This window comes from Acinetobacter sp. AB03 (assembly GCF_058107045.1).
Window position 1 is genome coordinate 2,721,592 of record NZ_JBUEBA010000002.1, and the last position, 50,890, is coordinate 2,772,481.

Genomic DNA, 50,890 nt, shown 5'->3' on the forward strand with positions numbered 1-50,890 from the left:
CTTTCATTGGCATTGCTTGGGGCAATCACCACTCCTGTTTTCGCAGAAACAACAACTGAAGATTCATCGCCACATCAGCTTTCCACCATTGTGGTTTCAGCTGCGGGTTTTGAACAAGATATTAAAAATGCACCAGCTTCAATTAGTGTCATTACGGCTGATGATTTGAAAAAAAAAGGGATTACAAGCATCGCAGATGCTCTTACTGAAGTCCCAGGCGTTGATGTGAGAAATGGTCAAGGAAAAACAGGCGGCTTAAATATACAAATACGGGGCCTAAACCAAGCCTATACACTCATTCTAATCGATGGACAACGTCAAAATACATCTGGCTCAATTGGTCCAAATGGCTTTGGTGAGTTTTCCACCAGCTTTATGCCACCTTTAGCAGCGATTGAACGTATTGAAGTCATTCGTGGCCCAATGTCAACCTTGTATGGCTCAGATGCCATGGGCGGCATTATCAATATCATTACCAAAAAGGTCGGTTCAGAATGGAGCGGTAATGTCTCACTTGAGCAAACTCTTCAAGAAAACTCAGAGATTGGTAATAGCTGGAAAACAAGTGCGGTGGTCAATGGACCGTTAATTCAAGATACTTTAGGTCTTCAACTCCGTGGTGATTTTTTTCATAGAGATAATTCTGAGCGCTTAGTTACGCCTAAAAAAACAATTGATTTAGGTAGCCAAGGTCGCGATCCTCGTACTGTAGAAGCAAATAATTACTCGATAGGCTCAAAACTGACCTATAAAATCAATGACCGTTTTGCAACTTGGGTCGACTTTGATCATTCTGAACAACGCTTTGACAATAGTGATGCACGTTTAGGCGAGCATTACGATTATAGTCGTACAACAGGCTTACCTACTGGTATTGGTTCTTATAAGGATGAAATTAAGTTTTTAAGAGATCGTATTTCTGCTGGGGTTGATGCTGACTTAAATTTTGGTCAATGGAAAACTTTTGCAAGCCAAGTTAAATCTCAACAAGAAGGCCGACGCCTACCTAAAGGTAACGTTCCTGAATATAACTATTATTCAGATGGTACAACTGACCGCAAATTAGAAAATACAGATTTAACAGTTGATTCCCGCATTATTACATCTATCAAAAACCACAGAATTACAGCGGGCGTTGAATATAAAGATGGCGAAACCATTGATACATCTGCAGGCAATGGTCAAACCTTTACTCAAGATTCATGGTCCGTATTTACAGAAGATGAGTGGCACTTAACAGATGCTTTAGCTTTCACTTTTGGTGGTCGCTATGAAGACCATAGCGCCTTTGGTGGACATTTTACGCCAAGAGCCTATTTGGCCTGGAATACAAATGACAATTGGACACTTAAGGGCGGTGTAAGTACAGGATATAAAGTCCCTACTGCCAACGACTTACACGATGGAATTAATGGATTTACTGCTCAAGGGAAGTCAGTATCATTAGGAAATCCTGACTTAAAACCAGAGAAAACAACTAATTATGAAATTGGTTTTGTCTACGATGATTTGACCAATTTTTCATTAACGACAACAGCCTTTTTTACAGAATTTAAAGATCTGATTATTTCTGGCGCAAAAACATATGAAAATTGCTTATGGGAAAGCCGCCCTACTGGAAGCACACCAGCAAGTGATTGTATGACCGTCGGCAACTTCTCTTATCAAGAAAACTTTTCATTTCAGGGAAATGCTGATGAAGCTGAAAGCTATGGTGTAGAACTAAGTGCTAAATATGATATTTCACCAAACTTTAATGTTAAAGCAAACTATACGTGGCTGGAGTCTGAAATCACGAAAGGAGAAAACAAAGGACAGACTATAGAAAACACACCACGCCATGCTGTTAATTTAACCAGCACATGGTATGTAAATGATCAATTTACTACATGGTTAGAGGCAGAATATAAGTCAAAACGAACACGTTTTACTGACCCTACTGCCAATACGGATACTATTCGTGAGGCTGAAATCACTGGTAATGAATTAAAAGCATATGAGCTATTCAATCTAGGTGCATCATATAAGGTGAATAACCAAATTACGCTATCAGGCAGAATTAATAATTTATTTGATAAAGACTTTGGTGATTACCAGACTTTCACTAACACCAAAGGTGAAACTGTAAATGCGTTTTTATATACTAAAACAACAAGTGGTTTAGCAGGAACATACATTCCAGATCGTAACTATTGGTTATCAATTTCATATGACTTCTAAAAATAGTCATATCTAAAGGAAAACCCTGCTCCGGCAGGGTTTTCTTCGTACATAGCTAATATAGATCCAACATAATTTATACATATTCACTTGGGAAATACCTTCAAACTTAGCTTAAAAATAATGGATTCTAAATTCCAATAACATTATAAAAATATAATCTAATTTTCCAATTTAAATAAAAATCAAAAACTTATGTCAAATTCATTACATTATTACATTTGTTTTTTCTACACAAATATATCTAAGCATCGACAATTCCAATGTAATAGTTATGCTACAAAAAATAAGAATCATTATTATTCGCATACTAATTTACAACGCTAGAACTAGATTCGTTATGGCCTTCATCAAAACACGTAAAAAGCTGGTTTCTTCAGCAATCGCTTCAACACTCTCTGTGGTTGCAGTCAATGCTGTTGCGCAAGATCAAATCGCGCAATTAGAAACAATTCACACGGAAGCGGCAGCAGAACAAAGTTTGAAAGTAGACAAATCTGCAAACAGCAAGTTCGTTGCTCCCCTACTCGACACACCAAAGTCAGTATCTGTTATTTCTAAGCAGTTGATTGAAGACACTCAAGTTACAACTTTAAGCGATGCTTTACGCACAGTGCCTGGGATCACACTTGGTGCAGGTGAAGGTGGTAACCCAAATGGTGACAGTCCATTTATTCGTGGTTATAACTCTGAAAGTTCAATGTACGTAGACGGCGTACGCAACTCATCTTCGCAAAACCGCGAAATGTTTGCGATTGAGCAAGTTGAAATTACTAAAGGTTCTGCATCAGCTATGGGCGGTGCAGGTACAACTGGTGGTAGCATCAACATGATTTCTAAAGTTGCAAAAAAAGGTGACTTTTTAGAAGGTTCTGTGGGTGCAGGAACGGATGATTACCAACGTATTACTTTAGACGGTAACAAAGATTTTGATAATGGTATTGCTGCTCGTGTTGCCGTAATGGGTCACCACAACGACAAAGCAGGTCAAGAAGATGGTACTGAATATGCACGTGCTGGTATTGCACCAAGTATTACTTTTGGTCTAGACAGCGACACGCGTGCAACTTTAAGCTACTACTACCTCAAAACTGATGATACCCCTGATTCAGGTGTGCCATACAACAATCCTACGGGCTATTCACAATACTCAGGAAAACCAATTGATGTAAAACAGGGTGTTTACTATGGTTGGAAAGACCGTGATTTCCAAAAACAAGAGAACCAAATCGGTACAATCAAATTAGAGCATGATCTTACCGATAATTTAACCCTTAGTAATACCGCTGTTTATAACAAATCAAAAAATGACTATCTTTGGACGAATCCAGATGATTCTAAAGGTAACATTTATAAAAATGGCAATGTATGGGCGCGTGTTAACTCCCGTGTAGCTGATACTGATACATTTACAGACCAGTTGGCTTTAACAGGTAAATTTAATACAGGTCGCTTGAAGCACAGCTTTAACCTAGGTGCTGAGTACTCAGACCAAGAGACTGATCGTACGCAATATATTATCAATGGCGATAATACTACGGGAAGTGCCTACTCGGATTGTAGCAAGTCTGAAAATGTGAGCTCTGGTTGGTGCACCTCGGTTCAGAATCCTAATCGCGGACAATGGACAGGCAGCATCAGTACCGAAGGTGCTGACCAATACAACACTCAAACAAAATCTACTTCTATTTACTTACTAGACAACATTGAATTTAACCCTCAGTGGATTTTAGATTTGGGCTTACGCTGGGATAAGTTTGATACTGAACAGACCATGACTTATGGAGCTCGTAACAGTGCTGTGATTGCTAATCCTGCTACAGCAAAAGCCGGCGATAAAGTAAAAACTGAAAGTGATACCGACTTTTTCACATATCAAGCAGGTATTACTTTTAAACCTGTTGAAAATGGGTCTATTTATGCAAGTTATGCCACTTCTGCAAACCCTGTTGGTATAGATGCCGGTGACGGTTCAGAAGGCATTGGAGCGGCTTATAGCAACCTAGATCCTGAAGAAAGTCGTACTTTTGAAATCGGTACAAAATGGGACTTGCTACAAGATCGCCTAAATTTAACAGCTGCTATTTTCCGTACTGAAAAACAAAATGCTCGTATTCAACTGTCTCCTACAACCTATAGCAATATCGGTGAAAGTAAAGTGGATGGTCTTGAACTTGGTTTAAACGGTAAGATTACTGATAAATGGGATATTAGTGCTGGTTATACTTATTTAGACAGTAAAGCGACCAAAAATGGTGTAAGTTGCCGTGGTACAACATGTACAGACCAATCTATATTTAATGGCAACCAAATGCCTAACGTTCCTAAAAACAGTGCTACGCTATGGACAACTTACCAAATTGTGCCACAGTTAACTTTAGGTGCTGGCGCAATTGCCATGGACAAAGTTTATGGTGACTTAGCAAACACAAAATATGTACCAGGTTACGTTCGCTACGATGCTATGGCACGTTACAACGTAAACAAGAATGTTGACCTTCAGTTAAATGTCAACAACTTGGCTGATACACGTTATTTCACTAAAGCTTACGCATCTCACTATGCAACTGAAGCTGAAGGTCGTAGCGCAGTACTGTCTCTAAACTTCAAATACTAAGTTTATAACTAAAATCTCTTTCATCCTGAGATTTGATAAAAATAGCCTCTCATTGAGGCTATTTTTATATATGCTTAAAAACTAAATAGATCTTTCATTTTCAGCAGGTCATGTTGTGATCCATCATATTCCCAATGTATTAAGCAAAGAACAGGTACAATACTTTCGTAATGAAATGGCAAAAGTGGAGTGGATTGATGGTAAAAAAACCACAGGATCACTCTCAAAAAATGTAAAACAAAATCAACAGCTCCCCGAAGATCACCCTCTCACACAACACTTAGGCAATATCATCTTAGAAGCACTTGGACAACATCCACTCTTTATGTCCGCTGCCCTACCTTTAGATATTTTGCCGCCTTATTTTAACCGCTATGAACAGGGCGAAACTTTTGGCTTCCATGTGGACAATGCCATTCGCTGGGTAGCTGGAAGCAAAGATCGGATTCGTACTGATGTATCCTGCACTGTTTTTCTAAGCGAACCTGACGAATATGAAGGTGGCGATTTGGTGGTAGAAGACACCTATGGCTATCATGAAGTGAAATTACCTGCGGGTGATATGATTTTATATCCATCCACCAGCGTGCATGAGGTAACACCAGTGACCTCAGGCTGCCGTGTCGCTTCGTTCTTTTGGGTTCAAAGTATGATTCGAGATGATGCTGACCGCCACATCTTATTTAATCTTGATCAAACCATTCAGAACCTACGTGTGCAACTCGGTGATCAACATCAGGAAGTGGTTAAGCTCACCAGTCTGTATCATAACCTGATGCGTAAATGGGCTGAACTTTAAAACAATAATCCCAGCCCAACGTCAACTACTGTAGCAACTGGACCGTTCCATGACATCAAAAACTGTATTGCCACCACTCACCCAAATTCCTGCCTCATTGCAAACGATTGCAGACTATGAAATTGAGGCAGAAAAGCATCTGCCTGAGATGGTCTGGCACTATTTGCAAGGTGGTGCTATGGATGAGATCAGTGTTCGGAATAACCTCGCTCAGTTCCAAAACCTGCACTTGATACCACGCATGTTAAGAGATCTCACTCAAGGCAATACAAGCTGTGAAATCTTAGGACAAAGCTTTCCACATCCTATTTTTGTGGCACCGATTGGTCATCAACAGCAGTTTCATCCTGAAGCAGAAGCTGCAACCGCGTTGGCAGCTGAAGTACTCGGCAGTAATATGATTTTGAGTACTTTTACCAATACCGACATGCGCACATTCAAACCAGAGAATCCTTACAAATGGTTCCAACTGTATTGGCAAGGTGACCGTGATAAATCTTTGGCTTTGCTGAAGCTCGCTGAGGCACAAAACTTCACCGCAATTGTGATCACTGTGGACTCTCCACATACAGGCATCCGTGATCGTGAACGTCGTGCTTTCTTTCACCTCCCTGAAAACATGCAGCATCCGCACACTCCTGCCCATATTCCACTGCCTGAACTACAAGAAGGTGATCATCCCGTGTTTAATGGACTGATGAAAATTGCTCCAACATGGGATGACATCGCATGGATAGTTCAACAGACTGATTTACCCATCCTGTTAAAAGGCATCGTCAGCCCACTCGATGCCCAACTGGCCATTCAACATGGCATACAAGGCTTAATTGTGTCTAATCACGGCGGTCGAGTTTTAGATACCTGTATTCCTCCACTCAAAGCCTTGCAACTCATCAAAAAAGCCGTTCCGCATGACTTCCCTCTTTTATATGATGGGGGTGTGCGTCGCGGCTCAGATGTGTTTAAGGCCATTGCTTTAGGTGCTTCCGCGGTTTTAGTTGGAAGACCATGTATTTATGGTCTTGCCACTGCGGGTGCCTTAGGCGTTGCCCATGTGCTTAAAATCTTAAAAGAAGAATTTGAGATCACCATGGCGTTGATGGGCACTGCAACCCTTGCAGATATACAGCCCGATATGGTCATAGAGTTCTCATAACCTCTTCAAAAAAGCGAATGAAATGAATCAAATTCGTAAAATGAAGAAAAAGATCAAACACATCTCAAAAATACACGGAAATATTTCCCCTATATATCAAATTAGAGGGAAATATTTTTTCAGATACGACTAAAATCCATAAAAAAAGAAAAATCTTTTCGACCGAAGTGGATTAAACTCTTAAATATAACGTTACAAGGTTACTCACGGTAAATCTAAGTCGTATCAAATATTTACGTTTACAAACACCCTGAAGACTCCCTTGTAAATAGAGACCATAGACACAATCTATATTCAGTAGTAGGTTGCTTTTTATTACCCACTCAAATGCAACCCGTACTATGTAAGGAGTTACCTCATGATGTTGGCTGATCCAAGTAAAAAATATCGTCGCATGTATCAACGTGTTGACTTGCCAGACCGTCAATGGCCAAACAACGAAATTACAAAAGCGCCTATTTGGATGAGTACTGACCTGCGTGATGGTAACCAAGCAATTTTTGAACCGATGGACATGGAACAAAAATTTAAAATGTTCCAAATGTTGGTGAAAATTGGATTCAAGAATATTGAAATCGGTTTCCCTTCAGCATCTCAAATTGACTTTGACTTTACCCGTAAATTAATCGAAGAAAATCACATTCCAGATGATGTGTATATCGAAGTTTTAGTTCAAGCACGTGATCATTTGATCCAGCGTACTTTTGAGTCTTTAGCGGGCGCAAAACGTGCCATCGTACATATTTATAATTCAAATGCTCCAACTTTCCGCCAAAAAGTCTTAAATGTCGATGTTGCAGGTGCGAAGCAATTAGCAGTCAATGCAGCCAGCAAAGTTAAAGAATATGCAGCGCAATATCCGGAAACGGAATGGGTGTTCCAGTACAGCCCAGAGTGTTTCTCTGCAACCGAATTAGAAGTTGCAAAAGACGTGTGTGATGCAGTTACCGAAATTTGGGAAGCATCACCAAGCAATAAAGTGATTTTAAACCTACCTGCTACGGTTGAAGTTTCGACACCGAATGTTTATGCAGACCAAGTCGAATGGATGCACCGCAACATTGCTCGTCGTGATGGCGTGATTATTTCTGTGCACTGTCACAACGACCGTGGCTGTGGGATTGCTGCATCAGAATTGGCGATTATGGCCGGTGCAGACCGTATCGAAGGTTGTGTGTTTGGTAATGGCGAACGTACAGGTAACGTCGACGTCGCTGCAATTGCTTTGAATATGTACTCTCAAGGTGTTGCGCCAAACTTAGATTTTTCAAATATCAATGAAATCATTGCAACGGTAGAAGAATGTACAGGTTTGCCTGTTCACCCTCGTCACCCATATGCAGGTGATTTGGTCTTCACCGCATTTTCTGGTTCACATCAAGATGCCATTAAGAAAGGTTTCGAGTTCCAAAAGAACGAAGAAATTTGGGATATGCCATACTTGCCAATCGACCCGAAAGACTTGGGCCGCGACTATGATGCTGTAATTCGCGTCAACTCACAGTCAGGTAAAGGCGGTATTGCTTACTTGTTAGAAGCAAATTACAACGTGGTATTGCCACGTCGTATCCAAATTGAATTCTCTCAAACCGTACAAAAACGTACCGATGAAGAAGGCACTGAAATTACCGCACAAGAAATTTGGAAATTATTCAAAGAAACTTATGTGGACACCAAAGATACGCATTACTCGACTAAGAACTACCGTTTGTATGACAACAACGGCAAACAAGTGGTTGAGCTTGAAATTGAAGTAAATGGTGAAACGCAGCAATTACGTGGCGAAGGCAATGGTCCAATCTCTGCAATGTTGGATGCTTTACAGTTACCAATCGACGTGTTGAGCTACGAAGAGCGCGGTATTAGCTCTGGGGCAAATGCAAAAGCCTTGGCTTTGGTTGAATTACAAGTCAAAGGTACAGGTAAATCAGCCTTCGGTGCGGGTATTCACGACAACATTGTGACCTCATCGATTGAAGCTATTATTGCGTGTACCAACCGCTTAATTGATCAAGGTGTGTTAAGCACAGATCAAGTGATTGCTGCTGCGGTATAAGTATTAGCAATAATAATTAGCACTAAAATGACTTTAGAAGGATACCCTCAAGTGGTATCCTTTTGTTTATTAACCCCAAAGATTTAAGGCGTATTATTCCTGTGTCTTTTCCTGCTGACTCCGTGGGTATCGTTAGTCCACAAAAGTTTACTTTTGAAGAGCCCTTAGAGCTCGAATGCGGTCGTATTCTCCCTCGTTATGAACTGATGGTTGAAACCTATGGTGAACTCAATGCAGATAAATCCAATGCGATTTTAATTTGCCATGCGCTATCGGGTCATCATCATGCTGCGGGTTACCATCATGCTGACGATAAAAAACCAGGTTGGTGGGATGCCTGTATTGGCCCAGGTAAAGCGATTGATACTTCAAAGTTTTTCGTGGTTGCACTGAACAATATTGGGGGCTGTAACGGTTCAACAGGGCCAACTTCGCCAAACCCTGAAAATGATAACCGTCCTTATGGTCCTGACTTTCCTTTAGTCACCGTCCGTGACTGGGTTAAAACCCAAGCTATTTTATCCGATCATCTGGGTATTCAAGTCTGGAGTGCGGTGATTGGTGGTTCGCTGGGTGGTATGCAAGCCTTGCAATGGTCGGTTGATTATCCTGATCGTTTGCAAAAATGCGTGATTATTGCCAGTGCGCCGAAACTGTCTGCTCAGAATATTGCCTTTAACGAAGTCGCACGACAGTCAATTTTGTCTGATCCAGACTTCCATGATGGTCGCTATCTTGAAAATGATAGCTATCCAAAACGTGGCCTAATTTTGGCACGTATGGTCGGTCATATTACCTATCTATCTGAAGAAGCCATGAAACAAAAGTTTGGCCGCGACTTAAAGTCAGGCAAATTTATGTATGGTTTCGATGTCGAATTCCAAGTCGAAAGCTATTTGCGCTATCAAGGTGAGCAATTTAGCCGTAACTTTGACGCCAACACTTATCTGATTATGACCAAAGCTTTGGATTATTTTGATCCTTCGCGTGAGTATGAACAGTCTTTAGTTAAAGCCATGTCACAGACCAAATGTCAGTTCCTTGTGGTGTCCTTTACCACCGACTGGCGTTTTACCCCGCAACGTTCACAAGAAATTGTGGATGCGTTGATCACCAACCACAAACCAGTGAGCTATTTAGATATCGACGCTGAACAAGGCCATGACTCGTTCCTGTTCCCGATTCCTTTGTATGTAAAAGCATTACGTGCATTTTTGGGTGGTTCTGAACACCTTCAAGCAACCCAGGAGGCTGTGTAATGCGTATTGATCATCAACTGGCAGAAAAATGGATCAAACCTGATTCTAGCGTACTCGATTTAGGTTGTGGTGACGGTGAATTACTGGCTCATATGAGCAAAAAGCACAATATTCGCGCATATGGACTGGAAATTGATCAAGAAAAGATTGCAATTGCAGTCGGTCGCGGGTTAAATATTATCCAACAAGACTTAAACTTGGGTTTAAGCCGCTTTGCAGACCAGTCTTTTGACTATGTCGTTATGGCACAAGCCTTGCAAGCGGTAGATGCACCAGATGTTTTATTACGTGATATGGTGCGCGTAGGGAAACAGGCGATCATTACTTTTCCTAACTTTGCCCATTGGAAGACCCGTTCTTTCTTGGCACTGAAAGGAATGATGCCCGTTTCTGAAGTTTTGCCGTACATGTGGTATAACACACCCAATATCCACTTATGTACTTTCCGTGATTTTGAAGCACTTTGTGCGGAAAATAACATCAGAATTATTAATCGACTCGCTGTAAATGGGGATCAACAAGATAGTTTACTCAGTAAACGTCTCCCGAATTTGTTTGGTGAAGTCGCAATTTATCGAGTGAGCGCTCTATGAAAAAACTATTCTTAAGCACGACACTACTGGTTGGACTTTTGAGCATTCAAGCTCATGCAGATTATGTTTCCCCAACCACGTCTGTTGCGAGTCAAGCTGCACAGTATTCTGTTATGGATATCAATAGCTTAATTAAAGCGGCAAAAGCAGGTCAGCCTGCTGCGCAGTTCTATCTTGCAACCAAGTATCAACAAGGTAAAGATATCTCTGCAGATGAACGACAGGCCTTTGCTTGGTACAAAGCCGCTGCAGATCAAGGTCTTTCGGCTGCTCAGCTAAATGTTGGTCGTATGCTTGCAGATGGCCTAGGCACCAAAAAAGATGAATCTTTAGCACGTCAATACTTTGAAAAAGCAGCCAGCCGTGGTGATAACCGCGCAAGCTTTAACTTGGCGATGATGGAAGAGCAAAAGAAAAACTACATGGGTGCTTATCAATGGTATGAGCTTTCAACCCGTGATGGCATGCTCGACAATAAAGTGATTACGCTTTCTGAAGGCAAGAAAACAGCCTTAGCGGCAAACTTAACACAAGATCAAATTCGTCAAGCACGTGACCGTGCAGACAAGTGGATTCAAGCTCAATAAGCTTTTATTTCCATACTCAGCACCTTCGGGTGCTTTTTTATTGCCTATCCATGAGTCGGACTTGTTAAAATAACCGCATAATTTTTAAAGCACGGATCTTTCACATGGCATCAACTGATTGGTTATCTCAAGGTACCTTAGTCCTCGCAAGCAATAACAAAGGCAAAATTGCGGAATTTGAAAAATTATTTGCAGAGCTGAACTTACCTGTTGAAGTGATTGCTCAAGGTAAATTGAATATTGAAGATGCCATTGAAGATGGTTTGAGCTTTGTCGAAAATGCGATTATTAAAGCACGCCATGCTTCTAAAATTTCAGGAAAACCAGCCATTGCAGATGACTCTGGGATTTGTGTCCCAGTTTTAGATGGTGCTCCAGGGATTTACTCTGCGCGTTATGCAGGTGAACACGGCGATGATGCGGCCAATAACCAAAAGCTCTTAGCTGAACTCAAGCCACTGCGTAAAGACGCTCAAGCGATTGAAGGCATGTTTGTATGCGTTTTAGTGTTAGTGCAACATGCTGATGATCCTCTTCCACAAATTTTCCAAGGCATTTGGAAAGGTGAAGTACTGGAGGCTGCACGTGGTGAAAATGGTTTTGGTTATGACCCGCTGTTCTGGTTACCCGAGTTAGGGCTTTCAAGTGCAGAAATGAGCAAAGAAGAAAAAAATAAAATCAGCCATCGTGGTCAGGCTATGCAACTGTTTAAAGCCAGTTTAGAACAATAAAAACTAAGCTGTGTAATGTTGCCCCTTCTCCCCTTGGGGAGGAAGGTGGCGAAAAATTTTCTATATTTTCCTCTATCGCCCTTGCGCAGCAGTACTATGCATTTCTAGCTAAAGTGAGTGCTTAGATCACAGCAAATACATGCAGCAATAAACCATAAATACTCACCACGGCACAGCTGATGATCGTACCTGAAGCAATGTATTTTGCCGACGTGCCTGTACCCTGATAATGCGTTTCCAAAGCCACAATATTGGCTGCTGGCGGTAAACAGAACAATAAGAACATGACCCCAATATATTGTTCAATATTAGGAATAGCGAAGTAACGATAACTCAGCCCACACAGCACCACGCCGCATGCCAATTTTAATAAAGCTGTCTGACTACTTTGCCACAGGTCCGCTTTCTCAACTTTGGTGTGCCTCAACCACATACCCAATACACACATGCCAGAGAAGCTCATACAAAATTTGGCTGCACTATAAATCACATCAATCAGATCATGCTGTGACCAATGTTGCACGCCAACGAAACGAAAAATAAGGGCTAAAATCAAAGCAATCATGGGTGGAGCACAGAGCACTTTTTTAAAAATAAACGAAAAAGCTAACGGTGTTTGGCTCACAGCTGTCACTGCCCAGAGATTGCCAAAAATAGAGCCACCGATATATAAAGCCACCATTGCTGGACTAATTTCTGTGCTAAACAACGCAATTGCAAAAGGAAAGCCTAACCATGCCATATTGACATAACTAAAACACAGGGCGCTTAATTTATTCTTTGAAAAATATAGGAAAAAGTAAAATAAGAGCACTGCCACGACAAAACTGAATAACATCAGACTAAAGCTACCAGCCTGATAAAACACCATGTTGTAGACAATAACAATCGGAATAAAGCAACGTGCTAAAAGACTTGAAAAGCCTGTTTTCAACCGTGTTGCCAATGGGGTGGATGCAAGGAATAAACCACTAAGAAAGGCCAACAGAGGGAGCAGCAACGTCACTTCAATATCCTTGAAATTTCACCGAATCATCATAACACTGCTTTTTCTCAAAATCTGTGCGAAGCGATCGTTTTGTCTTGAAATTGAAACATCATCGTCACCGCAATGTCACACAAGCCTGTTGATATAGGGAAAACGAAAAATGATGAGGATCTACCCATGGCGGGACTATCAATTTGGCATGTACTAATTTTTGCAATTGTGGTTATTCTTCTTTTTGGTACAGCCAAACTTAAGAACTTAGGTAAAGATGTCGGTGGTGCGGTGAAAGACTTTAAAAAGTCGATCCGTGATGAGGAAGCTGAAGCAGCTCAACTCAATGAGCCACGAACGATTGATGCTCATGTCAAAAGCACCGAAAGTTCTATTAAAAGCTAAGCGAGCACTGCCATGCTAAATGTAGGTATGACGGAACTCTTATGCTTTGCTATCGTTGCATTATTAGTTCTAGGTCCTGAGAAACTACCTGAAGCAGCACGCTTTGCAGCCAAATGGTATGGCAAAGCCAAACGTTTTATGAATAACGTTCAAACTGAGGTAGATCGTGAGCTAAAGCTTTCTGAGTTTCGTCAGGAAATTCAAAAAGAAATTGAGCGTATGACCGAAATAGAACAACGCTTACAAAAACAACTCGATCATCTCAGTAAATCAGCTCCAACAACAAAGACTGAAAATACGGCTGCATATGAATATCAGTGGCTCACACCCTCTCCATTAACACCATTTTCAATCAACCATCTTAAACAACATGGTACACCTTTGTTTACTGCAGCAAATATACCTATTCAGCCCCAATTGAAGATAGCCGTATGAATCAAGTGTCAACAAGGCCAGACTCAAACACAGGCCAAGATGAAGAATTAGAACAAATGCCTGTCATGCAGCACTTAATTACACTGCGCAAGTATTTATTTAAAATCGTCGGCATTACCCTGTTGCTGTTCTTTTGTTTATTGCCTTTTCGAAATACGACTTATCAACTGTTATCTGAGCCACTACGCCAACAACTGCCAGTCAACTCAACCATGATTGCGACAGATGTCACAGCAACATTTATGGCACCGTTTAAATTAAATCTATTTGTTGCTCTAGTGTTAGCAATGCCAGTCATCATTTACTTAATATGGTCTTTTGTGCGACCTGCACTATATGAGAAAGAGCGCTTCTTGGCGGTTCCACTGCTTGTGGGTAGTATCGCACTGTTTTATATCGGGATCGCGTTTGCCTACTTCATTACGCTTCCAGCAATTTTACATTTTTTTATCAGTGTCTCGCCTGAAAGCGTCGCTCCAATGACGGATATCAATAGTTATCTCAGTTTTTGTTTGAAACTCTTTTTGGTTTTTGGACTCACTTTTGAAATCCCAATTATTACTTTAGTGCTAATTTTAATTGGTGTCGTTAGCACACAGAGTCTCGCTGAAAAGCGTCGTTTCATTGTCGTGGGATGCTTTTTCATTGCGATGTTTGTCACTCCACCTGATGCACTTTCGATGATTATGCTTGCGGTACCCATGTGGCTGTTATTTGAAATTGGTTTATTTTTCGGAAAATTATTAGAGAAAAGAAAAACAACAAGCCACTAAAACTTGAGAATTACAAACTTCCATCTTATTTCCTCCAACACTGTCTGGAGGATTTTTTATTTCATGTTGTATCTATTGCCCTATCAAATACTGTCTTCAAATTGACCCTAAACTGTAAATAAAACGTCACTTCTGCTTCATACAATCTAGCTCGACTTACTTACAATTATTGATATGGACTTACTATGACAGCCACAACAAATCAGCCAAGTCGTCGTGATCTTCTAAAATGGTTTGCGGGAATCCCTTTTTTACCGCTTGGGGCAATGACTACTGCAGCAGCATTGAGCGGTTGTAATGATAGTGACAATGACACAGCGGTAACACCACCTGTGACAAAACCTGCAAATCTAAAAGCTGCAACATTTACAGCGATGGCAGCGCCTATTGCAATTGCAGACCGTGCTAAAACATCAGTCAGTTCGAAACTCAAAATCGACTGGGATGACTCAACCAGTTCAGAGTATCAACTTGGCTATAAAAGCTTTTTTGAAACAGGCAATACTGTGCCTAAATGGGGCGGTGGTGAAATTATTGCTGGGGGATATTTTAACGCCAACGGCGACCCAATTATGGATACATCTGTTCCAGCGTCGCCACGCCAATTCTTTTCAGACTGCCCAGATGGCTCCTCGCTTATTCATTTAGACGGTGCTCAAGTCGAAGGTGTGAATAACCCAGTATTCCATGTGGTGCAATTTGAATATGCCTCACAAAACCTAGCAGGCGCGAGCGAGTATGGCAACTTACCCTCCCCAATTGCAATTTTGACATTAGACCAGAACCAAACAACAGGTCATTTAGAGCTTAAAAAATACTTTAATGTCGATACCTCTGCAGTTCATGGTTTATGGATTACTTGTGGTGCAAGCATGTCACCGTGGAACACACATTTATCTAGTGAAGAATATGAACCTGATGCATTTGAACAAGGCATTGGTGGACCAAGTCCAAAAGGAATCAGCAAAAACTTCTTTGGTGATGAGGCCGCAGCTAAACCATATAACTATGGTCATTTACCTGAAGTGATCGTAAATAAAGACGGCAGTGGTAGTATTGTTAAACACTTCTGTATGGGCCGTATTTCGCATGAACTGGTACATGTCATGCCCGATAACCGTACCGTAATTATGGGTGATGACTACACCAACGGTGGCTTCTTTATGTTCATTGCCGATGTCGCAAAAGATTTGTCAGCAGGTAAACTTTATGTCGCTAAATATGTATCTGAACTGACAGAGAGCAGTACAGGACAAATTAAATGGATTGAGCTAGGTCATGCAACTAGTCAAGAAATTGAAAAAATGGTTAATGTTGACAATATCCAACCTAGCGACATCATGGAAAGTTTAACAACTAATCCAAATGACGCATCATATACCAAAATTATTTTAGCCAAGAAGAAGCTTTGGGTAAAAGTAAAACCAGGTATGGAAAAAGCAGCAGCCTTCCTTGAAACCCACCGCTACGCAGCACTCAAAGGTGGCAGCATGGCCTTCACGAAGATGGAAGGGACCACCATCAACATTAAAGACAAAGTTGCGTATTCTGCTTTAGCAAATATTCAAAATTCAATGATCAAAGACAATGCAGCTTGGGTTGCCGCACACAATGTTTCATTCACGAAGAAAATCACTGCGGGTGGCGTACTGGCACATGATTTAACAGCAGGACAGAACACAACCGATGGGCAGCCTATCAACAGTGAATGGATTCCGTATCAATCGAAAATGCTATTGATGGGTGAGGACATCACAGTGGATAGCTTAGGTAACACAGCAAATCCAGATAAAATTGCAAGCCCTGACAATTTGAAGTTCTCTGAAACACTACGCACCTTATTCATTGGTGAAGACAGTGGTAACCATCCAAATAACTTCTTATGGGCTTATAACGTGGATACCAAAGCAGATCCTGTACGTTTACTCTCAACCCCTGCAGGAGCAGAATCGACTGGTTTACATGCAGTAGACTCAGTAAATGGTTGGACTTATATCATGAGTAACTTCCAACATGCGGGTGACATGAAGAGCTTATCTGAGGACTTAAAAGCAGCAACTTTAGCCAATTACAACAATGGCTATAGTGCAAGTGTCGGTTATTTAACAGCAGACTTGATGCCATCAGTAGAAAAGAAAAAGACTGAAACCAAAGCTTCTTAAGTCATTCCAAAAAAAATGCCGACTTATGTCGGCATTTTTTATGATTTAAAGAGTACAGCCTGTTCCGTGATTTTTCCTTTGAACTCACCCTGCTGCTGCTTTTCCAGCCAAGACCATTGTTCATGGGTCATGCGCAGGAAGTTAGAACAGCGTGTCCCATAAATAGGGCTTTGAATAAAAGTCGAAGACAATAACTCTTCCATATCCAGACTAATCCCAGTTTGTGGCAACAAGTCTGGAATAATCTTGCGCTCATCCTCCAAAATATCCCAAGCTGTCGCCTCTAACTCGCTTTGTAAGATGTGGGATTTTTGCAACATCGGTAAGAACTCTTGGGTAAAGCGCTTACGTAAATGTTTGGTTTTTTCCCAATGTTCCGTCATCAAACCATTCGACACCACATACACGCCTTTCGGAAGAACCTGTGGTGCTTCACCACGATTGCTCATATAGACCGCCTGATGCCGATCCCCCATAAAAAGATTAAAACCCGCATAGTCACATTGTTTTTTCTCTAAGTCTTGTGCAAAACGAATCGGGGTTTGTTCAGACTCTAAAAAGGATTGAATCAAATGTCCGCGAGACGTTGGATAGCTGGTTTGATCCTTCCCATCGCGAAAGTTGGTCAAAACAGCCCAACGTCCTGTTGGTGTTATCCCCATCCATGTGCCGCCAGACTGCAAATCTTGCCCTGCAATAATCGGGCTATTTTCCCATTGCTTTAAATGGCTCGAAGGACGCTGATAGAACTCATCTCGATTTGAAATCAAACACAATGGCATATCATCCAAGACCTGCCATGCTATTGCCACAATACACATAAACGATACTCATCATCTTTACACATTGAATGTACAACATTTTTCATCTCTTTCAGCTAAAATCTGTTCAAAACATAATGACTAGGAATATGCATGCTGACCTATCCAAATATTGACCCCGTCGCAATAGCACTTGGCCCTTTACAAGTCCATTGGTACGGACTGATGTATTTATTGGCCTTTTTGTTTGCTTGGGGACTAGCAAGCTACCGCGCGAAAGAACGAGGTTGGACACCGGACATGGTCTCCGATTTGATCTTTTATGGCGCTCTAGGTGTAGTTATTGGTGGTCGTGTCGGTTACGTCTTCTTTTATGGCTTTGAGCAATTCCTTGCAAACCCTATTTGGCTATTCCAAGTCTGGACAGGCGGCATGAGTTTCCATGGCGGCTTCTTGGGTGTAATGCTTGCCATGCTGTTCTGGTGTAAGAAATACAAAATGACTTGGTTCCAAACCCTCGACTTTATTGCGCCATGTGTCCCTACAGGGCTCATGTTTGGTCGTATTGGTAACTTTATTGGCGGAGAGCTTTATGGTCGCCCTGTTGCAGACCCAAACTTTGCACTGGGTATGATTTTCCCAACGGATCCGCTACAGCTAATTCGCCATCCTTCTCAGCTCTATCAGGCCTTTTTTGAAGGGTTATTGTTATTCATCGTACTGTGGTGGTTCAGTTCAAAGCCACGTCCTCGTATGGCGGTTTCAGCGTTATTCCTGATCGGTTATGGTATGGCCCGCTTCATCGTCGAGTTCTTCCGTGAACCTGACAACGGACAGCTGTTCATCGCATGGATGAGTAAAGGTCAATTCCTCAGTCTGCCAATGATTTTGGTCGGCGCGTGGATGATGTGGTATGCCTATCAAAAGAGAATCTATGATTGGGGCCCACAAAAGAATAATGGCTAATCCGATGAGCGGATAAAATATTGGGGGCATCATTGCCCCCTTTTTTAGGACCAAATTATGCTAAAGTGACATATGTTTGGTTTTTAAATACATCACTCCCATGCTCGAATTTTGGTTTAATCCCTCAATTTCTATTCTTAAAAAATTACTTATTTTTATCGCAATTGCTGTTGTAACAGGTGTGTTGTATTGGATGGAACCCCTGAGCCTCAATGCCATTTTAATGTTCTTGGGTACTGGGATTGTTTTTCTGATTTGTCGTTACTGCAAAATTCATTTTGCCGCCAAAAATCCTACAGGTTTTTTATATCGTCTACTGACTTGGATTCCAATTGCGCTACTTTTGGCACTGATTTTTATGAATATTAAAGATGGTGAGCTGCTGATTCCAGGTGCACAAGGGATTGGTTTTATGGCGCTGGGGATTTGCCTATTTTCCCCCCTATCTCTTTTGCATAGCAATACTCAGCCTGAGTCCAAATAAACCATGTTGAACTTTTGGTATTCTGAACGCTGTAGCCGTCAAATTAAACTCATCGTTTGTATTGCCACTTGCGTGATGATTTTTATGGCAGCACAAGTTCAACAGCTTGGCGCAATTTTTATTGGTTTGAGCCTAATGATTGGCATTGCAACGCATCTGCTACGTGGTGTGCAATTGAAGATTGCTCAGGACAATCCGTATCGTGAAGGTTTTTCTCGTTTGGTGGTTTTTCTACCCCTAATTGCCCTGATTTGTTTGCTGGGCTATCTACCCGCGCAAGATAAAATTGCGCTGGCGCTTCAGTGTATCGGCTTTAGTGGAGTTGGTTTATTTTTAGTATCGATTCACGCACAGCGTGAAAAAAGAGTTTAATCGGGATGCGGAGTTGCTCTACATCCCGTCAACATCTGCTTAATCCATTCGATAATAGCTGTAGTTCACATTTTGGTTACGGTAAACCGCATAACCACTTTGTTTAAAATCAGAAACCCAACCATTACCTGAATAAGCGGCAATATGTCCATAACGGTTCTTTGCAGTACGGTCGATAATATAAATATCGCCTTTTTTAGGCTGATCAAAAGATAAATTGATTTTACGATAACCAATGCTGGTTAGGGTCTTCCCCCAATCTGCCGCAGCCACAGGATGACTCTTAAAGCGTGCACCCGCAGACTCTAAGCCAATACGAATACTTTTAGCACATTTTTGGGTACTGGTTTGACGGGTAATATTTCTTAAGAAACCTGTAAACTTTTCAAGATCCACACGCTGATGGTTGCTAATGGCCCTTTCTCGTGCCTGCTTCGAGCTTAAAATATCCGAAGCGGTGACATTTCGCTCTGACTGAGAACGTATTATGATATTGGTTTGCGCAGGCGCATAGACGTCATTCATATTTACGTTTTGATCATAAGGCATACTAAAACCAACTCTCCTCCCAATCATTAGGGGTGTGCAACTTTTCGAGTTCGAAATACTAACCGCTCAGCATTGAACTTTCATGTCGTAAATGTAATATTTTTTTTCAAAATGCAACACAACCTTTCTAAAGTTTTCTTTTCTCTGTACTTTTTGAAACCTAAATTAACTAAAAAAATTTACCCCTTACCCAAGTCCTTTTTCGGCTTAAGCTCAAATTTTTCACCATTGGCTAATGAAGTCCTTAGATATGGAATGGATTGCCCATCTAAACGGCTATCTATTTAGATTCGATACAACTCAATTATTGCAGTTTAAATCCTGCACAAAACCACTTTAACCTGGTTCTCTGTAATAGCTTTCACATAACTTTTATATGAGTAATCATCTTGCCTGACTTACTAATCTCGGGTGCGCAATAAGGCACAATTCAGTATAATCATCCGCAGATTTTATAATTTAGAGTGGAAAGAACAGGCACATCTATTAAGAGGTCTGTTCCCCCGAAGTGTTTATTTGAGAGTTTTATGAAAACGTATTTAGACCTGCTACAACACATCCTCGATCACGGTGGTGATAAAGGCGACCGTACTGGTACAGGTACGCGCTCGGTATTTGGTCATCAAATGCGCTTTGATCTTTCTCAAGGCTTCCCTTTATTAACCACTAAAAAAGTTCACTTTCGTTCAATCGTGATTGAACTGTTGTGGTTTTTAAAAGGCGATACCAATGTGCAATATTTACAGGACAACAAAGTCAGTATTTGGGATGAATGGTCAACTGCAGAACAAACTGCGCGTTTTGGTCGCCCAGAAGGTGAACTGGGGCCGGTGTATGGCCATCAATGGCGTAATTTCGGTGCAACCAAAAAAGCCGACGGTTTCTATGAAAAAGATGGTTTTGACCAAATTGCATGGTTAGTCAATGAAATTAAAACCAATCCAAACTCACGCCGTCTGATTGTATCGGGTTGGAATCCACAAGAAGCTGGGCAAGTCGCCCTTCCTCCGTGCCACACTCTCTTCCAGTTCTTTGTTCATAACGGCAAACTGTCTTGTCAGCTCTATCAACGCAGTGCCGATGTTTTTCTAGGTGTGCCTTTTAATATTGCCAGTTATGCGCTACTCACTCATATGATCGCGCAAGTCTGCGGTTTAGGTGTGGGTGACTTTGTCTGGACGGGTGGCGATACGCATTTATATGCCAACCATTTTGAACAAGCGAAGCTTCAGTTAAGCCGTGAACCTTTAGGGCTGTGCCAACTGAAACTCAATCCTGCGGTTAATGATATTTTCGACTTTAAATTTGAAGATATCGAAATCGTGGGTTATGAATCACATCCTGGGATTAAAGCACCCGTTGCTGTTTAAAGCAGATAAAGCCGAATTCAATCTCGCCTTGAATCAGCGAGATTGAGGTTTACCCATAGATGTTCTTCCTCTCCTTGAGGAAGAATAAGAAATATGACCCAACATTTGAGCGCGTTATGGCCTTTCAAAACTTAGAAGTTGTACATGTAGTGGCAATGGATCAGCAACACTGTATTGGTAAAGGCAATGACCTACCTTGGCATATTTCAGCCGATCTAAAACACTTCAAAGCCATCACGCAAGGTGGTGTGGTCATTATGGGCCGTAAAACGCTGGAATCGATGGGCCGTACTTTACCCAAGCGTGTCAATTGGGTCATTACTCGCGACACTTCTTGGACTTTTGACGGTACAAAGGTGGCTTACAGCATCGAAGAAGCTTTAGCGCAAGCTGTTGCCGATGTTCAAGCTTCAGAAAAACCTGGCAGTATTTTTATCATTGGTGGCGGTGAAATTTTTAAACAGACCATCGACATTGCGGACCGTTTAGAACTCACGCATGTTGAACTCGATGTGCAAGGTGATGCGCATTACCCTGCCATTCCAGCAGCATTCAAAAAAGTCGCGTCAGAACAACATATTGATGACAAAACTGGAATTGCTTTTGAGTTCGCAACCTATCAAAAATAAAGCATATTCTTTTTGCTAAAAGCACGATGCACAACATGATCAAAATAGAATTTTGGCGGACACTGGGCTTTGGATTACTCCACACCCTGTTTAGTATTTTTGTCTTGTTGAGTTCAATTTGGCTGTGTTTTGCATTGTGGATTCAAGAGCCTTTGGGCTGGTTGGTCAGCCGTCTTTTTATTGGAATCTGGATTGCTTTTGCGCTCAGCATTTTGGGCATCTATATCACCCAAAGCTTTTTTGGTCGTCGCCTCGATATCATCCTTTATCTCCTTGGCTTTTTACTGGCTTTGTCTTGGTATTTTAGTTTAGATGCTCGCCAAGACCGCGACTGGCAACCTGAAGTAGCAAAAATCTTGCATTATGAAAAACAAGGCGACCATGTCACCCTTCATAATGTCCGCAATTTCACATGGCACCCTGACGGCTCCTATACTGAACATTGGGATACCCGCTCTTTCAATCTGAATCAAATCACTGGGGTCAATATCATTACCTCATACTGGATGGGGCCGCAAATTGCACATACTTTGGTCAGTTTTGATTTTGCCAATACCGCACCGCTGACCTTTTCCATTGAAATTCGCAAAGAGAAAAATGAAGAATTTTCAGCGATTGGTGGTTTTTTTAGAAAATATGAGCTGAGTTTAGTGGCCTCAGATGAGCATGATATTGTGTATACCCGCAGCAATATTCGTCATGAACAAGTCTATTTCTTTCCTGTTCGCCTCGGACAGGCTGAAAGTAAAGCACTGTTTATAGAGTATTTACATAAGGCAGACGAGCTCGCCAAGCATCCTAAGTGGTATAACACCCTCACCAGTAATTGCACCACCTTGGTGTTTGATATGGTTCAAGCCGTTTCACATGACGCTTTACCAACCGACTATCGTATTTTAGCTTCAGGTTATTTGCCGAATTATTTGTATGATTTAGGCGCGATTAGCCCACAGTGGGATATGAAAACATGGTATCAAAAAGCCTATATCAACCCACGTGTAAGCAAAGAAACAGAGTTAACCAGTCGTGAGTATTCACAGCTCATTCGTCAGGGCCTACCCGTTGACCAAACTCGCTAAGGTCTACAACGAGAAGCTGCAAGTTAAAACTGGCAATCAGCGACAAAATTTGCTTTGATAGTTCAGACGATACATCACAATAAGAGTCTGATCCCATGTTAAAAAAACTGATTGCAAGCAGTCTTTTAGCGAGTAGCTTAATCATAACTGGCTGCCAAACGACACCACCTCCAGCGGATACCATTGAAATGGCCAACATTCAACAGCTCCAGCAGCGGACTTGGATTTTGACGCAAATGGGCAATACCGAAATTAAAACAGCACCCAATGAACGTAATATTCCAAGCCTTCAGTTTTCAGCCGATAACCGCATCAGTGGTGCAGATGGCTGTAACCGCATTATGGGCAGCTATACCGTCGGACGCGATACGCTCACCTTGAGCCAGCTCGCAACCACCCGAATGGCCTGTATCAATAACAGTGCTGTCCCGCAACAGTTCCAAGAAGCGCTGGCAAAAGTGACACATTACCAAGTGTTTGGTAAAACACTGAAACTACTCGATCGACATGGTAACTTGCTGCTACAGTTTGGCTCTGCCATTCAACCACGTTAAATTGTTTCTATAAAAAGCCTGTAATCACAGGCTTTTTTAATCTGTAACAGACAACATTGTACTGAACCAATCAGCCCTTATATAAACAGATATAAACACAATTAGGATTTTAAAATGCAACAAGCACTCTTTGGTGGTGGATGTTTTTGGTGTGTAGAAGCGGTTTATTTAGAGCTTCAGGGCATACATAAAGTGACCAGTGGTTATGCAGGAGGAGATACCGACAACCCAACATATGAAGATATTTGTCGTGGCGATACCAACCACGCCGAAGTTATTTTAATTGATTTTGATGAAACTCAAATCAGCTATGCTCAGCTGCTCGATGTGTTTTTTGCCACTCATGATCCTACGACACTCAACCGTCAAGGCAATGATGTCGGCACTCAGTATCGTTCAGTCATTTATTATTTTAATGATGCGCAGCGTGTTGATGCAGAGCAAGCAATTAACGACTTAAAGGCAGAAGGTCTCGATATTGTGACCGAACTCAGTCCTGTACCAACGTTCTATTCGGCCGAATACTATCACCAGAACTTTTACGCTCGTAACCCTTCTCAAGGCTATTGCAACTTTGCCATTCCGCCAAAACTGATGAAGCTGCGCTCTAAGTTTCAGGCTTTATTGAAAGACAGCAAATAACTTAATAATTCACCATAAAAAAAGCGACTTCAAGAGTCGCTTTTTTTAACATCAACTTAGTTATCGCTTACGAAAGCAATATCCGCCAGTCCAGCTTCACTCGCACGAGACATCACTTGTGCGACCATATCGTAACGAGATTCTTTATCTGCACGAAGTTGAACCGTTGGCTTGGTTTCCAACTCACCCGCTTCATTAAAACGCGTTTGTAGTTCTTCTAAGCTAATCACTTGATTATCCCAAGCCACTTCGCCATTTGCATTAATGCTTACCGTAATGGCTTTAGGTGGAGGATCTACAATATCAGCCGTCGTTTTTGGTAAAGTTAATGGAATTGATGGGTTGGCAACGGTCGCTGTCACCAAGAAGATGATCATCAAAACCAGCATAATATCGATCAGCGGAATGAGATTCATCTCATTCATGCCAGCATCGTTATCGTCACCCAATTGAAAAGCCATTAAGCTTGACCTCCAACTAAACCTTGTTGAGTCGCTTTACTTTCTACTGCCGCAGGTGCTGAGTCTTGTTGCAACATGGTATCAATGAGCAAGCCGTGTGCTTGGTCTTGAAGCTCATGTGCCAAAGTACGGTTTACACGCGCACAGATGTTATACGCTAACACCGCAGGAATCGCGACAGCTAAACCTAAACCCGTCATGATCAGTGCTTCACCTACAGGAGTTGCAACTTGCGCTAAGCCTGCTTGACCACTTTTACCAACAGCAACAAGGGCATGGAAAATCCCCCATACTGTACCGAACAAACCCACGAACGGTGCAAGCGATGCAATCGTACCTAGAACTGAAATACCTTTCTCAGCATTCGCTTTTTCAGCAGAAATTTGACGAAGAAGGGCTTGTTCTGCAACGGCTTTACGTTGTTCAAAGTTCAATACAGCAAACTTTGATTTTAACTTAGCTAAAGCTTGTGAAAGTTGAGCATAAGCTTGTTGTTTCAATTGACGTGTACCCATGATACGTAAAACAAAGATGGTCCACGTTGCAATCGACATTGCCAACAAGATGAAATACAGTGTTTTACTGACTGCATCAGCATGTTGCCAATAAACTGAAAAGTTCATACTCGAACTCCTGATAAAGTTAGCGTTTTGTATTCAATTCTAAATCAAATGGTTGCTCAGCCCGAATTGGATAAGCCACACCATTTTCTTTATAAGGTTTAAATTTAGCGCCTTTGACAGCTCTTAAAATCTTTTCATCTAAAGCAGGTACACCACTTGAGCGCGTAATACGGGCATTCACAATCGACCCTTTTTCATTCGCCTCAATCAGCACCACGACTCGACGGTTTTCACCTTGTAAATCTTGATTACTATAAACTGGTTTTGGAGAGCGGCTCCATTGCACACCTGAACCACCAATCGACACCGACTTCGGTGAAGTATCAGCTGGTGCAGCCTGAGTAACAGGTTTCGCTTGCTCTGGTTGCACGACAGGTTTTTCGACTTTTTTCTCTGTAATCGTCGTGGTGACTGTCGGTTTCACTGGGGTTTCGGTTGGTTTAACAACCGGTTTAACCACTTCTGCTTTTTTAACTTGTTGAACCTTTTCTACCTTTTTCGGTGGGGTTGGTTGTGGTTTTTCCACAATCTTCACTTCCTTCGGCTTAGTCGGTTCCTTTTTCGGTTCTTCCTTCGGCTTAGGCGGTAGCGGTTTTGGTGGTTCTTGAATTTTAACGAAGCGAACCTTCAATGGTTCTTTTTCAATCGGTTTGAGTTCAGGAGCTTTCATGTGGTTCACTGCCCACAATACGCCCATATGGCCCACGACAACCGCGATCAAAGCAGCAAGAACTTTCTTTTTCATCGGGTTGGGAGTCTGCATAGGAGAAATAACTGTTGAACTCATTAAAATCGGTGACCTAATTTAAGCGGAGTGGCCACTGGGTTGGTTTCCACTATAACGCTTATCGTTTAGTACAATAAAGTAGCGCAATGATAAATGAGAAGTGTTTTCATTTGCAACTATTAATTTGTCACTTTTTATGGTTTTTTCTAATCATACCCAAACAAAAAAAGGCATACTTAATGTATGCCTTTTTCAATCTTGCTTGCAACCCATTTTTTATTGGAAAACGACTGTTTTGTTACCATCAACAATAATACGGTCTTCTAAGTGCCACTTCACTGCACGTGCCAAGACATTACGTTCAACATCCTGACCCAATTCACGTAATTGATCAACCGTAAAGTCATGGTTCACACGCTCTACATCCTGCTCAATGATCGGACCTTGATCCAGATCCGCAGTGACATAGTGCGCGGTTGCGCCAATAAGTTTTACACCTTTTTCATGCGCTTGCTTATATGGGTTTGCGCCAACAAAAGCAGGTAGGAAGGAGTGGTGAATGTTGATCACTTTCATTTCCCACTTCTCGACAAATGCTTCATCTAGAATTTGCATATAACGCGCAAGTACCAATAAGTCATTGCCTTGCATTAATTCATCAATTTCAGCATAAGCTTCGCGTTTGTTGTCCTTCGTTACAGGGACAACTTCAAACGGAATGCCAAAGTTCTCAACCGCTTCGCGTAAAGTTTCATGGTTAGAAATCACTTTGGTGATTTCGCACGGCAAACCACCACGCGCATGACGCCATAACAGCTCAAGTAAGGCATGGTCTACTTTAGATACTAAAATCCCGACTTTTTTCACGTCGCTGACCAGCGCCAAACGCCATTGCATTTCATAACGCTCTGCTACATTTGCAGCAAAAGTTTGAGTGATGCTTTCTTTACGAGACTGTAAATTGTCTAGTTCAAACTCAACACGCATAAAGTAACGTCCGCCCTGAGCTTCAGTCGCGTATTGATCAAGCGCAGTAATATTCGCGCCTTGATGATACAAAAAGCTCGATACAGCTTGCACGATCCCTGGCTTATCTTCACAAGTAATCAGTAAACGTGCCGTGTTAGCAGTTGTCATATTCATGTCAGTTTAAATCAGTAAAATGAAAATCAAGCCAAGTATTCTAGCGCTTTTTACTCAGCTGTCAAAACACCTTATGGCTTATCATCCGATTTAAATGACGCCAAGCTCGAAAACAGTTCAGACGGCCCCATCGTATCCAACAAGCGCTCATACGTCTCACGACTTTCACCACGCAAATAGACCCCTTCTAAGAACACCATTTGACGGAGTGCCTGCCAGACCCACTTTTCTTCTAATGTATTGGAATCAGTGATATGACCCGACATATAAAGGAAGTTGGTCCAGTTGGTCAGTACAATCCATAAATTGATAATCAGGGCTTCAATTTCAGACGACGTCATTTGCATCAGACCTGCATCAACAAAGGCCTGATAGATCTTTTGCCCTTGCTGCATCACCTGCCCTGCAAAACGTGGATACATCTTGCGGAAGTCTTCATTGTTTTCAACCAAATGATAGACATCACGGTGTAAAAAGCGATAAGCCCACAACTGGCTGCTCAGCACCTGAAAATAACGAATTTTATCATTGGCATCTAACAGACGATCATCGGGCAAAGCCAGCATCTGTAGCGTTTCGCCTTGATACTGTTCCATGAGCTCTTTGATAATTTCACTTTTATTGCGAAAGTGATAATACAAATTGCCCGGACTCATATTCAATTCAGCGGCAATATGATTGGTCGTAACAGAACGTTCTCCACGCTCGTTAAAAAGCTGCAAACTGAGTTGCAAAATACGTTCTTTGGTTTTCAACGTTTTAGTTTGAGACATCCTAAAATAACCATTCATTCAGTGCATTAGAAGACTAACACATAAAGTAACTTGACTAATTAGAGCAATTACTCTAAAAATTAAACATAAATTGAAATTTGAAATGGTAGTGCGGCATGAACAGTCAAACAAAAACAACTTCATTGACACCACATTCTTATGATATTCAGCACCTACATGATGTGCTTGAACAGCAAAAGCACGCTTATTTACGTTATCCATTGCCAACCGCAAAAGAGCGTATTGACCGTTTGGCACGACTTAAGCGTATCTTAGTTAAGTATCAAGATCAATTTGCCGAGGCAATTAATCAAGACTACGGCAACCGTTCCACCAGTGAAACCAAAATTGGGGAATTGCTCACCTGCCTTGAACACATCAAATATTATAGCAAGCATTTAACCACGTGGATGAAACCCTCGAAACGTCACGTTTCAATCATTCACCAGCCAGCTAAAGCATGGGTGCAATATCAACCTTTAGGTGTGATCGGCATTATTACCCCATGGAACTATCCTTTATTACTCTCGATTGGCCCCTTAATTTGTGCTTTGGCAGCAGGCAACCATGCCATGATCAAAATTTCCAGTTCATCAGGCAACTTTGGTCGCATCCTTGAAAAAGCACTCTCTGAAGCCTTTCCTCAAGAATTAGTTTCCGTGACCAATGGCGGTGGCGCGATCTCAGATGCCTTTTGTCGTCTGGCTTTTGACAAGCTTATTTTCACAGGTTCAACCAATGTCGGTAAAACCGTCATGGCTGCTGCGGCAGAGAACCTCGTTCCATTGATCCTCGAACTTGGCGGAAAATCACCGGTATTAGTACATCCTTCTATTCATTTACGGGATGTTGCGCAGCGTATTGCTGCAGGAAAACTGTGGAATGCAGGTCAAACCTGTGTGGCACCTGACTATATGTTCTTACCTAAAGGTAAAACTACCGAGTTCATTGAGCACTTCCGCGAGTGTGTGGAAGAGATGTATCCTGACATTCTGCATAATCCAGACTACACTTCAATTATTAATGACCGCCAATACAACCGCTTGCAAAGTTATCTTGAAAATGCACGTGAGCATGGAGCACAGGTGGTTGAAATCAACCCAGCCCATGAAACCTTCTCCGATACACGTAAAGTGCCCCCTACACTGTTAACTGGCGTCACGCCTGACATGCGTATTATGCAAGACGAAATCTTTGGACCACTGCTGCCGATCATGGAATATGATCAAATAGACGATGTTATCGAGTTTATTAATAGCCGTCCGCGTCCACTTGCATTATACTACTTCGACTTTGATCAGGCGCGTGCAGATTATGTTGCACAGCGTACTCATTCAGGGCATTTCGGACAAAACACGGTTTTGACCCATGTCGCACAAGACGATTTACCATTTGGTGGCGTTGGTGCATCAGGTATGGGGAAATATCATGGTCCAGAAGGTTTCTTCAGTTTGTCGCATGAACGGTCAGTGATGTCGAATCCCAAGTTATATAGCTTGAAATTCATTCTCCCACCGTTTAACAAACCAATTCACAAGTTGATTTCAAAGACCCTTCTTCGCTAAATGATCAAGGCATGACCTATCGCACGGGTTCATGCCTAGTTTTAATGAAAATCGCTTGTCTTTTAAGCGCATTTTTGGTATAAAACGCCCCTTGAATGATTTCATCCGTTTACTTAATAACTAGCGCACAATCGGTGCTGTCTAGCAATGGAGTTCACCATGTCTAAGGTTTGCCAAGTTACCGGCAAGCGTCCAGTCGTTGGCAACAACGTCTCGCACGCCAATAACAAAACCAAACGCCGGTTCGAGCCGAACCTGCATCACCACCGTTTCTGGTTAGAAAGCGAAAAACGTTTCGTACGTCTTCGTCTAACTACAAAAGGTATGCGTATTATCGACAAATTGGGTATCGAGAAGGTTGTTACTGACCTACGTGCTCAAGGTCAAAAGATCTAAGGAGTCTGAACAATGCGTGATAAAATTCGCCTAGTTTCTACTGCTGGTACAGGTTATTTCTATACCACAACTAAGAACAAACGTACTATGCCGGAAAAAATGGAAATCAAAAAATTTGATCCAAAAATCCGTCAACACGTAATCTTCAAAGAAGCTAAAATTAAATAATTTTAGTTTTTTGAAAAAAACGACCTGCTTTAGGTCGTTTTTTTTTGCTTTTTTTTCGTTCGACTTGTTAAACTTTTAATCTCTTTTGGCACCTTTTGTGCTTTGCTTCTTTTTCACCCTTAACTTTTGCTTAAGGAGTTTTTAGTGCCTCATGACGTAGATCTCATTATATTACTTGCTGTCGGTTTTGGGCTCGCGCTCATTTTCGGCTATCTTGCCGTACGCTTACGCCTTCCCCCACTCATTGGTTATCTGATTGCGGGTATCATTATTAGTCCCAATACCCCTGGTATTGTCGCGGACATTCATCTGGCGAACCAATTGGCTGAACTTGGGGTCATGTTCCTCATGTTTGGTGTGGGCATGCATTTTTCCCTCAATGACTTATTACAAGTTCGCCGCATTGCATTGCCTGGTGCTATTTTACAAATTGCTGTCGCGACCCTGCTCGGAATAGGCGTCAGTATGATCTGGGGATGGAGTTTTGGCTCTGCCTTGGTCTTCGGCTTAAGCCTGTCTTGTGCCAGTACAGTGGTATTACTCAAAGCACTGGGAGACCGTGGTCTACTCAATTCAGTCAACGGTAAAATTGCCGTAGGTTGGCTCTTAGTTGAAGATCTGGTCATGGTCTTGGTACTGGTACTCTTACCCGCAACAGCAGCTCTACTCGGTGGAGAAGCCTTTACAGGCAGTACTGATGACAACATTTGGCTTACCTTAGGCATCACCTTACTTAAAGTCGTAGGCTTCATCGCTTTTATGCTGATCATCGGGAAACGTCTCGTTCCAATGATCATGCAATTTGTCGCTCGCCTTGGTTCGCGTGAACTATTTACCTTAACCGTGGTGGCTGCTGCGGTCTCAATCGCCTTTGGTGCGTACAAAATTTTCGGTGTTTCCATGGCACTGGGCGCATTCTTTGCAGGGATGGTCGTTAAAGAGTCTGACTTTAGCCACCGTGCCGAAGAAGAAACCCTCCCTCTACGTGAAATTTTTGCCATTTTGTTCTTTGTTGCAGTGGGCATGTTATTTGACCCGCGCATCTTAGTGGAACAACCTGTGCATGTGCTTGCTGTCATTGCAATTATTATGGTCGGCAAAACCATTGCCGCTATGGCACTGGTGCTCTTTTTCCGTTACCCCATCAATACTGCCCTCACCGTCGGTGCGTCACTGGCACAGATTGGTGAGTTTTCCTTCATCTTAGCGACACTCGGGGTTTCACTTAAGCTCTTGTCCTTAGAAGGGCAAAACCTAATTTTGGCAGGAGCACTTATCTCCATCACCTTAAACAGTTTTGTGTTCTCCGCAATTGAGCCTGTACAACATTGGATTCGTGAGCGCTCACATCTAGCACGCTTACTTGAACGTAGTGGTGACCCATTGGCAATGCTGCCTGATGAAGTCTCTCAAGACTACTTACGTGACCAAGTGGTAATTGTTGGGCATGGTGAAGTGGGCCGTCGCATTACCAAACAATTGATGGCTGAAGACATTAAAGTAGTGATTGCGGAAGAAAACCGTGAAATTGTAGAAAACCTGCGTGAAAAAGGCATTGCGGCAGTTTCTGGGATGGCGACAGACCCTGGCGTACTGATTCAAGCCCATATTCAACATGCGCGCCTGCTGGTACTTTCCCCAATGGATATTTTAGATATTCATAAAATCGTGGATATTGCCAAAACCCTCAATCCTGAGATTCAGGTCTTGGTGTGTGCAGAAAGTAAAGAAGAAGCCGAAGTGATTCGTCGCGATCAAATTGGTGAAGTTTATTTTGCAAAAGAGGAAATGGCGAAAAATATGAGCAATCATATTTTAAATCAAATTCAGATTGCACATCATCAAGCACCCACCCACTAAGGAACCAACACTGGATACAAAAAAACGTACTGTTCAGTGCGTTTTTTCTTATTCGGCTTAGCTGAAGAACTGTGGCTTTTCATCCACAACTTCCGCTTGCCACTCGCTCACTTGTTTTTCAAGTAAGCCGTATAAAGCCGCTTGCACCATCTGCTGAGCAACGACTGTTGTCTGGTCGCCCAATAATGCTTTGAGCTCTTCATTAAACTGGATCGTGACTAAAGGTGCACTCTCCGAACCTGCGTTACGTAGTGCGAGCTCACCACCTTCAAGTTGAACCAATTCTAAAATGGCTTCTTGATTTCCAAATAATTCTTTCAATTGTTCTATAGACATATTTCCTCCATGTTCAACATGGTGGCAAAGGCAGTTGCACTTTGCTTCGCTTAGACTTATTGATATAAGGACAAATTTTCAAACTTCAAGCGCTGGTCATCGCTTTTAGAATTCAACCATCTCATTCCGAAAGCCATCGATCAACGCCGTTAAGTCTCGATGCCACTCACGTAAAATTTTGGTATCGGGTAACCATGTCTGAGGGGTTTGAGTTACTTTAATGATCAGATTCGATGAAGTTTCTGACTCAGGTTCAGGTGTACTCGGCTCTGGCGCATACTGACACAAGCGATAAGCACGTTTTAACTCGGCAATGAAACCTTCTTTCGACAGTTGTTGCATTACAGTCACTTCAGGCGAGACTTGGCCCTTAGCTGCCATATGCTCTTCTATGGACTTCAACGTTGGGTTTAAGTCATTTAAGCGGTAGTAACGGACCAACTCTTGTAGAAACGCAAGCACCGCGCCATGCAAGTGAAACACAGCAGCCTCACGGTAAGCCTGAGCTTGTTGCACATGATCAATTTGTTCTGCTTGTTGACATGAAAGTCGAGCAAAGTAGAGTTTTTGGTTAGTGCGATCAGCATGGTAACGGGCAACACGAGTCATGAAGGGTGTTCCTAAGTTTTGGCGTTTATAACAATTCTAAGAGTAATCTTTCTATACAGCAGTGCATAATAAAAATTATGCATGATCTATTTCAATAAAATAAATCTTTCTTTTTGCTATGACAGGCATCGAAATATGCATGGGACGCACATTTGTGAGTACCCAAGCCCAATATTCCTTTTCCCAATATGATGCCATCGACGAATCAAGCTCATCTTCTCTCCATGAGTGAATCGACTCAACATCAACCACAGCAACAGCATACCCCCAACTCTTCATCGTCCTCGTGGGTTAAATAGTGCTTATTTTCCACAATAATCAAATCTTTAAGTGGCCATTGCTCTGGTCGCCAAGAACGGATCTCTAAGGTTTTATTTCCTTGAGAGATTTGTCGTCGCATCGGTGCAACAATCGATAAAGCTGGATAGATTTTTTTCACTTTATCCCATAAAAAAGGAGCATCGATTGCTCCTTTTTACTTATGCTTCTGGCTTCTCAGGTTTATCTTCCGCCTGTTTGACGCGAATACCAGTACCATGCAAACGTAGTGTATTAAGCCCTTTAATAGCTTTAATCGCTTCACGTGCGTGTGGCATTTCAACAAATGCAAAACCTTTCGATTTACCTGTTGCTGCATCAAGGATTAAATTACATGATGCAACTGTGCCATATTGCTTAAATAATTCAAGCAGTTCAGCTTCAGCCACTGTACGCTCTAAATTACGAACTAAAATTTTCATCTTACAACCTTCAAAAATAGGCAAAATCATCAAAAAGCAATCGCCTACGCTACTTTCTGAACATTGCACAACAAATACCACAATGTAATCTGTTTAGTTTAATCGAGATTAATCCCAAAATCTAAATTAATCGATTGGCGCTCAATTAAAGCACTCTTTACGGTTTGCTGACGAGGCTTATGATGGGTTTCCATGCTACACAAATTTCGGGTCAAATCATTTAAAAAGTAGCTTTCAACTTTACGCCCTTGCTCATCAATCACGTCTCGTGCCCACAGACTTAAATTTTGCTTGGTTAAAATCAGCTCATTCTGAGCACGGGTCAGCGCCACATATAAGACCCGACGCTCTTCTTCGACATCTTTAAAATCACCTTGGGCACGGGCATGTGGATATTGCCCTGGGGTGACATTGACCACATAACAGACCTTTTGCTCTGTACCTTTGGCCGAGTGAATGGTAATCAGGGTGACGACATCACTATCGGACTGGCGTTCAATTTCAGAAATCGACACAGGATCAAGCACATATTCCTCTAAGAACTCACTTAACTGGGCATGTTTAGAAGCCAATTGCTTCACCAGTTCAAAGTCCCCTTGGCGGCGATTCCAGTCTTTTTTATAATTTTCCGCCAATTGTGCTTCAATCGCCTGAATACCCAAACTGACGCAAGCCTGTACTTCCTGTTTCAGTACCGTCATTTGCTTCATGATCAACAAGGTTTCAGCTGGAATCCGCCCAAATTTCTCTAATTTACCAAAGATTAGATCAAACTCAGGCTCCAGTAAAAGTTGCTGAGCAAGACGGCTTGCACCGACATCTCCCACCCCATTCCACAAGGTAAGAAAACGCATCCATGCAATATCATCGAGAGGATTGGCAATCACGCGCAGCAAGCTCAGTAAATCTTTCACATGCGCGGTTTCAAGCAGTTTCATGCCCCCAATAAATCGATAGGGGACATTGGCTGCAATACATGCTGCCTCAATATGCCGTGCTGCAAAGCTGGAACGCACCAAGACCATATGATCCGACCAGCGCTGTCCCTGTAAGTAATGGCGCTCTTTAATGTCGTTCGCGATCCATTTTGCTTCATCAAACTCATTTGGGAAAATGTGCATGCGAGGCTTCACGCCCTCCCCCCGATGAGCATCTAGGCGTTTGTTATATTGAATCTCAGATTGATCGAGCAGCCAATTGGAGAGGTCTAAAATTTCTTGGGTTGAACGATAGTTTTGCTCCAATTTAAACACCTGAGCATTCGGCACACGGTCTTTAAAATGGTGAATATTTTCAAAATCTGCCCCACGGAAACCATAAATTGACTGTGCATCATCGCCGACGCAGAACAGGCTCACTTTGTCTTTAAGGGGCTCAAGCAAGGCCCACTGCAAAGGGTTGGTGTCCTGCATTTCATCGACCAGCATGTGTTTGCAGAGCGATGCCACATAGTCGGCTAAACCATCTGACTGGTCGAGTGCTGAGGCCACGATCGCAAGAATATCGTCATAATCTAAAAAGCTACGCGCACGTTTTCGTGTCTCGTACTCTTTCATGATTTCCGCAATTTGATCTTTAAAAGCCAAATGCTCAGGATGCTGTTTTTCTAAGGCATCACTCAACTTTTGACGCGTATTTCGTGCAAAAGAATACAGATCACACAGTTCTTGCGGTTTAGGTAGCTGATTGGGATTTTTCTTGTCATCTTTCCCACGAATCAGGCGGAACATCATCAGTTGATCATCACGATCAATAATTGAAAACTGCTCTAAACCAAAGGCTTTCGGTACACGGCGCAGCAGATACATACAAAAAGTATGAAAAGTAGAAGCGCGTAGCCCTTTGGCTTGCTCACCTAAAGCCAGCTCCACTCGCGCCACAATCTCGCTGGCTGAACGACGGGTAAAGGTTAGAATTTGAATTTGGTTGGCAGGAATCCCTTGATCAATCAGGTATGCAGCACGTGCCACAATGGTTTTCGTCTTGCCACAGCCAGCCCCTGCGAGCACCAGACTGTGTTGCGACTCAGTCGTGGCAGCTTGTTTTTGTTGCGGGTTTAATTCATCAATTAGGCTGGCTAAACTCATAATCACTCATCAATTCGTGGATGCTGCTAGTCTAACAAATCTATGACGTCAATATGAGGCTCCAGCAATGATTATCCATTTCTGTCTGAAATACACCTTCAGATCTATGACCCAGACCTTATGCTCGAACCGCTTACTGCCTCAAAAATTTAAAATTAAGCTTACTCAGTATGCTTTATAAAGCAAAAGTCGAGTGATGTCCTCACAACTATTTTGCAAATGCTGTTCTGCATTTTTCAATGCTGTTGCTAAATCACAGTCAGGTTCATTGATCGAAACAATTTGACTAAACCCTTCATCAAATAATGCCTCAGCATCCTCTCCGACACGTCCAGCAAAGGCAATCACTGGTTTATTCAACTGCTTGGCTAACTGAGCCACCGCCCACGGCGTTTTGCCAAACTTGGTTTGGAAATCGATACTGCCTTCACCCGTGAAAACATAATCGGCTTGCTTTATTTTCTCCGCCAGTTGAGTTTGCTCAATCACCCACGTCGCGCCAGACTGAAGCATAGCGCCTGTAAAAGCCATTAGACCAAAACCTAGCCCACCTGCGGCGCCTGCCCCTGCAACATTACGTATCTGTAGATTAAGCTGTGTTTCCACCACATCGGCAAAATGACTCAAATTTCGATCCAACTTCTCAATCATCTCTGCGCTCGCCCCTTTTTGCGAGCCAAACACATGCGATGCACCCTGTGCTCCACACAGCGGATTAGTGACATCGGAGGCAATTAAAACTTGAATCTTTTGCAAGCGTGGGTCTAAAGCCTGCATATCAATCCGTTTAATATCTCGTAAATGACCACCACCAACGGGCACGTCCCGCCCTTGTGCATCTAAAAAGCGTACTCCAAGCGCCTGTGCCATACCACTACCTGCATCATTAGTGACACTGCCTCCAAGAGCCAAAATGATTTTGGACACGCCTAGATCCAATGCATGCCGAATCATTTGCCCCGTTCCCAAAGTTGTGGTCAGCAATGGATTTCGCTGTGCGGGCTCAAGCAGATGAATACCATTGGCTTTGGCCATTTCAATAACAGCCGTTTGCCCGCCATCAAATAAACCCCAATACGTTTTCACTCGTTGTGATGGCAAGGGCCCTGTCACCTCACATTCGACTTTTTGGCCAGCTAAAGATGTTAATAAAGCATCGACTGTGCCTTCGCCGCCATCGGCCATAGGCACATGTATACATACAGCATTAGGAATTATGTTTTGAATTCCACGCTGCATCGCCGCACAGGCCTGTTCTGCTGTCATACTTTCTTTGAATGAATCGGGCGCTAAAATAAAAGTTGTCATCATCCATAATTTTTTTAGAAAATTTAATTTATTAATAACACGATTTATAAATTTCCCGCCCGCATTTTTCTCTTTTCATTGTCCTTGGCACAGTTCGTTATCATTGAAGTTGAGTACATTTCGATAAAGTTAAAATAGCCTCAATGATTTTTTAATTTTAAACATAGAAGAGCTTTACTGTGCTGTCACCAAAACGACTACCATAGTTCATTTGGTTTTAATGCATAAATTAAACAAAGTGCGAATCAATTAGCCGATAAAATCATCATTAAACATTCAACGCTCTTTAAAAAAATAGGTGATGTATGGAACGAATTAACTTGGGAAAAGCCGTACCTGAACTCTATAAAACAGTATTAGAACTCGAAAACTTATCCATGCAAAAATCCCAACAAGCAGGTCTTGAGATTGGATTTTCACACTTGCTGAAACTGAGAGCCTCACAGATTAACCAATGTGCGTTCTGTGTACGTATGCATACACAAGATGCCATGAAAGCAGGTGAATCAATCGAACGGATTGCCCTCATCAGTGCATGGCAAGAAAGTGGATATTTTTCTGAAAAAGAACGCGCCGCACTGATTTTAATTGAAGAAATCACACTCATTGCTCAGCAGCATTTCCCCGATTCGGCGTATCAAGAAGCAGCAAGAATCTTATCCGATGCAGAAATTGCCGCTATTGAATGGATCGCGATTGTGATTAACACGTGGAATCGTATTGCGATTTCAAGTCAATATGCCGTCAATCCATAAGCCTGCCATTCAGCTTTACACATAATATAAAGCACACGAAAAAAGGGAGCCTGCATGAGGCTCCCTTTATTTTTTAATCATGCTTTATTCAGATTGGCTTGCTGGTGGAATCTGCTTAATGGCCGCCGCTAGAGTCAGATAATTAATCCCTTGGAATAAAATATCAAAAGCAAGGAATAAGCCCAGCACCCAAAATGGGGCATCTGGTGTAGTTAAAATCATAATGCCGGCCAGCAGGGTTAGAACACCAGAAAAAAGTGTCCAACCCCAACCTTGGAATGCTCGAAATAAGATTGCATTAAAGATACGAATGACCCCTGCAATAATCAAGAAAACCGCTAAAACACTGGTCAAGACAATGGCTGTTTTCACAGGTGTAGTAAATGCGTAATAGCCCGCAACCAAATACAACACACCAAACAAAGCCCATAGCCAGCGGAAGCCACCCTCAAAAATCTTAAAGGCTGCGATGAAGTGTAGAACACCACCTATCATCATTAACACGCCAAAGATAAACACTACGGATAAGGTGGCAAAAGGCAAAGCGGCCAAAAGAACGAAACCAAACAACACCAGTAAAATCCCTAAACCCAAATACCATTTACGATTTTCATGGAGTTGATGGCGAACTAAATCATTACCGACTGTTTTCATCTTCTTCTCAAGTTTGATTTTCTTTCACTTAGTTTTAACATGTTTTGCATCGAACTTGTAGGTTTGAGTTTATCCACACAATCAATCCATGCTGTGGATAAACTCAGCATTATCCACAGTTATTTTTTCCACCCAATTTCAATCGCAGTGATCTCATTCACCAATGTTTCATCAATCGATTCAGGCATTTTACTCTGTGTTTGTGAGGTTGGAATGTGCCCGGCCATTAATTCAGCTTTGGATTGAGGGAACAGCGGTTGTTGATTTGGATATGCATAGCCCGCAGGATACATCGGCTGTCCTGTGGCTAAGTCGTATTTATCACTGGCACCAAAGGCATGTAAAAGCTCATGTGCAAGAACGACTTTGTTTTGCTCGGTTTGCTTGTTAGATGCAAATAAATTCACCGAACCGATGCGACCTTTTTGCAAAGCTGTCGAGTGTTTCAGCTCTTTAGTCAGTGCTGAGTCATAATAGTTCAAATACAAAGTAACAGTTGGTGCACCATCTGAACCTTGATGGTTTTTCCATGCATAATAACGGAACTTTAAACTCCACAAGACCGTATCCAATAAACTTGCCTGTTCAGGTACTTTCGGCGGTAGCTGTTTGAGTTCGCGCCCAAGTTGGAAGTAAATCGCAATCGGTTGGCCGTGATATGTCGCCGACATCTGCTCTAAATAACCCTGTACCCCTTTTAAGTTTGCAGGCGTCAATTGCTGTATATATTGCTGAGTTGTACCTTGTCCATCAGCATTAACTGGATGGAGTAATACAATAATAGGCTTGCTCCAATCTTGGTTCTGATCCCGATAAGCGTTCAAAGCAACCACCAATAAAATCAGCAGCAAGATTAAAATACGAAGTTTTTTCCACATCTTTGATCCCCAATTTTTAATAATTTTTTATCACAATGATCAGCACATTACGTAATTTCTAAATGTATTATAGGTTGTTGTAATACAAAGTTTTCCCAAATAAAGTCGTATAATTTTCTTTGATTTGAAAATATAGCCAACGTTTTAGCTTCAGATAAGCTGCACCACCGATATTCAGTATGCTCATGATTCAATAGAACAGATTGGTTTTCAGCACAGAAGCCAACAAATGCGGGAATCATTTCAATCACATTCAAGCCTGGCTCATAAAACTGCTCGATGTAATCTGCGCTAAATAAACGTTGGGGCTGAATGGCGGTTTCTTCTTTGATTTCGCGAAGTATCGCTTGGCTGGCGGGCTCCTTTTCTTCAACCTTTCCTGCGACATGGCACCAATAATCACCTTTAACACGCTTCATCAATAACAGTTTAATTTCACTCTCAATTTTTGACAGTAAAACTGCGGATACAACAACAGAGCGAATAGGAATCATACATTAACCAGAATCTTTTTTTCTTTATAGCTGTGCATCATATAAAAAATGCCCACCAAAGTGAGCATTTCTTGATTATTTCTAAGCAATTAGAACTTAAGCTTCAACCCATTTTCCATCATTGAACACCAATGACCATTTGGTTTGCTTACCTTCAGGCGTTTCAGAACCAATATATTGCGCTTGATTCTTACGGCTAAATTTCACCAAAGTTGGATTCCCTTCAGGGTCAACATCAGGTGCTTGCAAAATAAACTGATACTTCGGATCAAGCTGATCGGCAACACTACGAAGTTCCGAAACTTTAGGTGCACGTGTTTCACGTACTTTCGGGAACTTACTTGCCGCCAAGAATAAACCTGCTGCCCCATCACGTAATACAAAAAAGTCATCATGCTTAGTTGAACGTAAATGTTCCATCTTAATCGGGTCTACACGCGGAGGTGCAGGCTGACCACTTTTTAAGACTTTACGTGTGTTATCACAGCTTGAGCAAGCAAAATAAGGTCCAAAACGACCCGTCTTCAGCTGCATTTCCCCATCACACTTATCACATGGAATGGTTGGACCATCATAACCTTTGATTTTGAACTCACCTTCTTCAAGTTCAAAACCAGCACAGTCTGGGTTATTACCACAGACATGTAGCTTACGACCACCATCGATCACATAACTGTCCATCGCAGTTTCACAGATTGGACAGCGTTTTTTCGACATCAAATCTGCCGTTTCTGCTGCGTCATCATCAGAAAGTGCGGCAAGTGATTCAACAGGCGTTAAGTTCAACGTGCCTTTACAACGCTCTTTCGGCGGTAAGTTATAGCCAGAACACCCTAAGAAGACACCTGTGGTTCCCGTACGAATCTGCATTGGGCGGTCACATTCTTTACAGTGAACTGCTTCCACCTCTACTGGTTGATTGCGGCGCATGCCGCCTTCACCTTGCGCATTGGTCAGGCGTTTTTTAAAGTCGCCATAGAAACTGTCAAGCAACTCTTTCCAATTGCGTTCACCATCGGCCACTTTATCGAGCTGACCTTCTAAGTCCGCGGTAAAGTCATAGTTCATGAGGTTATTGAAACTTTCATCTAAACGATCAGTAACAATTTCACCCATTTTTTCTGCATACAGACGGCGGTTCTCGAGTTTGACATAACCACGGTCTTGAATGGTCGAGATAATCGCCGCATAGGTCGATGGACGACCAATGCCCTTTTTCTCAAGCTCTTTCACCAATGACGCTTCAGTAAAACGTGCAGGTGGCTTGGTAAAGTGTTGCGATGGATCTAATTTTTCAAGCTTCAGAATTTCACCGACTTTCACCGCAGGCAATAACACATCATCGTCCGACTTGTTTTGACCACGTACTTTAGTGAAACCGTCAAAGACTAAGGTGCGACCTTTGGCTTTAAGCTCAACACCGTTGGCATCCACTAAAATAGTCGATGACAAGTATTCTGCTGGTGTCATTTGACACGCGACGAATTGACGCCAAATCAAATCATACAAACGTTGTGCATCACGTTCCACACCCACCAAGCTGTCGCCTTTTAACGCCACATTTGATGGACGAATCGCTTCGTGGGCTTCTTGTGCACCCGCTTTGTTACCATAGCGGTTCGGCTTAGCAGGCAAATATTTCGCACCAAACTCGGTCTCAATATGATGACGTACCATATTCACCGCATCGTCACTCAAAAAAGTCGAGTCGGTACGCATATAGGTAATAAAACCTGCTTCATACAAACGCTGCGCCAACATCATGGTTTTCTTCACAGAAAAACCCAGACGTGTACTGGCTGCTTGTTGTAAAGTCGAGGTGATATACGGCGCGCTCGGATTCACCTTGGTCGGTTTATCTTCACGTGCTGAAACTTTGTAATCTGCGTCTTTAATGAGCTTCAATAAAGCATCGGTATCGGCTTTATTGCGTAGCTTTAAGGCTTTACCTGCTTGTTTGACGGCTTCTAAACGAATCTCATCAGTTTGTGACTTAGTGTCTGCAAAAACTTGCCAGTATTCTTCGGGAATAAAGGCACGAATTTCACGCTCACGCTCAACCACCAGTTTAACTGCGACAGACTGAACACGGCCTGCCGATAAACCACGGGCAATTTTTTCCCAAAGTAAGGGCGAAATCATAAAGCCAACAACACGATCTAAAAAGCGGCGTGCTTGTTGCGCATTAACTTTATCGATATCAAGGCGTGCTGGATGCTTGAATGCATCTTGGATGGCATTTTTGGTAATTTCGTTGAACACCACACGTTGATAACGTGAGTCATCCCCACCAATCACTTCTTTTAAATGCCAAGCAATTGCCTCTCCTTCACGGTCCAAGTCCGTTGCGAGATAGACCTCGTCAACTTGCGAAGCAAGCTTTTTCAGTTCAGCAACCACATGCTCTTTGCCTGGAAGCACTTCATAATGTGCTTTCCAGTCATGCTCAGGATCAACCCCCATACGATTGACCAGTGCATTTTGTGCTTTTTCAGCTTTCTGAGCATCGGTCAGTTTGGTTCGTGTTGCTAGCTTCTTTTCTGCAGTCTTACTGGAACCACCTGTAGGTAAATCACGCACGTGACCCACAGACGACTTCACAATGTAATTCGAGCCTAAATATTTATTGATTGTTTTCGCTTTTGCAGGCGACTCCACAATCACTAAAGCACGCTTTTTCCCAGCCTCAGGAGAATCTGCTGTAGTACTTTTGGATGTGGACCGAGGAGCTTTCGCCATATTAACCGTTAATCCTGTTTCAATGGGTCTGTAAAATTAAAGTTCAGCCAAAGACTGTAAATATGCTTTCATGGCATCTAACTGGGTTGCTCTTAAGTCAGAATGCTCATCCCAATAGAGTCCCACGCAGTTTGCTTGCATATCAATAGCATAAATACCCTTTAATTCAATGGGTAAATGTTTAAACTTGTCATCACCTGTAATGAGCTCAAGCTGCTGATCAACAACGCGAGCGCGCATTAAAGGTAGGCGTGCTTCTGGAATCAGGACACTGTAGTACGCCACCATGCTGGCACGGTTTTCCGAAGCCATTGGTATTTTCGTCCAGTCAGGTGCTGCGACTAAACGCGGGTGTAAACCCATCTTGCGCGCTTTATCACGCATTTCACCTAAAGCTTTTTCTCTTGGACTTACACGAAGTCCAAAAATCGAGCCGAGGATGAATAAGATGATAAATCCGACAACCCAAATTCCAGTATTTTCCATAGCACAACCTTTTTATTCCTTTATTAGAGTTGCATAAGCACAATATAAAACGCAAGTTTGAACGATAAAATTAATTTAAGAACATTTCATGACTATATAGAACTTCGTGTCCATTCCAGTAAATATAGCCTTTATCGAGTAACTCTTTCAGTAACATACGCACATCTGACTTCGGAAACATTTGCTCAAGCAAATCACGTAGTGCATAGATATCTTTGGGTTTATTGGTTTTTAACTCGCGCAGTTTTCGTGCAACCTCAAGCTGTACAGGGTCAATCTGTGCAAAGTTTTTAAACAACTCTTGTTGCACGGACTGCGTATCTGCAGTTGGTTCAAGCTTATCCACGACACTGTCTTTTTGCAGTTGTTGTAGCGCTTGCTGCATGCTTTGCGGCTGTGAAATTGGGTCTTGTTCATCTAAATTCAGTGCCAACCACTGCTTCAACACTTTTTTACGAAAGCGAATTTGCTCATCATACCTTTTGATGATTTTGAGATTAATCAACATCCCCACTACCCGCTGCGTCTTTTCAGGTACGAGTTGCAAAATATTACTTATTGAATTTTTTAGACCGTCCAATGTGTTCGGCTTGCCTGACATTTTTCCCAAAGCATCACAATATTTTTTGACCATTTTTAAATAAGGCTGATTTTTGATGCTGTCTAAACTGGGAAGGTGACGTTGACTCGGTACAGCTTCAGACTGAATGAGGATCAAATTGCTCTGAATATCCGAAGATTGCATTAAGTCCAAAAGTATTTCTGCTGTATTGACCGCAGAGATAATTTCAACCTGCGTCTCTGGCTCAAGCAAAGCCATTAACTGCCCCACCACCACGGCATATTCGAACTCTTTTTGCTCGGCTTTGGGCGTGTCTAGAATCACCACTTGACCACTACTGATCCAAACAGCCAGTTCCGTCAAATCTTGCAATGCATACTCAAATTGACCTTGGCAATGAAACAAATACAAAGTCGGATAATGCTCCACAATCTCGCGCAACAATTTGGCAGTCGGAACATTATTTTCAAGGTCAAGAAGAACAACTTTTTGAGTCATAGGACAGTTTTTATGGGATGCACCAGAAAGCGGGTATTAGAGTAGGAACTGCATCAAAGGTCAAATGATTTCGTCAGTCAAATCGAGCTTTGAGTTGGGTAAAACAAAAAAAGAGACAAGGATCAGCAATATCTTCACCCCACATCACAGCATTTTTTAGCCCCAGACAGCAAATGCACTTAATAATGTGGTGGACGATCGGCCATCGGGTCAAATGTTGCAACTCCATCGGACAAATCTGAAGATTCAACACGTTGATACAAAATTTGCATTTGTTTTTTTAAATCAGCAATTTCCAGTCCTTGAATCACCAATTGTTCATTGAGTTGTTCAACTAAATCATCTAAAAATGCAATTCGGACTTGCAAATCTTCAATGGGTGCGGACAATGGCGCTTGATTATCAATATTTTGTTGTTTAGACACTTCAAGTCCTCATTTGAGATTTTTCAGGAAACATTATGGCCTATATTACTTTAAGGGATGTCCAACTTGCGTTTGGTGGACCTGCCTTGCTCGACGGCGCGAACTTTTCATTAGAGCGCGGTGAACGAGTGTGTTTAATTGGTCGTAATGGTGAAGGTAAGTCTACTTTACTTAAACTGATCGAGGGAAGCTTATTACCCGATTCTGGTGAAGTTTCTCTACAAAATGGCATTACCATTTCGATGTTGGCGCAAGACGTCCCAATGGACTCGGGCAAAGTGGCGGATATCGTGGCAGACGGCGCAGGTGAAGCCGCTGATGTGCTCAGAGCCTATCATGAAGCTAGTGATGCTTGTGTACTTGGAGACATGGAAGCGTGTGACCGCATGGGTAACTTGCAACACAAACTAGATCAGTTAGATGGCTGGGCTTTAGAAACCAAAGTCAATTCTATTTTAAGTAAAATGGGCCTAGACCCAGATGCCGATTTGGCCGATTTATCGGGTGGTCGTAAGCGCCGTGTGCTGCTTGCTCGTGCGCTCCTTACTCAACCCGATGTGCTATTACTGGACGAACCAACCAACCATTTGGACGTTGAAAGTATTGAATGGCTCGAGAAGTTTTTACTTGATCAAAATAATTTAACTTTACTGTTCATCTCGCATGACCGTTCATTTGTGGACAGCATTGCGACTCGAATTGTTGAACTCGACCGCGGCACTTTGCGCAGTTACGAGGGTAACTATTCACGCTACCTCGAACTAAAAGCAATGCAAATGGAAGCAGAAGAAAAGCAAAATGCTCTTTTTGATAAGCGCTTAGCTGAAGAAGAAGTATGGATTCGCCAAGGTATTAAAGCCCGTCGTACCCGTAACGAAGGTCGTGTTCGTGCCCTAAAAGAATTACGTGAACAATCTAAAGCACGCCGTTCACAACAAGGCAAGGTCAGCATGGCAACGCAAGATGCTAGTCGTTCAGGTAAAGTGGTCTTTGAAATTGAAAACTTAAGTGTTCGCTTTGGTCATGATGCACCTATCATCAAAGGCTTCTCCGCATTGGTGCTCCGCGGTGACCGTATTGGTCTTGTTGGTGACAACGGTGTCGGTAAAACCACCCTCATTAAAGCCATTTTAGGCGAACAAGAACATACGGGTACGGTAAAAACAGGTACGCAATTGGAAGTGGCTTACTTCGACCAATTACGTAATGCCCTCGACCTTGAAAAATCTGTCAAAGATAACGTGTCAGAAGGTTCTGACCATGTCGATGTGAATGGTAACCGTCGTCACATTTACAGCTATTTGCAAGATTTCTTGTTCTCACCAGAACGTGCGCGTACACCAGTCAAAGCTCTTTCAGGCGGTGAGCGTAACCGTATCCTTTTAGCCAAGTTACTACTTAAGCCATCTAACTTAATCGTGATGGACGAACCCACCAATGACTTGGATATGGTGACACTAGAGCTGCTAGAAGAAATGTTGTCCGACTACAAAGGCACCTTATTGCTTATTTCGCATGATCGTGCCTTTATGGATAACGTGGTAACCTCAACTTGGGTGTTCGATGGTAAAGGCAATATCGATGAATACATCGGTGGTTACCAAGATTACTTACAACAGCGACCAGACCAAACTGCGGTTGATCAAAAAAGTGCTGTGAAAAAAGCAGCGGCGAAAGCTGAAGCGAACGCAGCACCTGCTAAAAAAGTCAAACTCAGCTATAAAGATCAACGTGCGCTTGAACAACTGCCTTCCGAAATGGAAGCACTGGAAAAAGAGCAAGCGGAAATCAATGCCTCACTTGCAGATGGTTCACTATTTATTTCAGATGCAGACAAGGCTATGACATTGTCGAATCGTTTGACTGAAATTGATGAGCTATTGCTGGAAAAACTGGAACGTTGGGAAGAACTGGAAAATTTAACCAAATAATTTTCCGTAAGCTCCATAAAAAAACTCCGCACAATGCGGAGTTTTTTATATTTAACGCGGCGGGCGATGCCCACCACCGCCAGGATGTATGCCAGCACCTCCACCTGGATGTATCCCACCCCCGCCAGAATGAATTCCACCACCACCTGAATGACTACCTCCTGGATGGATATGATCAGGATGTTGCCCTCCTGGATGTCCACCGCCATGACCATTAGGTGGTGGACGATGGTTTTCTAGTGGAAAGGGTGCATACCCTGTCCAACCAAACCCATGATAATAATGATTATAATCATCATATGGACTATAGACACAGCCCGTTAAAGAAATGAATAGCACGCCGCAACTGATAATGTTTTTTAGCATTTTTACCCCCCTGTTCTTATCTTTCTTCTTAGTATTGAGAATTTCACCCAAATTAAAACAAAACAAATGTTGTGAGATATTTAGACCATGTTCTCCTCTGAGCATGAATACATCTTCTTCGCCCACCTCATAAAAACTATCACAACTTGATATGAGAAGGTCCTGTACAACAGGTTCATGGTGAAGATTGCATCTTCATTCTTGCTTCATGCTAAACTCGAAACATTCTTTTTTCAGCCTTTATCGCAATTTATGAGTTCGAAGCCAGACTATCAACCCGGTGAATTTCAGTGGTCTTTTCTGCATCCCAAATATTGGGGCGTTTGGATTGGTATCGTCTTTCTCATGATATTGGCGATTCTTCCATGGGCAATTCAACACCGACTGGCCACCCTCTTAGGCAATCTCGGTTTTAAATATCTGAAGTCGAGGCGTAAAACCACCGTTCGTAATCTGGAGGTGTGTTTCCCTGAATGGTCGGCCCAAGAAGTCCTTGAAAATGCCCGTTTAGTTTTTGTCGATCAAATGCTGGGCGTATTTGAAACGCTGAATGCGTGGTATAACCCAAAGTGGTTTACTGGCCGTGTTAGTATTGAAGGTTTAGAACATATTCAAAAAGCACAAGCAGAAGGTAAAGGCGCACTGCTTTTAGGAACCCACTCTACTTTGCTCGATGCGGGTGGTTATCTATGCGCGCAGTATTTTGAACCAGATGTGGTGTATCGCCCACAAAATAATCCACTGCTGGATATGCTCATCTACCGCTGCCGCGCCACCATTTATGCACATCAAATTGATCATGATGACATGCGTGGTTTGGTCCGCAACTTAAAAAATGGCCATGCCATTTGGTATAGTCCAGATCAAGACTTTGGTTTAAAACAAGGTGTTATGGCGCCATTTTTTGGCGTTCCCGCAGCGACAGTTACCGCACACCGTCGTTTATTGAAAATGACCAAAGCCGCAGCCATTCCTCTGTATTTTTATCGTGATGGGGATATTAAAAACCCACAATACAAAGTGTTGATTGAACCTGCGGTGGAAAACTTACCCAGTGAAGATGAAGTCGATGATGCGACACGCGTGAATCAAATTATTGAAAATCAACTCCGTATTGCTCCGACTCAATATATGTGGTTCCACCGTCGCTTTAAAACTCGCCCTGCAGGCTATGACAAGATTTATTCTTAACAAAAAAAGGGCTGCTTAAAAAGTTGAACCCGAGTTCTGCGTCCTGCAAAACTCGGGTACATGAGGTTGTGCTTTCAACGTTATTCTTGTTTTATTCGGTGGCATTCCATACCTACATCATATCCATGATGATTTCCATCAGCTTCAACTTCCATACTGGGATGATCCATTCCCGCTCCATCTGCTGATGAGACTAGAATACGGGGATACTAAATGACTAACCATTCGTCAGATTCCCAAATCCCTGTAAGCCATATCCTACACTGATGAAATCCGAGCACCCCGTATGTTTACTGGTAATCTTTGGCAATTTTATCTGTAACCTGCTTACCTTCTCGTTCCGCTTTCTCAATTCCATCTTCAATCGCCTCTTGCGCTTCTTGCTCATCGGCTTCGGTTTGTTCCAGCTCTTCTTGTGCCAGCTCAAACACCCGACCTGTTTGTAGCACCACATATACAGGAAAATGATCTGAACCAATATGTGCTAAACGCTGCATCTGTACTAAGGCAAAATCCGTACTGTGAAAAACATGATCCAGTGACCAGCGCAGCAAGGGGTAGTCGGCATGAAAAGTATTGACAAAATGTCGTCCGACGCGAGGATCTAGCAGCCCACTGATCCGTTGAAAAAGCCGTGTCGTACGCGACCATGCCACGTCATTCAAATCCCCCATCACAATGCAACTTTCATCCAAATCTTTAATCTGATCACCAACTATCAATAATTCAGCATCACGTAAAGTAGAGTCTTTGGCTTCGGTCGGACTTGGCGGTTTCGGGTGTAAGCAATACAGTTGCACTGGCTGTCCTGACCTTAAGATGACTGTGGCATGAATCGAAGGAATTTCATCGCTCAAAATAAACTTCACTTCAATATCTTTAAGCGCTAAACGACTATACAAGTGCATGCCGTACAGATTATCCAAAGGCACTGCAACCCGATAGGGATAGTCATCTTCCAGTACATTCAAGGCTTGTTGCCAATGTGCATCTGACTCTAAAGTCAAAATCAAATCCGGTTGATGCTGATGAATCTGCTGCAGCAATAAGTGATATTGAGTATTGGGCGTTAGTACATTCGACACAATTAAAGAAATCTGACGCTCTGACTGTAACTCTGTTTTGGTAACCGTTTTAACCTGTTTTTTCCACACAAAAGTATAAGGCAACACCATTTTGAGTTGGTACGCCACCGCCGCAATTAACCCAATCAAAATAGCTTCACGCACCCAATCCCAAGGCGCATCCCAAAGCAACATCAAGATAAATGCAATCAACCCCAACGCCAAAATCTGTAAGCGTGGAAAATCTGCACCTCGAAACCACCATTCATCTCGAGGAATCAGTGACCAGAAGCTTAACCAAATCACAACACATGCCAGCAACTCAACCCAGATCATAGATACCCACTCTTATATTCTTAATTTTTTGTAGATTCATAAATTAATATCAATTTTGCATGTAACATAAACAAGATATATTGCACAATATAATTGCTGTTTTCATTGTGTAGTGCTTGCAGTTAAGCGCTCTTTTGATACACTCGAATCCCCTTTTAATTTTTAACGCACCGAGGCAAAGTGACATGAAAGTAGGTCTGGTCGGTTGGCGCGGGATGGTTGGTTCCGTCCTTATGCAACGAATGGTTGAAGAGAATGATTTTGCTCATTTTGAGCCATTTTATTTCTCTACCAGTAATGCAGGCGGTGAAGCGCCTGCGTTTGGCGGTAAAACTGCCCCAGCACTTATGGATGCATCAGACATTAACAGTCTGAAGCAAATGGATGTCATTATTACCTGCCAAGGTGGCGACTATACCTCAGAAGTTTTCCCAAAGCTGAAAGCGGAAAACTGGGCAGGCTATTGGATTGATGCGGCATCTACACTTCGTATGGAAGATGAAGCCATTATCGTACTTGACCCTGTCAACATGAATGTCATTAAAGATGGTTTAGTGAACGGTACCAAAACATTCGTGGGCGGTAACTGTACAGTTTCACTGATGCTGATGGGCTTAGGTGGTTTATTCCAAAACAATTTAGTGGAATGGGCAACCTCGATGACTTATCAAGCAGCATCGGGTGCTGGTGCGCAAAATATGCGTGAACTGATCTCTGGTATGGGCTATTTGTACAACAACACCAAAGATTTGTTAGATGACCCACGCTCTCCAATTCTAGATATCGACTCTAAAATTGCGGAATTACAACGTGGCGAAGGTTTCCCTTCAGCAAACTTTGGCGTGCCATTAGCAGGCTCACTCATTCCTTATATCGACAAACAATTAGACAGCGGTCAGTCGAAAGAAGAATGGAAAGGTCAAGTTGAAACCAACAAGATCTTGGGCAACCAGCAAATCGTTCCGATTGACGGTCATTGTGTGCGTATTGGTGCGATGCGTTGTCACTCTCAAGCTTTAACTTTGAAGCTGAAGAAAGACGTGCCTCTCGATGAAATCGAAGATATGTTACGTAGCGCGAACCAATGGGCAAAAGTGGTTCCAAATACCCGTGAAGCGTCTATGACGGACTTAACACCTGTGGCTGTAACAGGCACATTAACAGTTCCTGTTGGTCGTCTACGCAAATTAAATATGGGCAAAGAGTACTTAGGTGCTTTCACTGTCGGTGATCAATTGCTTTGGGGTGCTGCGGAACCCTTACGTCGTATGCTCCGTATCCTGATTGACTACAAAAATACTTAAGTATTTACCCGCTAAAGTATTAAGCCGATCACACTTGATCGGCTTTTTTTTGTAACCTCAATGTTAACGTTTTACAAATAACACACAACTCGCTAATCTATAATTTTCGCTTTGCGATCTGTGACCGAGCTAAAGATTAAGATGACCGTAAATAACAAATTAAAGATAGCCATTTTAGCCATTATTGCTTCGCAAAATGTGAATGCGATCACTGTTGATCCTATTCAAATTCA

The 50,890-nt window shown here is 42.4% G+C and carries 51 protein-coding genes and 1 pseudogene; 29 read left to right on the top strand and 23 right to left on the bottom strand.

Going from position 1 to position 50,890, the window contains the following annotated elements; translation table 11 throughout:
* From ACY3FQ_RS13720 to rdgB, 9 genes are all read left to right on the top strand, one after another.
* On the top strand, window positions 1–2,220 hold a 2,220-nt coding region (locus ACY3FQ_RS13720), incomplete at its 5' end, for a TonB-dependent receptor domain-containing protein (protein ID WP_489774197.1).
* Window positions 2,221–2,560: 340 nt separating this feature from the next.
* Complete coding sequence (locus ACY3FQ_RS13725) at window positions 2,561–4,837, top strand: TonB-dependent receptor (RefSeq protein WP_489774198.1); 2,277 nt, start codon at window positions 2,561–2,563, stop codon at window positions 4,835–4,837.
* A 115-nt stretch (window positions 4,838–4,952) separates the two neighbouring features.
* Complete coding sequence (locus tag ACY3FQ_RS13730; RefSeq protein WP_126038226.1) at window positions 4,953–5,636, top strand: Fe2+-dependent dioxygenase; 684 nt, start codon at window positions 4,953–4,955, stop codon at window positions 5,634–5,636.
* A gap of 49 nt (window positions 5,637–5,685) precedes the next feature.
* Complete coding sequence (locus tag ACY3FQ_RS13735) at window positions 5,686–6,792, top strand: alpha-hydroxy acid oxidase (protein ID WP_201953584.1); 1,107 nt, start codon at window positions 5,686–5,688, stop codon at window positions 6,790–6,792.
* A 358-nt stretch (window positions 6,793–7,150) separates the two neighbouring features.
* Complete coding sequence (leuA, locus tag ACY3FQ_RS13740) at window positions 7,151–8,848, top strand: 2-isopropylmalate synthase (protein ID WP_201953580.1); 1,698 nt, start codon at window positions 7,151–7,153, stop codon at window positions 8,846–8,848.
* A 101-nt stretch (window positions 8,849–8,949) separates the two neighbouring features.
* Window positions 8,950–10,107: a homoserine O-succinyltransferase MetX gene (gene metX, locus ACY3FQ_RS13745; protein WP_004692437.1), complete on the top strand. Its 1,158-nt coding sequence runs from the start codon at window positions 8,950–8,952 to the stop codon at window positions 10,105–10,107.
* Window positions 10,107–10,700, top strand: a complete 594-nt coding sequence (gene metW / locus ACY3FQ_RS13750; RefSeq protein WP_004692438.1) for a methionine biosynthesis protein MetW — start codon at window positions 10,107–10,109, stop codon at window positions 10,698–10,700. Before metX ends, metW begins: the two co-directional genes overlap by 1 nt.
* The gene (locus ACY3FQ_RS13755; RefSeq protein WP_004692440.1) at window positions 10,697–11,287 is read left to right on the top strand and encodes a tetratricopeptide repeat protein; all 591 of its coding nucleotides are present in this window, start codon (window positions 10,697–10,699) and stop codon (window positions 11,285–11,287) included. The genes metW and ACY3FQ_RS13755 overlap by 4 nt, the downstream gene beginning before the upstream one ends.
* A 104-nt stretch (window positions 11,288–11,391) precedes the next feature.
* The gene (gene rdgB, locus ACY3FQ_RS13760) at window positions 11,392–12,018 is read left to right on the top strand and encodes an RdgB/HAM1 family non-canonical purine NTP pyrophosphatase (RefSeq protein WP_004692441.1); all 627 of its coding nucleotides are present in this window, start codon (window positions 11,392–11,394) and stop codon (window positions 12,016–12,018) included.
* A gap of 121 nt (window positions 12,019–12,139) precedes the next feature.
* On the opposite strand, the gene ACY3FQ_RS13765 is transcribed toward rdgB, so the two are convergent.
* Window positions 12,140–13,024 (bottom strand): AEC family transporter, encoded by an 885-nt coding sequence (locus tag ACY3FQ_RS13765; protein ID WP_004692443.1) that lies wholly within the window; start codon window positions 13,022–13,024, stop codon window positions 12,140–12,142.
* A 159-nt stretch (window positions 13,025–13,183) separates the two neighbouring features.
* Here ACY3FQ_RS13765 and tatA point away from each other — a divergent pair, with 159 nt between their 5' ends.
* The 4 genes from tatA (at window position 13,184) to ACY3FQ_RS13785 (ending at window position 16,772) form a co-directional block, all read left to right on the top strand.
* Complete coding sequence (tatA, locus tag ACY3FQ_RS13770; RefSeq protein ID WP_004692445.1) at window positions 13,184–13,402, top strand: Sec-independent protein translocase subunit TatA; 219 nt, start codon at window positions 13,184–13,186, stop codon at window positions 13,400–13,402.
* Between the two features lie 12 nt (window positions 13,403–13,414).
* A complete protein-coding gene (gene tatB / locus ACY3FQ_RS13775; RefSeq protein WP_004692447.1) occupies window positions 13,415–13,837 on the top strand; it encodes a Sec-independent protein translocase protein TatB in 423 nt (140 codons plus the stop codon).
* Window positions 13,834–14,610, top strand: a complete 777-nt coding sequence (gene tatC / locus ACY3FQ_RS13780) for a twin-arginine translocase subunit TatC (RefSeq protein ID WP_004692449.1) — start codon at window positions 13,834–13,836, stop codon at window positions 14,608–14,610. The genes tatB and tatC overlap by 4 nt, the downstream gene beginning before the upstream one ends.
* 185 nt (window positions 14,611–14,795) lie before the next feature.
* Window positions 14,796–16,772, top strand: a complete 1,977-nt coding sequence (locus ACY3FQ_RS13785; RefSeq protein WP_004692450.1) for a PhoX family protein — start codon at window positions 14,796–14,798, stop codon at window positions 16,770–16,772.
* 38 nt (window positions 16,773–16,810) lie between these two features.
* Here the strand turns inward: ACY3FQ_RS13785 and ACY3FQ_RS13790 are convergent, their stop codons facing one another.
* On the bottom strand, window positions 16,811–17,593 hold the full coding sequence (locus ACY3FQ_RS13790) for an NRDE family protein (RefSeq protein WP_201953573.1): 783 nt from the start codon (window positions 17,591–17,593) through the stop codon (window positions 16,811–16,813).
* Window positions 17,594–17,686: 93 nt separating this feature from the next.
* On the opposite strand from ACY3FQ_RS13790, the gene lgt reads away from it, so the two are divergent.
* From lgt to ACY3FQ_RS13805, 3 genes are all read left to right on the top strand, one after another.
* Entirely contained in the window at window positions 17,687–18,499 is an 813-nt protein-coding gene (gene lgt, locus ACY3FQ_RS13795; protein ID WP_201953570.1) for a prolipoprotein diacylglyceryl transferase, read from the top strand.
* A gap of 100 nt (window positions 18,500–18,599) precedes the next feature.
* Window positions 18,600–18,983, top strand: coding sequence for an AzlD domain-containing protein (locus ACY3FQ_RS13800; RefSeq protein WP_125280825.1), 384 nt, complete (start codon window positions 18,600–18,602; stop codon window positions 18,981–18,983).
* A gap of 3 nt (window positions 18,984–18,986) precedes the next feature.
* On the top strand, window positions 18,987–19,355 hold the full coding sequence (locus ACY3FQ_RS13805; protein ID WP_489774202.1) for a hypothetical protein: 369 nt from the start codon (window positions 18,987–18,989) through the stop codon (window positions 19,353–19,355).
* Between the two features lie 39 nt (window positions 19,356–19,394).
* On the opposite strand, the gene ACY3FQ_RS13810 is transcribed toward ACY3FQ_RS13805, so the two are convergent.
* A complete protein-coding gene (locus tag ACY3FQ_RS13810) occupies window positions 19,395–19,904 on the bottom strand; it encodes a CHAP domain-containing protein (RefSeq protein ID WP_087011366.1) in 510 nt (169 codons plus the stop codon).
* 527 nt (window positions 19,905–20,431) lie between these two features.
* Between ACY3FQ_RS13810 and thyA the strand changes: the two genes are divergently transcribed.
* The 5 genes from thyA to msrA all read left to right on the top strand — a co-directional run bounded on the left by thyA (window position 20,432) and on the right by msrA (window position 24,178).
* Window positions 20,432–21,274 carry a thymidylate synthase gene (thyA, locus tag ACY3FQ_RS13815; protein WP_201953565.1) on the top strand — a complete coding sequence of 281 codons (843 nt, stop codon included), beginning with the start codon at window positions 20,432–20,434 and terminating at the stop codon, window positions 21,272–21,274.
* A 116-nt stretch (window positions 21,275–21,390) separates the two neighbouring features.
* Entirely contained in the window at window positions 21,391–21,903 is a 513-nt protein-coding gene (locus tag ACY3FQ_RS13820; RefSeq protein WP_489774204.1) for a dihydrofolate reductase, read from the top strand.
* Window positions 21,904–21,929: 26 nt separating this feature from the next.
* Window positions 21,930–22,982, top strand: coding sequence for an Lnb N-terminal periplasmic domain-containing protein (locus ACY3FQ_RS13825; protein WP_201953561.1), 1,053 nt, complete (start codon window positions 21,930–21,932; stop codon window positions 22,980–22,982).
* 95 nt (window positions 22,983–23,077) lie between these two features.
* Complete coding sequence (locus ACY3FQ_RS13830) at window positions 23,078–23,536, top strand: META domain-containing protein (RefSeq protein WP_201953557.1); 459 nt, start codon at window positions 23,078–23,080, stop codon at window positions 23,534–23,536.
* Window positions 23,537–23,650: 114 nt separating this feature from the next.
* Window positions 23,651–24,178, top strand: coding sequence for a peptide-methionine (S)-S-oxide reductase MsrA (gene msrA / locus ACY3FQ_RS13835; RefSeq protein ID WP_489774206.1), 528 nt, complete (start codon window positions 23,651–23,653; stop codon window positions 24,176–24,178).
* Between the two features lie 56 nt (window positions 24,179–24,234).
* On the opposite strand, the gene ACY3FQ_RS13840 is transcribed toward msrA, so the two are convergent.
* The 5 genes from ACY3FQ_RS13840 to ACY3FQ_RS13860 all read right to left on the bottom strand — a co-directional run bounded on the left by ACY3FQ_RS13840 (window position 24,235) and on the right by ACY3FQ_RS13860 (window position 27,905).
* Complete coding sequence (locus ACY3FQ_RS13840) at window positions 24,235–24,639, bottom strand: ExbD/TolR family protein (RefSeq protein ID WP_058868889.1); 405 nt, start codon at window positions 24,637–24,639, stop codon at window positions 24,235–24,237.
* A complete protein-coding gene (locus ACY3FQ_RS13845) occupies window positions 24,639–25,262 on the bottom strand; it encodes a MotA/TolQ/ExbB proton channel family protein (RefSeq protein ID WP_201953554.1) in 624 nt (207 codons plus the stop codon). The genes ACY3FQ_RS13840 and ACY3FQ_RS13845 overlap by 1 nt, the downstream gene beginning before the upstream one ends.
* Window positions 25,263–25,281: 19 nt before the next feature.
* Window positions 25,282–26,049 carry an energy transducer TonB gene (locus ACY3FQ_RS13850; RefSeq protein WP_004692476.1) on the bottom strand — a complete coding sequence of 256 codons (768 nt, stop codon included), beginning with the start codon at window positions 26,047–26,049 and terminating at the stop codon, window positions 25,282–25,284.
* 216 nt (window positions 26,050–26,265) lie between these two features.
* On the bottom strand, window positions 26,266–27,132 hold the full coding sequence (gene purU, locus ACY3FQ_RS13855) for a formyltetrahydrofolate deformylase (RefSeq protein WP_004692478.1): 867 nt from the start codon (window positions 27,130–27,132) through the stop codon (window positions 26,266–26,268).
* 71 nt (window positions 27,133–27,203) lie between these two features.
* Entirely contained in the window at window positions 27,204–27,905 is a 702-nt protein-coding gene (locus ACY3FQ_RS13860) for a TetR/AcrR family transcriptional regulator (protein WP_201953551.1), read from the bottom strand.
* Window positions 27,906–28,021: 116 nt separating this feature from the next.
* On the opposite strand from ACY3FQ_RS13860, the gene ACY3FQ_RS13865 reads away from it, so the two are divergent.
* The 4 genes from ACY3FQ_RS13865 to ACY3FQ_RS13880 all read left to right on the top strand — a co-directional run bounded on the left by ACY3FQ_RS13865 (window position 28,022) and on the right by ACY3FQ_RS13880 (window position 31,894).
* The gene (locus ACY3FQ_RS13865; protein ID WP_201953549.1) at window positions 28,022–29,470 is read left to right on the top strand and encodes a coniferyl aldehyde dehydrogenase; all 1,449 of its coding nucleotides are present in this window, start codon (window positions 28,022–28,024) and stop codon (window positions 29,468–29,470) included.
* Window positions 29,471–29,629: 159 nt separating this feature from the next.
* Complete coding sequence (gene rpmB / locus ACY3FQ_RS13870) at window positions 29,630–29,866, top strand: 50S ribosomal protein L28 (RefSeq protein WP_010325866.1); 237 nt, start codon at window positions 29,630–29,632, stop codon at window positions 29,864–29,866.
* A 12-nt stretch (window positions 29,867–29,878) separates the two neighbouring features.
* Window positions 29,879–30,034 (top strand): 50S ribosomal protein L33, encoded by a 156-nt coding sequence (gene rpmG, locus ACY3FQ_RS13875; protein WP_003654787.1) that lies wholly within the window; start codon window positions 29,879–29,881, stop codon window positions 30,032–30,034.
* 144 nt (window positions 30,035–30,178) lie between these two features.
* Complete coding sequence (locus ACY3FQ_RS13880; protein ID WP_489774208.1) at window positions 30,179–31,894, top strand: cation:proton antiporter; 1,716 nt, start codon at window positions 30,179–30,181, stop codon at window positions 31,892–31,894.
* Between the two features lie 57 nt (window positions 31,895–31,951).
* On the opposite strand, the gene ACY3FQ_RS13885 is transcribed toward ACY3FQ_RS13880, so the two are convergent.
* From ACY3FQ_RS13885 to ACY3FQ_RS13910, 6 genes and pseudogenes are all read right to left on the bottom strand, one after another.
* Window positions 31,952–32,230, bottom strand: a complete 279-nt coding sequence (locus ACY3FQ_RS13885; RefSeq protein ID WP_151835532.1) for a hypothetical protein — start codon at window positions 32,228–32,230, stop codon at window positions 31,952–31,954.
* 105 nt (window positions 32,231–32,335) lie between these two features.
* Entirely contained in the window at window positions 32,336–32,839 is a 504-nt protein-coding gene (locus tag ACY3FQ_RS13890) for a DUF6586 family protein (protein WP_489774209.1), read from the bottom strand.
* A 75-nt stretch (window positions 32,840–32,914) separates the two neighbouring features.
* Window positions 32,915–33,278: pseudogene (locus tag ACY3FQ_RS13895) on the bottom strand (ASCH domain-containing protein).
* Between the two features lie 40 nt (window positions 33,279–33,318).
* Window positions 33,319–33,579, bottom strand: a complete 261-nt coding sequence (locus ACY3FQ_RS13900) for an RNA recognition motif domain-containing protein (protein ID WP_004692489.1) — start codon at window positions 33,577–33,579, stop codon at window positions 33,319–33,321.
* Window positions 33,580–33,677: 98 nt separating this feature from the next.
* On the bottom strand, window positions 33,678–35,666 hold the full coding sequence (locus ACY3FQ_RS13905) for an ATP-dependent helicase (RefSeq protein WP_489774210.1): 1,989 nt from the start codon (window positions 35,664–35,666) through the stop codon (window positions 33,678–33,680).
* 165 nt (window positions 35,667–35,831) lie between these two features.
* A complete protein-coding gene (locus ACY3FQ_RS13910; RefSeq protein WP_407079382.1) occupies window positions 35,832–36,977 on the bottom strand; it encodes a glycerate kinase in 1,146 nt (381 codons plus the stop codon).
* A gap of 302 nt (window positions 36,978–37,279) precedes the next feature.
* Here ACY3FQ_RS13910 and ACY3FQ_RS13915 point away from each other — a divergent pair, with 302 nt between their 5' ends.
* Window positions 37,280–37,729: a carboxymuconolactone decarboxylase family protein gene (locus ACY3FQ_RS13915; protein WP_201953540.1), complete on the top strand. Its 450-nt coding sequence runs from the start codon at window positions 37,280–37,282 to the stop codon at window positions 37,727–37,729.
* Window positions 37,730–37,813: 84 nt separating this feature from the next.
* Here the strand turns inward: ACY3FQ_RS13915 and ACY3FQ_RS13920 are convergent, their stop codons facing one another.
* From ACY3FQ_RS13920 to ACY3FQ_RS13950, 7 genes are all read right to left on the bottom strand, one after another.
* On the bottom strand, window positions 37,814–38,383 hold the full coding sequence (locus ACY3FQ_RS13920; RefSeq protein ID WP_004978978.1) for an HdeD family acid-resistance protein: 570 nt from the start codon (window positions 38,381–38,383) through the stop codon (window positions 37,814–37,816).
* 119 nt (window positions 38,384–38,502) lie between these two features.
* Window positions 38,503–39,261 (bottom strand): hypothetical protein, encoded by a 759-nt coding sequence (locus ACY3FQ_RS13925; protein ID WP_279044529.1) that lies wholly within the window; start codon window positions 39,259–39,261, stop codon window positions 38,503–38,505.
* A 47-nt stretch (window positions 39,262–39,308) separates the two neighbouring features.
* Entirely contained in the window at window positions 39,309–39,755 is a 447-nt protein-coding gene (locus ACY3FQ_RS13930) for an NUDIX hydrolase (RefSeq protein ID WP_201953534.1), read from the bottom strand.
* Window positions 39,756–39,851: 96 nt separating this feature from the next.
* Window positions 39,852–42,494, bottom strand: coding sequence for a type I DNA topoisomerase (gene topA, locus ACY3FQ_RS13935; protein ID WP_184117767.1), 2,643 nt, complete (start codon window positions 42,492–42,494; stop codon window positions 39,852–39,854).
* A 36-nt stretch (window positions 42,495–42,530) separates the two neighbouring features.
* Window positions 42,531–42,980 carry an ammonium transporter gene (locus ACY3FQ_RS13940; protein ID WP_004692510.1) on the bottom strand — a complete coding sequence of 150 codons (450 nt, stop codon included), beginning with the start codon at window positions 42,978–42,980 and terminating at the stop codon, window positions 42,531–42,533.
* A 70-nt stretch (window positions 42,981–43,050) separates the two neighbouring features.
* Window positions 43,051–44,040, bottom strand: a complete 990-nt coding sequence (locus ACY3FQ_RS13945; RefSeq protein ID WP_201953531.1) for a hypothetical protein — start codon at window positions 44,038–44,040, stop codon at window positions 43,051–43,053.
* 179 nt (window positions 44,041–44,219) lie between these two features.
* Window positions 44,220–44,465, bottom strand: a complete 246-nt coding sequence (locus ACY3FQ_RS13950) for a SlyX family protein (RefSeq protein ID WP_126038307.1) — start codon at window positions 44,463–44,465, stop codon at window positions 44,220–44,222.
* A gap of 35 nt (window positions 44,466–44,500) precedes the next feature.
* Here ACY3FQ_RS13950 and ACY3FQ_RS13955 point away from each other — a divergent pair, with 35 nt between their 5' ends.
* Entirely contained in the window at window positions 44,501–46,396 is a 1,896-nt protein-coding gene (locus ACY3FQ_RS13955; protein WP_201953528.1) for an ATP-binding cassette domain-containing protein, read from the top strand.
* A 51-nt stretch (window positions 46,397–46,447) separates the two neighbouring features.
* Here ACY3FQ_RS13955 and ACY3FQ_RS13960 read toward each other — a convergent pair whose 3' ends face one another.
* A complete protein-coding gene (locus ACY3FQ_RS13960; protein ID WP_201953524.1) occupies window positions 46,448–46,762 on the bottom strand; it encodes a hypothetical protein in 315 nt (104 codons plus the stop codon).
* Window positions 46,763–47,014: 252 nt separating this feature from the next.
* On the opposite strand from ACY3FQ_RS13960, the gene ACY3FQ_RS13965 reads away from it, so the two are divergent.
* Complete coding sequence (locus ACY3FQ_RS13965) at window positions 47,015–47,953, top strand: LpxL/LpxP family acyltransferase (RefSeq protein ID WP_201953521.1); 939 nt, start codon at window positions 47,015–47,017, stop codon at window positions 47,951–47,953.
* A gap of 290 nt (window positions 47,954–48,243) precedes the next feature.
* Here the strand turns inward: ACY3FQ_RS13965 and ACY3FQ_RS13970 are convergent, their stop codons facing one another.
* Complete coding sequence (locus ACY3FQ_RS13970) at window positions 48,244–49,353, bottom strand: endonuclease/exonuclease/phosphatase family protein (protein WP_201953519.1); 1,110 nt, start codon at window positions 49,351–49,353, stop codon at window positions 48,244–48,246.
* Window positions 49,354–49,538: 185 nt separating this feature from the next.
* On the opposite strand from ACY3FQ_RS13970, the gene asd reads away from it, so the two are divergent.
* The gene (gene asd / locus ACY3FQ_RS13975) at window positions 49,539–50,657 is read left to right on the top strand and encodes an aspartate-semialdehyde dehydrogenase (RefSeq protein ID WP_125274777.1); all 1,119 of its coding nucleotides are present in this window, start codon (window positions 49,539–49,541) and stop codon (window positions 50,655–50,657) included.
* The last annotated feature ends 233 nt before the right edge of the window (window positions 50,658–50,890 follow it).

What these genes read in the sequence shown, in the direction of transcription:
- ACY3FQ_RS13755 (WP_004692440.1), top strand. Translation starts at nt 10,697, where the DNA reads ATGAAAAAACTATTCTTAAGCACGACACTACTGGTTGGACTTTTGAGC.
- ACY3FQ_RS13850 (WP_004692476.1), bottom strand. Translation starts at nt 26,049, where the DNA reads ATGAGTTCAACAGTTATTTCTCCTATGCAGACTCCCAACCCGATGAAA.
- ACY3FQ_RS13900 (WP_004692489.1), bottom strand. Translation starts at nt 33,579, where the DNA reads ATGAAAATTTTAGTTCGTAATTTAGAGCGTACAGTGGCTGAAGCTGAA.
- tatA (WP_004692445.1), top strand. Translation starts at nt 13,184, where the DNA reads ATGGCGGGACTATCAATTTGGCATGTACTAATTTTTGCAATTGTGGTT.
- tatB (WP_004692447.1), top strand. Translation starts at nt 13,415, where the DNA reads ATGCTAAATGTAGGTATGACGGAACTCTTATGCTTTGCTATCGTTGCA.
- ACY3FQ_RS13735 (WP_201953584.1), top strand. Translation starts at nt 5,686, where the DNA reads ATGACATCAAAAACTGTATTGCCACCACTCACCCAAATTCCTGCCTCA.
- ACY3FQ_RS13925 (WP_279044529.1), bottom strand. Translation starts at nt 39,261, where the DNA reads ATGTGGAAAAAACTTCGTATTTTAATCTTGCTGCTGATTTTATTGGTG.
- ACY3FQ_RS13910 (WP_407079382.1), bottom strand. Translation starts at nt 36,977, where the DNA reads ATGATGACAACTTTTATTTTAGCGCCCGATTCATTCAAAGAAAGTATG.
- ACY3FQ_RS13945 (WP_201953531.1), bottom strand. Translation starts at nt 44,040, where the DNA reads ATGACTCAAAAAGTTGTTCTTCTTGACCTTGAAAATAATGTTCCGACT.
- ACY3FQ_RS13930 (WP_201953534.1), bottom strand. Translation starts at nt 39,755, where the DNA reads ATGATTCCTATTCGCTCTGTTGTTGTATCCGCAGTTTTACTGTCAAAA.
- lgt (WP_201953570.1), top strand. Translation starts at nt 17,687, where the DNA reads ATGCTGACCTATCCAAATATTGACCCCGTCGCAATAGCACTTGGCCCT.
- topA (WP_184117767.1), bottom strand. Translation starts at nt 42,494, where the DNA reads ATGGCGAAAGCTCCTCGGTCCACATCCAAAAGTACTACAGCAGATTCT.
- asd (WP_125274777.1), top strand. Translation starts at nt 49,539, where the DNA reads ATGAAAGTAGGTCTGGTCGGTTGGCGCGGGATGGTTGGTTCCGTCCTT.
- ACY3FQ_RS13965 (WP_201953521.1), top strand. Translation starts at nt 47,015, where the DNA reads ATGAGTTCGAAGCCAGACTATCAACCCGGTGAATTTCAGTGGTCTTTT.
- ACY3FQ_RS13845 (WP_201953554.1), bottom strand. Translation starts at nt 25,262, where the DNA reads ATGAACTTTTCAGTTTATTGGCAACATGCTGATGCAGTCAGTAAAACA.
- ACY3FQ_RS13885 (WP_151835532.1), bottom strand. Translation starts at nt 32,230, where the DNA reads ATGTCTATAGAACAATTGAAAGAATTATTTGGAAATCAAGAAGCCATT.
- ACY3FQ_RS13790 (WP_201953573.1), bottom strand. Translation starts at nt 17,593, where the DNA reads ATGTGTATTGTGGCAATAGCATGGCAGGTCTTGGATGATATGCCATTG.
- ACY3FQ_RS13860 (WP_201953551.1), bottom strand. Translation starts at nt 27,905, where the DNA reads ATGTCTCAAACTAAAACGTTGAAAACCAAAGAACGTATTTTGCAACTC.
- ACY3FQ_RS13830 (WP_201953557.1), top strand. Translation starts at nt 23,078, where the DNA reads ATGTTAAAAAAACTGATTGCAAGCAGTCTTTTAGCGAGTAGCTTAATC.
- ACY3FQ_RS13915 (WP_201953540.1), top strand. Translation starts at nt 37,280, where the DNA reads ATGGAACGAATTAACTTGGGAAAAGCCGTACCTGAACTCTATAAAACA.
- purU (WP_004692478.1), bottom strand. Translation starts at nt 27,132, where the DNA reads ATGAATATGACAACTGCTAACACGGCACGTTTACTGATTACTTGTGAA.
- rpmG (WP_003654787.1), top strand. Translation starts at nt 29,879, where the DNA reads ATGCGTGATAAAATTCGCCTAGTTTCTACTGCTGGTACAGGTTATTTC.
- msrA (WP_489774206.1), top strand. Translation starts at nt 23,651, where the DNA reads ATGCAACAAGCACTCTTTGGTGGTGGATGTTTTTGGTGTGTAGAAGCG.
- ACY3FQ_RS13940 (WP_004692510.1), bottom strand. Translation starts at nt 42,980, where the DNA reads ATGGAAAATACTGGAATTTGGGTTGTCGGATTTATCATCTTATTCATC.
- ACY3FQ_RS13955 (WP_201953528.1), top strand. Translation starts at nt 44,501, where the DNA reads ATGGCCTATATTACTTTAAGGGATGTCCAACTTGCGTTTGGTGGACCT.
- tatC (WP_004692449.1), top strand. Translation starts at nt 13,834, where the DNA reads ATGAATCAAGTGTCAACAAGGCCAGACTCAAACACAGGCCAAGATGAA.
- ACY3FQ_RS13820 (WP_489774204.1), top strand. Translation starts at nt 21,391, where the DNA reads ATGGCCTTTCAAAACTTAGAAGTTGTACATGTAGTGGCAATGGATCAG.
- leuA (WP_201953580.1), top strand. Translation starts at nt 7,151, where the DNA reads ATGATGTTGGCTGATCCAAGTAAAAAATATCGTCGCATGTATCAACGT.
- metW (WP_004692438.1), top strand. Translation starts at nt 10,107, where the DNA reads ATGCGTATTGATCATCAACTGGCAGAAAAATGGATCAAACCTGATTCT.
- ACY3FQ_RS13805 (WP_489774202.1), top strand. Translation starts at nt 18,987, where the DNA reads ATGTTGAACTTTTGGTATTCTGAACGCTGTAGCCGTCAAATTAAACTC.
- rpmB (WP_010325866.1), top strand. Translation starts at nt 29,630, where the DNA reads ATGTCTAAGGTTTGCCAAGTTACCGGCAAGCGTCCAGTCGTTGGCAAC.
- ACY3FQ_RS13920 (WP_004978978.1), bottom strand. Translation starts at nt 38,383, where the DNA reads ATGAAAACAGTCGGTAATGATTTAGTTCGCCATCAACTCCATGAAAAT.
- ACY3FQ_RS13890 (WP_489774209.1), bottom strand. Translation starts at nt 32,839, where the DNA reads ATGACTCGTGTTGCCCGTTACCATGCTGATCGCACTAACCAAAAACTC.
- ACY3FQ_RS13810 (WP_087011366.1), bottom strand. Translation starts at nt 19,904, where the DNA reads ATGCCTTATGATCAAAACGTAAATATGAATGACGTCTATGCGCCTGCG.
- ACY3FQ_RS13800 (WP_125280825.1), top strand. Translation starts at nt 18,600, where the DNA reads ATGCTCGAATTTTGGTTTAATCCCTCAATTTCTATTCTTAAAAAATTA.
- ACY3FQ_RS13785 (WP_004692450.1), top strand. Translation starts at nt 14,796, where the DNA reads ATGACAGCCACAACAAATCAGCCAAGTCGTCGTGATCTTCTAAAATGG.
- ACY3FQ_RS13905 (WP_489774210.1), bottom strand. Translation starts at nt 35,666, where the DNA reads ATGAGTTTAGCCAGCCTAATTGATGAATTAAACCCGCAACAAAAACAA.
- ACY3FQ_RS13865 (WP_201953549.1), top strand. Translation starts at nt 28,022, where the DNA reads ATGAACAGTCAAACAAAAACAACTTCATTGACACCACATTCTTATGAT.
- ACY3FQ_RS13825 (WP_201953561.1), top strand. Translation starts at nt 21,930, where the DNA reads ATGCACAACATGATCAAAATAGAATTTTGGCGGACACTGGGCTTTGGA.
- ACY3FQ_RS13970 (WP_201953519.1), bottom strand. Translation starts at nt 49,353, where the DNA reads ATGATCTGGGTTGAGTTGCTGGCATGTGTTGTGATTTGGTTAAGCTTC.
- ACY3FQ_RS13960 (WP_201953524.1), bottom strand. Translation starts at nt 46,762, where the DNA reads ATGCTAAAAAACATTATCAGTTGCGGCGTGCTATTCATTTCTTTAACG.
- ACY3FQ_RS13725 (WP_489774198.1), top strand. Translation starts at nt 2,561, where the DNA reads ATGGCCTTCATCAAAACACGTAAAAAGCTGGTTTCTTCAGCAATCGCT.
- rdgB (WP_004692441.1), top strand. Translation starts at nt 11,392, where the DNA reads ATGGCATCAACTGATTGGTTATCTCAAGGTACCTTAGTCCTCGCAAGC.
- ACY3FQ_RS13840 (WP_058868889.1), bottom strand. Translation starts at nt 24,639, where the DNA reads ATGGCTTTTCAATTGGGTGACGATAACGATGCTGGCATGAATGAGATG.
- thyA (WP_201953565.1), top strand. Translation starts at nt 20,432, where the DNA reads ATGAAAACGTATTTAGACCTGCTACAACACATCCTCGATCACGGTGGT.